The 57,671-nt window shown below is 42.8% G+C and carries 61 protein-coding genes (1 of these 61 running past the window's edge); 9 read left to right on the top strand and 52 right to left on the bottom strand.

Annotated features, from left to right (window positions below; translation table 11 throughout):
- The 7 genes from V6B33_RS12375 to V6B33_RS12345 all read right to left on the bottom strand — a co-directional run.
- A protein-coding gene (locus V6B33_RS12375) for an acyl-CoA dehydrogenase family protein (RefSeq protein ID WP_334218058.1) crosses the window boundary here: on the bottom strand, window positions 1-914 show its 5' portion. 229 nt of this gene lie to the left of the window's left edge; 914 of the gene's 1,143 nt are visible here — the first part of the coding sequence; it begins with the start codon at window positions 912-914; the stop codon falls past the left edge of the window.
- 170 nt (window positions 915-1,084) lie between these two features.
- Window positions 1,085-1,627, bottom strand: a complete 543-nt coding sequence (locus tag V6B33_RS12370) for a hypothetical protein (RefSeq protein WP_334218057.1) — start codon at window positions 1,625-1,627, stop codon at window positions 1,085-1,087.
- Between the two features lie 113 nt (window positions 1,628-1,740).
- Window positions 1,741-2,871, bottom strand: coding sequence for an RNA polymerase sigma factor RpoD (gene rpoD / locus V6B33_RS12365; protein ID WP_172250539.1), 1,131 nt, complete (start codon window positions 2,869-2,871; stop codon window positions 1,741-1,743).
- Between the two features lie 35 nt (window positions 2,872-2,906).
- Window positions 2,907-4,715, bottom strand: coding sequence for a DNA primase (gene dnaG / locus V6B33_RS12360; protein WP_334218056.1), 1,809 nt, complete (start codon window positions 4,713-4,715; stop codon window positions 2,907-2,909).
- 51 nt (window positions 4,716-4,766) lie between these two features.
- Entirely contained in the window at window positions 4,767-5,237 is a 471-nt protein-coding gene (locus tag V6B33_RS12355) for a YaiI/YqxD family protein (protein WP_334218243.1), read from the bottom strand.
- Between the two features lie 291 nt (window positions 5,238-5,528).
- Window positions 5,529-6,344, bottom strand: coding sequence for a pyruvate, water dikinase regulatory protein (locus V6B33_RS12350; RefSeq protein ID WP_334218242.1), 816 nt, complete (start codon window positions 6,342-6,344; stop codon window positions 5,529-5,531).
- A 13-nt stretch (window positions 6,345-6,357) separates the two neighbouring features.
- A complete protein-coding gene (locus V6B33_RS12345) occupies window positions 6,358-6,984 on the bottom strand; it encodes a helix-turn-helix transcriptional regulator (protein WP_334218241.1) in 627 nt (208 codons plus the stop codon).
- A gap of 212 nt (window positions 6,985-7,196) precedes the next feature.
- Between V6B33_RS12345 and V6B33_RS12340 the strand changes: the two genes are divergently transcribed.
- Both V6B33_RS12340 and V6B33_RS12335 read left to right on the top strand, forming a co-directional pair.
- Window positions 7,197-7,319 (top strand): hypothetical protein, encoded by a 123-nt coding sequence (locus V6B33_RS12340; protein WP_334218055.1) that lies wholly within the window; start codon window positions 7,197-7,199, stop codon window positions 7,317-7,319.
- A gap of 127 nt (window positions 7,320-7,446) precedes the next feature.
- Window positions 7,447-8,820, top strand: coding sequence for a glycine--tRNA ligase (locus V6B33_RS12335; RefSeq protein WP_334218054.1), 1,374 nt, complete (start codon window positions 7,447-7,449; stop codon window positions 8,818-8,820).
- A gap of 547 nt (window positions 8,821-9,367) precedes the next feature.
- On the opposite strand, the gene recO is transcribed toward V6B33_RS12335, so the two are convergent.
- From recO to rpsU, 15 genes are all read right to left on the bottom strand, one after another.
- Window positions 9,368-10,120 carry a DNA repair protein RecO gene (recO, locus tag V6B33_RS12330; RefSeq protein WP_334218053.1) on the bottom strand — a complete coding sequence of 251 codons (753 nt, stop codon included), beginning with the start codon at window positions 10,118-10,120 and terminating at the stop codon, window positions 9,368-9,370.
- Window positions 10,121-10,165: 45 nt separating this feature from the next.
- On the bottom strand, window positions 10,166-10,309 hold the full coding sequence (locus tag V6B33_RS12325; protein ID WP_175991002.1) for a YqzL family protein: 144 nt from the start codon (window positions 10,307-10,309) through the stop codon (window positions 10,166-10,168).
- 136 nt (window positions 10,310-10,445) lie between these two features.
- The gene (era, locus tag V6B33_RS12320) at window positions 10,446-11,366 is read right to left on the bottom strand and encodes a GTPase Era (protein ID WP_334218052.1); all 921 of its coding nucleotides are present in this window, start codon (window positions 11,364-11,366) and stop codon (window positions 10,446-10,448) included.
- Window positions 11,359-11,787 (bottom strand): cytidine deaminase, encoded by a 429-nt coding sequence (locus V6B33_RS12315; RefSeq protein ID WP_334218240.1) that lies wholly within the window; start codon window positions 11,785-11,787, stop codon window positions 11,359-11,361. Before V6B33_RS12315 ends, era begins: the two co-directional genes overlap by 8 nt.
- A gap of 260 nt (window positions 11,788-12,047) precedes the next feature.
- The gene (locus tag V6B33_RS12310) at window positions 12,048-12,431 is read right to left on the bottom strand and encodes a diacylglycerol kinase family protein (RefSeq protein WP_334218051.1); all 384 of its coding nucleotides are present in this window, start codon (window positions 12,429-12,431) and stop codon (window positions 12,048-12,050) included.
- Window positions 12,406-12,879 (bottom strand): rRNA maturation RNase YbeY, encoded by a 474-nt coding sequence (gene ybeY / locus V6B33_RS12305; RefSeq protein WP_334218050.1) that lies wholly within the window; start codon window positions 12,877-12,879, stop codon window positions 12,406-12,408. Before ybeY ends, V6B33_RS12310 begins: the two co-directional genes overlap by 26 nt.
- Window positions 12,880-12,882: 3 nt before the next feature.
- Window positions 12,883-15,042, bottom strand: coding sequence for an HD family phosphohydrolase (locus V6B33_RS12300; protein ID WP_334218049.1), 2,160 nt, complete (start codon window positions 15,040-15,042; stop codon window positions 12,883-12,885).
- Between the two features lie 219 nt (window positions 15,043-15,261).
- Entirely contained in the window at window positions 15,262-16,227 is a 966-nt protein-coding gene (locus tag V6B33_RS12295; RefSeq protein ID WP_334218048.1) for a PhoH family protein, read from the bottom strand.
- Window positions 16,228-16,230: 3 nt separating this feature from the next.
- Window positions 16,231-17,418, bottom strand: coding sequence for a sporulation protein YqfD (gene yqfD, locus V6B33_RS12290; protein WP_334218047.1), 1,188 nt, complete (start codon window positions 17,416-17,418; stop codon window positions 16,231-16,233).
- Window positions 17,419-17,430: 12 nt separating this feature from the next.
- Window positions 17,431-17,718, bottom strand: a complete 288-nt coding sequence (gene yqfC, locus V6B33_RS12285; RefSeq protein WP_334218046.1) for a sporulation protein YqfC — start codon at window positions 17,716-17,718, stop codon at window positions 17,431-17,433.
- 57 nt (window positions 17,719-17,775) lie between these two features.
- The gene (locus V6B33_RS12280) at window positions 17,776-18,222 is read right to left on the bottom strand and encodes a hypothetical protein (protein WP_334218045.1); all 447 of its coding nucleotides are present in this window, start codon (window positions 18,220-18,222) and stop codon (window positions 17,776-17,778) included.
- Between the two features lie 29 nt (window positions 18,223-18,251).
- Window positions 18,252-19,232 (bottom strand): flotillin-like protein FloA, encoded by a 981-nt coding sequence (gene floA, locus V6B33_RS12275; RefSeq protein ID WP_442915526.1) that lies wholly within the window; start codon window positions 19,230-19,232, stop codon window positions 18,252-18,254.
- Between the two features lie 113 nt (window positions 19,233-19,345).
- Entirely contained in the window at window positions 19,346-20,656 is a 1,311-nt protein-coding gene (locus tag V6B33_RS12270) for an NfeD family protein (protein WP_442915521.1), read from the bottom strand.
- 225 nt (window positions 20,657-20,881) lie between these two features.
- On the bottom strand, window positions 20,882-21,328 hold the full coding sequence (locus V6B33_RS12265) for a GatB/YqeY domain-containing protein (RefSeq protein ID WP_334218044.1): 447 nt from the start codon (window positions 21,326-21,328) through the stop codon (window positions 20,882-20,884).
- 14 nt (window positions 21,329-21,342) lie between these two features.
- Complete coding sequence (gene rpsU / locus V6B33_RS12260; RefSeq protein WP_032087602.1) at window positions 21,343-21,516, bottom strand: 30S ribosomal protein S21; 174 nt, start codon at window positions 21,514-21,516, stop codon at window positions 21,343-21,345.
- A gap of 329 nt (window positions 21,517-21,845) precedes the next feature.
- Between rpsU and V6B33_RS12255 the strand changes: the two genes are divergently transcribed.
- On the top strand, window positions 21,846-22,772 hold the full coding sequence (locus V6B33_RS12255) for a Na/Pi symporter (protein ID WP_334218043.1): 927 nt from the start codon (window positions 21,846-21,848) through the stop codon (window positions 22,770-22,772).
- Window positions 22,773-22,951: 179 nt separating this feature from the next.
- Here the strand turns inward: V6B33_RS12255 and deoC are convergent, their stop codons facing one another.
- From deoC to gpr, 14 genes are all read right to left on the bottom strand, one after another.
- Complete coding sequence (deoC, locus tag V6B33_RS12250) at window positions 22,952-23,623, bottom strand: deoxyribose-phosphate aldolase (RefSeq protein ID WP_334218042.1); 672 nt, start codon at window positions 23,621-23,623, stop codon at window positions 22,952-22,954.
- 171 nt (window positions 23,624-23,794) lie between these two features.
- Window positions 23,795-25,456: a glycoside hydrolase family 13 protein gene (locus V6B33_RS12245; RefSeq protein ID WP_334218237.1), complete on the bottom strand. Its 1,662-nt coding sequence runs from the start codon at window positions 25,454-25,456 to the stop codon at window positions 23,795-23,797.
- Window positions 25,457-26,040: 584 nt separating this feature from the next.
- Window positions 26,041-27,387 carry a tRNA (N(6)-L-threonylcarbamoyladenosine(37)-C(2))-methylthiotransferase MtaB gene (gene mtaB / locus V6B33_RS12240; RefSeq protein ID WP_334218041.1) on the bottom strand — a complete coding sequence of 449 codons (1,347 nt, stop codon included), beginning with the start codon at window positions 27,385-27,387 and terminating at the stop codon, window positions 26,041-26,043.
- Window positions 27,388-27,392: 5 nt separating this feature from the next.
- Complete coding sequence (locus tag V6B33_RS12235) at window positions 27,393-28,145, bottom strand: 16S rRNA (uracil(1498)-N(3))-methyltransferase (protein WP_334218040.1); 753 nt, start codon at window positions 28,143-28,145, stop codon at window positions 27,393-27,395.
- A gap of 6 nt (window positions 28,146-28,151) precedes the next feature.
- Window positions 28,152-29,099, bottom strand: a complete 948-nt coding sequence (gene prmA, locus V6B33_RS12230; RefSeq protein WP_334218039.1) for a 50S ribosomal protein L11 methyltransferase — start codon at window positions 29,097-29,099, stop codon at window positions 28,152-28,154.
- Between the two features lie 23 nt (window positions 29,100-29,122).
- A complete protein-coding gene (gene dnaJ, locus V6B33_RS12225; RefSeq protein WP_334218038.1) occupies window positions 29,123-30,256 on the bottom strand; it encodes a molecular chaperone DnaJ in 1,134 nt (377 codons plus the stop codon).
- Between the two features lie 184 nt (window positions 30,257-30,440).
- The gene (gene dnaK, locus V6B33_RS12220; protein WP_334218037.1) at window positions 30,441-32,270 is read right to left on the bottom strand and encodes a molecular chaperone DnaK; all 1,830 of its coding nucleotides are present in this window, start codon (window positions 32,268-32,270) and stop codon (window positions 30,441-30,443) included.
- Between the two features lie 38 nt (window positions 32,271-32,308).
- Complete coding sequence (grpE, locus tag V6B33_RS12215; RefSeq protein ID WP_334218236.1) at window positions 32,309-32,866, bottom strand: nucleotide exchange factor GrpE; 558 nt, start codon at window positions 32,864-32,866, stop codon at window positions 32,309-32,311.
- A 98-nt stretch (window positions 32,867-32,964) separates the two neighbouring features.
- Entirely contained in the window at window positions 32,965-33,999 is a 1,035-nt protein-coding gene (hrcA, locus tag V6B33_RS12210) for a heat-inducible transcriptional repressor HrcA (protein WP_334218235.1), read from the bottom strand.
- Between the two features lie 487 nt (window positions 34,000-34,486).
- Window positions 34,487-35,623: a radical SAM family heme chaperone HemW gene (hemW, locus tag V6B33_RS12205; RefSeq protein WP_334218036.1), complete on the bottom strand. Its 1,137-nt coding sequence runs from the start codon at window positions 35,621-35,623 to the stop codon at window positions 34,487-34,489.
- A 95-nt stretch (window positions 35,624-35,718) separates the two neighbouring features.
- A complete protein-coding gene (gene lepA / locus V6B33_RS12200; RefSeq protein WP_334218035.1) occupies window positions 35,719-37,551 on the bottom strand; it encodes a translation elongation factor 4 in 1,833 nt (610 codons plus the stop codon).
- 170 nt (window positions 37,552-37,721) lie between these two features.
- Window positions 37,722-38,054, bottom strand: a complete 333-nt coding sequence (locus V6B33_RS12195) for a DUF3679 domain-containing protein (RefSeq protein ID WP_334218034.1) — start codon at window positions 38,052-38,054, stop codon at window positions 37,722-37,724.
- An 18-nt stretch (window positions 38,055-38,072) separates the two neighbouring features.
- Window positions 38,073-39,281, bottom strand: a complete 1,209-nt coding sequence (gene spoIIP / locus V6B33_RS12190) for a stage II sporulation protein P (RefSeq protein WP_334218033.1) — start codon at window positions 39,279-39,281, stop codon at window positions 38,073-38,075.
- 242 nt (window positions 39,282-39,523) lie between these two features.
- The gene (gpr, locus tag V6B33_RS12185; RefSeq protein WP_334218032.1) at window positions 39,524-40,672 is read right to left on the bottom strand and encodes a GPR endopeptidase; all 1,149 of its coding nucleotides are present in this window, start codon (window positions 40,670-40,672) and stop codon (window positions 39,524-39,526) included.
- 202 nt (window positions 40,673-40,874) lie between these two features.
- On the opposite strand from gpr, the gene rpsT reads away from it, so the two are divergent.
- A complete protein-coding gene (rpsT, locus tag V6B33_RS12180) occupies window positions 40,875-41,126 on the top strand; it encodes a 30S ribosomal protein S20 (protein ID WP_334218031.1) in 252 nt (83 codons plus the stop codon).
- Window positions 41,127-41,336: 210 nt separating this feature from the next.
- On the opposite strand, the gene holA is transcribed toward rpsT, so the two are convergent.
- Window positions 41,337-42,356: a DNA polymerase III subunit delta gene (gene holA / locus V6B33_RS12175; RefSeq protein WP_334218030.1), complete on the bottom strand. Its 1,020-nt coding sequence runs from the start codon at window positions 42,354-42,356 to the stop codon at window positions 41,337-41,339.
- 295 nt (window positions 42,357-42,651) lie between these two features.
- On the opposite strand from holA, the gene V6B33_RS12170 reads away from it, so the two are divergent.
- Window positions 42,652-42,786: a YqzM family protein gene (locus tag V6B33_RS12170; RefSeq protein ID WP_334218029.1), complete on the top strand. Its 135-nt coding sequence runs from the start codon at window positions 42,652-42,654 to the stop codon at window positions 42,784-42,786.
- Window positions 42,787-42,942: 156 nt separating this feature from the next.
- Here V6B33_RS12170 and V6B33_RS12165 read toward each other — a convergent pair whose 3' ends face one another.
- The 3 genes from V6B33_RS12165 to V6B33_RS12155 all read right to left on the bottom strand — a co-directional run bounded on the left by V6B33_RS12165 (window position 42,943) and on the right by V6B33_RS12155 (window position 46,507).
- Complete coding sequence (locus V6B33_RS12165) at window positions 42,943-45,240, bottom strand: DNA internalization-related competence protein ComEC/Rec2 (RefSeq protein WP_334218028.1); 2,298 nt, start codon at window positions 45,238-45,240, stop codon at window positions 42,943-42,945.
- Complete coding sequence (locus V6B33_RS12160) at window positions 45,233-45,796, bottom strand: ComE operon protein 2 (protein ID WP_334218027.1); 564 nt, start codon at window positions 45,794-45,796, stop codon at window positions 45,233-45,235. Before V6B33_RS12160 ends, V6B33_RS12165 begins: the two co-directional genes overlap by 8 nt.
- A gap of 66 nt (window positions 45,797-45,862) precedes the next feature.
- Window positions 45,863-46,507: a helix-hairpin-helix domain-containing protein gene (locus tag V6B33_RS12155; RefSeq protein ID WP_334218026.1), complete on the bottom strand. Its 645-nt coding sequence runs from the start codon at window positions 46,505-46,507 to the stop codon at window positions 45,863-45,865.
- Between the two features lie 128 nt (window positions 46,508-46,635).
- On the opposite strand from V6B33_RS12155, the gene comER reads away from it, so the two are divergent.
- On the top strand, window positions 46,636-47,454 hold the full coding sequence (comER, locus tag V6B33_RS12150) for a late competence protein ComER (RefSeq protein WP_334218025.1): 819 nt from the start codon (window positions 46,636-46,638) through the stop codon (window positions 47,452-47,454).
- A 91-nt stretch (window positions 47,455-47,545) separates the two neighbouring features.
- Here the strand turns inward: comER and V6B33_RS12145 are convergent, their stop codons facing one another.
- The 8 genes from V6B33_RS12145 to V6B33_RS12110 are packed head-to-tail and all read right to left on the bottom strand — an operon-like array spanning window position 47,546 to window position 52,549.
- Window positions 47,546-48,292 (bottom strand): class I SAM-dependent DNA methyltransferase, encoded by a 747-nt coding sequence (locus V6B33_RS12145; protein WP_334218024.1) that lies wholly within the window; start codon window positions 48,290-48,292, stop codon window positions 47,546-47,548.
- Entirely contained in the window at window positions 48,292-48,639 is a 348-nt protein-coding gene (rsfS, locus tag V6B33_RS12140) for a ribosome silencing factor (protein WP_334218023.1), read from the bottom strand. Before rsfS ends, V6B33_RS12145 begins: the two co-directional genes overlap by 1 nt.
- Window positions 48,640-48,645: 6 nt before the next feature.
- Window positions 48,646-49,212, bottom strand: a complete 567-nt coding sequence (gene yqeK / locus V6B33_RS12135) for a bis(5'-nucleosyl)-tetraphosphatase (symmetrical) YqeK (protein WP_334218022.1) — start codon at window positions 49,210-49,212, stop codon at window positions 48,646-48,648.
- Window positions 49,205-49,774, bottom strand: coding sequence for a nicotinate-nucleotide adenylyltransferase (locus V6B33_RS12130; protein WP_334218021.1), 570 nt, complete (start codon window positions 49,772-49,774; stop codon window positions 49,205-49,207). Before V6B33_RS12130 ends, yqeK begins: the two co-directional genes overlap by 8 nt.
- Before the next feature lie 13 nt (window positions 49,775-49,787).
- Window positions 49,788-50,081 carry a ribosome assembly RNA-binding protein YhbY gene (gene yhbY, locus V6B33_RS12125; RefSeq protein ID WP_334218020.1) on the bottom strand — a complete coding sequence of 98 codons (294 nt, stop codon included), beginning with the start codon at window positions 50,079-50,081 and terminating at the stop codon, window positions 49,788-49,790.
- Between the two features lie 2 nt (window positions 50,082-50,083).
- Entirely contained in the window at window positions 50,084-50,917 is an 834-nt protein-coding gene (gene aroE / locus V6B33_RS12120) for a shikimate dehydrogenase (RefSeq protein WP_334218019.1), read from the bottom strand.
- Between the two features lie 10 nt (window positions 50,918-50,927).
- Window positions 50,928-52,028, bottom strand: coding sequence for a ribosome biogenesis GTPase YqeH (gene yqeH, locus V6B33_RS12115; protein ID WP_334218018.1), 1,101 nt, complete (start codon window positions 52,026-52,028; stop codon window positions 50,928-50,930).
- Complete coding sequence (locus tag V6B33_RS12110; RefSeq protein WP_334218017.1) at window positions 52,025-52,549, bottom strand: YqeG family HAD IIIA-type phosphatase; 525 nt, start codon at window positions 52,547-52,549, stop codon at window positions 52,025-52,027. Before V6B33_RS12110 ends, yqeH begins: the two co-directional genes overlap by 4 nt.
- Before the next feature lie 384 nt (window positions 52,550-52,933).
- On the opposite strand from V6B33_RS12110, the gene V6B33_RS12105 reads away from it, so the two are divergent.
- On the top strand, window positions 52,934-53,074 hold the full coding sequence (locus V6B33_RS12105) for a sporulation histidine kinase inhibitor Sda (RefSeq protein ID WP_334218016.1): 141 nt from the start codon (window positions 52,934-52,936) through the stop codon (window positions 53,072-53,074).
- Between the two features lie 210 nt (window positions 53,075-53,284).
- Here V6B33_RS12105 and V6B33_RS12100 read toward each other — a convergent pair whose 3' ends face one another.
- Entirely contained in the window at window positions 53,285-54,067 is a 783-nt protein-coding gene (locus V6B33_RS12100) for a phosphatidylserine decarboxylase (protein ID WP_334218234.1), read from the bottom strand.
- Window positions 54,068-54,243: 176 nt separating this feature from the next.
- Between V6B33_RS12100 and pssA the strand changes: the two genes are divergently transcribed.
- Window positions 54,244-54,783 (top strand): CDP-diacylglycerol--serine O-phosphatidyltransferase, encoded by a 540-nt coding sequence (pssA, locus tag V6B33_RS12095; RefSeq protein ID WP_334218015.1) that lies wholly within the window; start codon window positions 54,244-54,246, stop codon window positions 54,781-54,783.
- 319 nt (window positions 54,784-55,102) lie between these two features.
- Here the strand turns inward: pssA and V6B33_RS12090 are convergent, their stop codons facing one another.
- Window positions 55,103-55,243, bottom strand: a complete 141-nt coding sequence (locus tag V6B33_RS12090; protein ID WP_334218014.1) for a hypothetical protein — start codon at window positions 55,241-55,243, stop codon at window positions 55,103-55,105.
- A 172-nt stretch (window positions 55,244-55,415) separates the two neighbouring features.
- Here V6B33_RS12090 and sigK point away from each other — a divergent pair, with 172 nt between their 5' ends.
- Window positions 55,416-56,129: an RNA polymerase sporulation sigma factor SigK gene (gene sigK / locus V6B33_RS12085; protein ID WP_334218013.1), complete on the top strand. Its 714-nt coding sequence runs from the start codon at window positions 55,416-55,418 to the stop codon at window positions 56,127-56,129.
- 960 nt (window positions 56,130-57,089) lie between these two features.
- Here sigK and V6B33_RS12080 read toward each other — a convergent pair.
- Entirely contained in the window at window positions 57,090-57,230 is a 141-nt protein-coding gene (locus V6B33_RS12080) for a YrzI family small protein (protein WP_334218012.1), read from the bottom strand.
- 252 nt (window positions 57,231-57,482) lie between these two features.
- The coding region (locus V6B33_RS12075) for a hypothetical protein (RefSeq protein ID WP_334218011.1) at window positions 57,483-57,671 on the bottom strand (189 nt) is incomplete at its 5' end.

Here is a 57,671-nt window from a genome sequence, read left to right as displayed (position 1 = left end):
AGCCAGGCAGCTTTATGAACCATATTACGGGCAAGCTCGATTTTCAAAGCCATATCAGCAAGCTTGAACTGCGTGATCTGGAACTCTGAAAGCGTCTTTCCAAATTGCTTTCTCTCCTTGGAATATTGCAGCGCCTTCTCATATGCCGCCTGAGCGACGCCAACTGCCATGGCGCCTATTCCTATACGTCCCCCATCAAGTGTGACCAGGAACTGTTTAAAGCCGTCTCCACGCTTACCGAGGAGGTTTTCTTTCGGTACCTCCACATCTTCCAGCACCAATTCAGTCGTATTTGAAGAATGAAGTCCCATTTTTTCGTAGTTATCGATCACTTTAAATCCTTTTGCCTTAGTAGGCACGATGATCGCACTTATTTCTTTCTTGCCATTCTCCCTGCCTGTGATGGCCGTCAAAGCCAAGTTGTCAGCATAGCTTGCATTGGTGATATAACATTTGTTACCGTTGATCACCCACTTATCACCATTGTCTTCAGCAGTGGTTTGTGTCCCTCCTGCATCAGAACCGGCATTGGGTTCTGTAAGACCGAATGCTCCGAATGACTCTCCTGTACAAATTGGAGTGAGGTACTTTTCCTTTTGTTCATGGGAGCCAAATAAATTAATGGGTGCGCCTCCAAGAGAAATATGTGCAGAATACGTAATACCTGTGGAAGCACAAGCCCTGCTCAACTCTTCTGTTACAATCGCAAAACTGACTGTATCGGCACCCGCACCTCCGTATTCCTCAGGAAACGGCAGGCCCATCATCCCTAAATCTGACAGTTTTTTAAAGATTTCCTTTGGAAATTCTTTCGTACGATCCCTTTCCAATGCACCGGGAGCCACTTCTTCCTCAGCAAATTCCCTGATTGTTTTTTTAATCATTGCCTGTTCTTGCGTTAAGTCAAAATTCATCCTTATCCCCCTTGTAGTAACTTGATGAATGAAAGCCTGAAATTATTCAGACTTATTTCAAATCACGCTTTCAGCAGCCTATCAGAATTTCTATGAATGCGCTCTCATTACTATTATAAGAGGGAATGGTGAATATTCTCAACTTTAAAAAACTTTTTAATATTCTGATGTTATAGTAATATAGAAATAATCAGTACTAGACTTCCTATTCCTCCAGACAAAGTGAAATAAATGCGCCTATATCCCAATCCAAGGACAATCCATAAGAAACAATTTGAAAACAGGACAGCATATGTACTGAGTGGGGAACCTCCAACTATTTCCTCCGTGATATCAATTGATCCGAGAAGAATGATGAAGGCTGATGAAATGAGAATGGCGGCCAATGAAACTTTTTTCTTAGAATAATAAATTCCCATCCCAAATAATAATACGACAAAACCTGTCAAAATCGCTGTTTGCAAAACGACTGACAATTCAGTAAAATAAGTGACAAATAACGAAACCGACATAACGACTAATGAAAAAAGGATATTCATGTACATCATGTTCATTTTGTTTTTAATAATCGGAGGTTTTGAACTGTGTTCTTCACCATTGGAGTAGAGTGCCAGCAGATAATCACAATAATGATCCGGAAGCATTTTATTCCGCTTCCAAAACTTAATCTCGTTTATAATCACAGCTTGTCTGCCGTGTTTAGATTTTGACATAATACTCTCACTTTCTGTAAATGTTCCTTTATTCCAATTCGTCAGTGCTTGGAATAATCCCTTTAAAATTCAAAAAAAACCTCTACCACATTCATGATAGAGGTCCAGGTATTCTATTCCAGGAAATCCTTTAGTCGTTTACTGCGGCTTGGATGACGCAATTTACGAAGTGCTTTCGCTTCAATCTGACGAATACGTTCACGCGTTACACCGAATACTTTACCGACTTCCTCGAGTGTACGGGTTCTTCCATCGTCAAGGCCAAATCGCAGGCGCAGGACATTTTCTTCGCGGTCTGTAAGAGTATCAAGAACATCTTCCAACTGCTCTTTCAATAATTCATAGGCAGCATGCTCTGACGGTGACTGCGCTTCTGCATCTTCAATGAAATCTCCAAGATGTGAATCATCTTCTTCACCAATCGGTGTTTCGAGCGATACAGGTTCTTGAGCTATTTTTAAAATTTCCCTTACCTTTTCAGGTGTAAGATCCATTTCTTCAGCGATTTCTTCAGGTGATGGTTCACGGCCTAAATCCTGCAGAAGCTGTCTTTGTACACGGATCAGTTTGTTGATCGTTTCAACCATATGAACAGGGATACGGATTGTTCTCGCCTGGTCTGCAATCGCACGTGTGATCGCCTGACGAATCCACCAAGTGGCATACGTACTGAATTTGTACCCTTTGCGGTAATCAAATTTCTCCACGGCTTTGATGAGACCCATGTTACCTTCCTGGATGAGATCGAGGAATAGCATCCCACGGCCGACATATCTCTTGGCGATGCTGACTACAAGTCGTAGATTTGCTTCTGCCAGACGGCGCTTAGCTTCTTCATCTCCATCTTCGATTCTTTTGGCCAAGTTGATTTCTTCTTCTGCCGATAAAAGATCGACCCTTCCAATTTCCTTCAGATACATCCTTACCGGGTCATTTATCTTCACTCCGGGAGGAACGCTTAAATCATTTAAATTGAACTCTTCTTCCTCTTCCTTTTCCAGTTCATTTGCGCCAGGATCGTCATCCTCATCATTTTCATTGATGATTTCTACACCCTGCTCACCGAGTTGCTCATAAAATTCATCCATCTGGTCTGAATCCAGCTCAAACCCGGAAAGTTTATCAGCAATATCCTCATAAGTAAGGACGCCTCTCTTCTTCCCTTGATTCACTAAAAATTCTTTCACCTGATCAACCGATAATTCTGACGCTATTTGTTTGGAACGCGCGGACTTTTCAGCCATGTGTTCCCCTCCTTCCAACTTCCTTGAACAAAACTTTATAGAGACTTACGCAGCTGTAAGATTTCCATTGCTATCTGAGCTTCTTTCCGAAAATCATTCTGCCTTTGTGCTTCTTTTCTTTCTGATTCTTTTTCTTTTATCTTCAACATCTTTTGGTGTTTTAAAACGGATTGGACATAATCCAATAATTCTTGATCGGAGCATTCATCACTGATGGACATCATTTCGATCTCCGTAACGATTCTGCGGAGTCTTTCATCGGGCAGATATCCAATGAATGAACTGGCACCGGGAGGCAGCCCTTCCTCGTAATAACCTAATAAATACGTAATAATGGCTTGATGCTCATCAACATTCAGGTGCATACCCGCGAGCCAGTCCTGAACCTTATATGCTGTATTTTGATCTTTCAGCATATAGGCAATGAGCCGTCTCTCAGCTGTTTGATAAGCAGGCAGTAACTTCGTTTCCACCCGCGGACGAAACGGCTTAGGTGCCGGAACCTGTTTGGCGGGATTTGTCTTTCCTTTCAAGGCCCCCTTGATCTCAGCAAGCTGCTGCTGCAGGGCCTCCAACGAAATATCAAATTCTTCCGCCAGGTACCTGAGATAGTAATCCCTCTCGACCGCATTTCCCAGTTTTGTGATTTCCTTAAGTATGTCTTCTATATACTGAAGGCGGTCTCCTTCATCATTTAAATTTTTATTGAGCTTATAATACCGCAGCTTAAACGCCATAAACGTCAAGCCTGCCCCTATTACATCCTGTTGAAACTTGTCTTTTCCATACTTTGAGATGTAGTCATCAGGGTCCAATCGCTCAGGTATCATGGCTACCCGTACCGTTAAATGATGATTCAGAAGCAGATTACCAGCCCTGAAGGCAGCCTCCACACCTGCAGAGTCACCGTCATAACAGATGACCACATGATCGGTTACACGCTTGATCAAACCAATCTGCCCTTCTGTCAATGAAGTACCCATCGTGGCCACTCCATTATCAACGGATGCTTCACTGGCGGAAATCACGTCGGCAAAGCCTTCAAATAGAATGACTTGCTGTTTTCTTCTTATAAGCGTTCTGGATTCATGATAATTATAGAGAACGCGGCTTTTATTGAATATCTTGGTTTCAGGGCTGTTTAAGTATTTAGGTTCATCTTCCGATTGAAGGACCCTTCCAGAAAACGCTACGACATTTCCCTTGGGATCGGTAATGGGAAACATGATCCTTCCCCTGAAACGATCGAGGAATGATTGATCTTTTTCCCTTCTGACCAATAAACCTGCCGCTTCCATCAAATCAAGTGAATACCCTCTTTTCTGAAGGAACTTGACGGTGAAATCCCAGCTCGGCAATGACCATCCGATCTGAAACTTCGTGATGCTTTCGGTGGTAAAGCCCCTGTCGAGCAGATATTCGAGAGCTTCCTGACCCTCTTTTGTGTTTAAGAGGAGATGATGGTAAAATTTACTTAAAAGCTCATGAGCCTGCATCATTTGCTTTTCATCTTCCTGCGGAGGCGCTTCTTTTTCACTGGAAGCATTGACAGTGATTTCTTCACCGACTTTGCTGCCCAGTTTTTGCGCAGCCTCTATAAACGAGAGGCCGTCAACATCCATCAGGAAAGTAAAAGCGTTCCCACCGGCACCGCATCCAAAACAATGAAAGATCTGTTTGTCAGGCGAAACGGAGAATGATGGAGTGTTTTCTCCATGAAAGGGGCACAGGCCAAAGTAATTGCGTCCCTGCTTTTTCAACTGTACATAATCACTGACAACATCTACGATATCCGTAGAGGATAATATTTTATTTAATGTTTCTTCAGGGATTCTATCAGACACTGTATATCACCTGGTTTTTCATTTCCCTTTTAATCCATTCGGTAAGAATGATTATTTTCCTGCAATCTTCGACAAAATCCTCTCGAATTGCGATGAAAATTCTTCCCGGTCATTATTCGTAAAAGGTTTTGGTCCTTTACCATAATTCCCTTTCCGTCTTTCCTTCGCTGCAACGTAACGGTAATCAAGTGCCGTCACAATGCTCTCTTCTCTGTAGACCTTTCCCCTTGGGGACAGGGCATAAACTTTTTTCGGCAGTACGAGGCTTGCGAGTCCTATATCCTGTGTCACGAGAATATCATTCATCCCGACATGGTTCATGATGTACAGATCTGCCGCTTCTTTCTCACTATCCACATATACCCATCTCCCCTCATCGGGAGCATTCTTACGATGAGCATGGGAAGCAACAAATACCACTTCGAAACCATAATCCCCCGAAATCCGAATGATTTCCGGCTTGACCGGGCAAGCATCTGCATCTACAAAAACTGTAGATTTTTGTTTGCTATTACTAACTATTCTACATCACTCCGCAATATCCTTCTCTCCACAGGAACTTTTCCTTGGAATTCAGGTAGAATATCGAAAAAAAATCGAGACGAGACTTGACATATCACAATAATTAGTTTATTCCTTAAGAGTTTAGTCTAAACCTATTTTAAATATTTTTATCACAATTTTTTATTATAGTATAATCGGACGAGTTTGACCACTAATTTACACAAAAGAATTTTTGTGGTCATTTCGGCAATGTTTCATCACAAATAAAGAACGATCCCTTCCGTTCGGCACGGGAGGGATCGTTCTTTTTCATGAACCGTTTGACCGCTGATAAATGTTCGTTATGATATTTGCGGTCTCTTCCACTGCTTTATTGGTCACATCAATGACATGACAGCTCATTCGTTCTGATATTTTCTCGAAATAGCGGAGTTCTTCCTCTATTCGCCTGATATTCGCATAACTGGCTTCATCATTGAGTCCCAATGATTTTAACCGTTCTCTCCGAATCGTATTTAACTTTTGAGGGGAGATCTTCAACCCAAAGCATTTCTTCGGTGAAACCTTAAAAAGTTCTTCAGGCGGATCCACTTCAGGCACAAGCGGAACATTCGCGACTTTGAATCGTTTATGTGCAAGATACTGCGAAAGAGGAGTCTTGCTTGTTCTCGAAACTCCTACCAGCACGATATCAGCTTTAAGTATCCCTCTCGGATCTCGTCCATCGTCGTATTTCACTGCGAATTCAATGGCTTCCACTTTCTTGAAGTAGTCATCATCCAGCTTTCTGACGGTACCCGGTTCAAATAAAGGTTCCTTGTTATAAATCGTCTGATACTTATCCATCAACGGACCGATAATATCAAAGGCATAAAGCTCCTCTTTTTCAGCCATTTCCTTGATGTATGCCCTCATGTCAGGTTTGACGAGCGTATATACGATCAGCCCCTGATTCAATTTCGCCAGAGAAATGACCTCATCGATATTTTCAAAGTCCTCTACATACGGAAAGCGTTTGATGACCGTATTGGAACCATTAAATTGACTAATGGCCGCTTTGGTTACTAATTCAGCAGTTTCCCCCACTGAGTCGGAAACAACATAGATAATCGGTTCTTTCACGATCGTTCACCACCTTCTATTCTTCTTCTGCCAATGCAACAAATGCTTTCGTGATATTCGTTTTCGTTATTCTTCCGGTTACTTCCATTTCACCGCTGTCCGTTTTCTTCACTACCGGAACAGAATCAATTTGTTTATGAATGAGATCCTTCGCTACACCGATAAGGAGATCGTCCTTTTCACATGTAGTGATATTGGGCATTCTCGTCATTATGATATTCACGGGCAATGTGCTGAGTTCCTGCTTTCCGATACTCGCCCGGAGAAGATCCTTCCTGGACAATACACCTACTAAATATGTATTTGCATCCACCACGAATAAAGTACCCACATCTTCAAGGAACATCGTAACAATTGCATCATAAACAGACACATTTTCATTCACAACGACAGGTATGGACTGATAGTCTCTAACATAAATTTTATTCAGGTTTTCTGTCAAGAGCTGCGTGCCGGTTTTGCCTGTATAAAAATATCCGACCCTGGGCCTCGCATCCAAGAAACCTGCCATTGTAAGGATGGCAAGGTCCGGCCTCAGAGTCGCCCTGGTTAAATTTAATTGATCTGCGATTTGTTCACCCGTAATGGGACCATTGTCTTTTACGATCTGCAAAATACGTTCTTGCCTTTTATTTAGTTCGATTGTTACTCACCACCTAACGAACAAACGATTTATGTTATACTTTATAATAAATATTATATACTATTTACAGAAAATGAAAAGAGAATATTACAATGGCAATGTGACAACACTATGAATATCATGCATTAACAAAGGGTATCTTCTTTTTATCAAAACTTCAATTCTTTTTTCTTAGAGGATACGAGTTGTTATTTTTGATGGAGCATGATAAAATGTTTTCATTCTTACAACCATATACAGGCTATGATGGATACATAAGTACTTGCAGTGAAGCGACCAGGGACGGTGAAAGCCTGGATGGCAGGGAAACGGCAATCCTGAGCTTATCGACTTGAAAGTGGATATTCGTCTCTATAGACGTGTATCAACTAGGGTGGAACCGCGAGTAACAAGCTCGTCCCTAGGCATTGCCTAGCGACGAGCTTTTTTTATTTTCTAAACTTATAACAAGGAGTGACTTAGATGTCAATGGAACAAGTAGTAAATTTAGCGAAGCACCGTGGATTTGTATTCCCTGGATCTGAAATTTACGGAGGACTGGCAAACACATGGGATTACGGTCCGCTCGGCGTCGAACTGAAGAACAACATCAAAAAGGCATGGTGGAAGAAATTCGTCCAGGAATCTCCTTATAATGTTGGACTTGATGCAAGCATCTTAATGAATCCACAGACATGGGTGGCATCAGGTCACGTCGGAAACTTCAATGATCCAATGATTGATTGTAAAGAATGCAAAACACGGCACCGTGCAGACAAAATCATTGAAAATGCACTTGAAGAGAAGGGTATTGAAATGATAGTTGATGGCCTTTCCTTCGACAAAATGGAAGAAATCATCAAGGAGCATTCCATCGCCTGCCCTGATTGCGGAAGTCACAATTTCACGGAAATCCGTCAATTCGACCTGATGTTTAAAACACATCAAGGCGTTACCGAGTCTTCCACAAATGAAATCTACCTGCGCCCGGAAACAGCTCAAGGTATATTCGTAAACTTCAAAAATGTTCAGCGTTCAATGCGTAAAAAGATGCCATTCGGTATTGCCCAAGTCGGGAAAAGTTTCAGAAATGAAATCACACCTGGTAACTTCACCTTCAGAACACGCGAATTCGAACAAATGGAACTGGAATTCTTCTGTAAGCCTGGTGAAGACCTTGAGTGGTTCTCTTACTGGCGGGAATTCTGTAAGAACTGGTTACTTAACCTGGGCATGAACGAAGATAACATGCGTCTGCGCGACCATGATCAAGATGAACTATCCCACTACAGTAACGCAACAACGGATATCGAATATAAATTCCCGTTCGGATGGGGTGAACTTTGGGGTGTAGCCGACAGAACGGACTTTGATCTGAAGCGTCATATGGAGCACTCAAATGAAGACTTTCATTATATGGATCCGCAGACCAATGAGAAATATGTACCGTATTGTATCGAACCTTCTCTTGGTGCGGACCGCGTGACTCTCGCTTTCTTATGTGATGCATTCGAGGAAGAGGAATTAGAAAATGATTCAAGAACTGTTCTCCGCTTCCACCCGGCACTCGCACCTTTCAAGGCGGCTGTTCTTCCATTATCAAAAAAGCTGTCCGATGATGCATTTAAAGTATACGAAGAGCTGTCTAAAGACTTAATGATCGACTTCGATGAGACTGCTTCCATCGGTAAACGCTACCGCCGGCAGGATGAAATCGGTACACCTTTCTGTATCACATTTGATTTTGATTCAGTGGAAGACGGTCAGGTTACAGTACGCGACCGCGATTCAATGGATCAAGTAAGAATGCCGATCAGCGAAGTGAAATCCTTCCTGATGGAAAAAATCCAGTTTTAAGTTTGTATTGAAGCGAGGCTGGGAAAAAAGTGTTTTAGTCTGAATAAAACCCGAACTAATTTGAACTCTAAGTTCAAGGTAAGTTCGGGTTTTTATTAGCTTTGTTCAAATGTCAATTTTGTATATAGCTTGTTCGAGCGGTTGATTGGAGTGCAAGACGAAGACTCCTATCAGAAAAGCGGAAGGGTTTTGCTCAGAGGCGTGTGGCATAAGGCGAATCGGCCACGAAGGCGTTTCTTTGCCTTCTTGGCCGGTTTGACTTATGTCATGTGCCTCTAAGCCCTGCAGCTGGACAATTACTCCTCGAATTTAAAGGAGGCTCAAGTGCTACCCGCGGAAAGCGAAGTCTTGCACGGAAATCATTAGCGGTATTCAGTGGTCATCACTAAAATGTTCGCCTTTAGGCAGTTGTTTTTTTGTTTTGTCCCAGCCTCGTTTTTTGTTTAAGTAAGCTCTCATACCCACACATCCCCCCTGAAAATATGGTACTCATAAAAAAACCGGCCCCCATAAGAGAACCGGCCAAAATCACAATATGCTTTAAATACTAGAATAAGTCCTTGAGATTATCCATTTGATCAAGAAATCTCCTGGATTTCAATGTTAAACCTGAGTTTTCATCGTAATAAGTCCTGATTACCCGCTTGAGCTGAAGTTTTGTTTCATCCTTTACCGAGATGTTCCCTAACCGATTGATGTCAAAATAATAAAACAGCCTTAATAATTTAACGGTGCTTTGAGAAATCGGAAGATGATGGGGATCCTTTTCCACACACCGGTGACATATAAATCCGTTCTCTTTAAATGAAAACCCGAATGTACCTTCGGTTTCACCGCAGACGGAACAGCCATTCAAATGAGGATACAGTCCTAATACAGGCAGCATTTTCATTTCGAATATATGCATTAATATGTCCGGATCATACTCTTCATTTAAATACTTGAGTACACTGTAAAGCAATTCAAAAAGAAACGGATTCGGCTTCCTGTCCTCCGTGCTTTTATCAAGGAGATCGACGATGTATGAAGCGTATGCTGTTTTAAACAGATCTTCCCTTACATGCCTAAGAGATTCTGCAATCTCACCTTGTTGAAGGGTTCCCAACCCGCTGCCTTTAATAAACATAAAATAGCCATATGTAAACATTTGGGAAATAGCGGAAAGACGGCTGTTTGGCTTTTTAGCCCCTCTTGCCATCAATCCGATTTTCCCGAATTCCCTGGTGTATATAGTCACTATTTTGTTTGATTCACCATAATGGTTTGTTCTGATAACAATTCCTTCACACTTCTGTAGCATATTGGCCACCTCCCGAATTCACATCACCCGGGTGATGACAACCTATTACGTCAGGGGGAAGTCGACTTCCGATATCTCTTCTTCTAATTGATAAGGTTCTTCCACCCTATCTTTTTCAAGCTCCTTAAAAAGTAAATACGTGTCGATGTTGCCTGTTTGTGAAAACACTTTCCAAGTTAAGTCTAACATCAAAAACCCACCTTTCTGGATTTAAACTAGCAAGACTTCAAAGCTTTCTTGTGATTAGAATTAGCATCTTTTTAATAAAGCATGTGAACTAAATATTGTTAATTCATTTCACTTGACTTTCCAAGAAACGAACGGCTTAATACTCATCATCATTGAAACCGTAATCGCGCAGGTTGGATGCACGGTTACGCCAATCTTTCTGGACTTTCACCCACAACTCCAGATACACTTTTGAACCGAGCAGATTTTCAATATCCACACGGGAGCGTTTCCCTACTTCTTTCAGCATGGATCCCTGTTTTCCGATGACAATCCCTTTCTGTGAATCCCTTTCCACTATGATGGTAGCAAGAACGTCTATCAAGTTTTTATCATCTTTTCTCTCCATTTTATCAATGACCACAGCTATACTGTGAGGAATTTCTTCCCTTGTCAGATGGAGGACCTTCTCACGGATCAGTTCCGATACGATAAAACGTTCAGGATGGTCAGTGATTTGATCTGCAGGGTAAAACTGCGGTCCTTCAGGAAGATTATCCTGAATCAGCCCAAGCAGGTGTTCCACATTATTCCCTTCGAGTGCTGAAATCGGCACGGTTGCCGCAAATGGAAAAAGTTCATTGTATTGCTGAATGATCGGCAATAATTCATCAGGATGTATTTGATCAATTTTATTAAGTATGAGAAAAACCGGAGTCTTGACCCCTTTCAGTTTCTCAATGATAAAATGATCTCCCTTTCCAAGCCCTTCTTCCACATTCACCATGAAAAGTATAATGTCAACTTCCTTCAAGGTGTTTTGGGCAATCTTCATCATAAAGTCACCAAGCTTATGCTTGGGCTTGTGGATTCCCGGAGTATCGATGAAAATCATTTGGGATTCGCTCGTTGTCAGAACACCTTGAACTTTATTTCGAGTCGTTTGCGGCTTGTCGCTCATAATGGCAATCTTCTGACCGATTACACGATTTAAAAACGTAGACTTACCTACATTGGGACGACCGATGATTGAAATAAATCCTGATTTGAATGATGCATTCGTTTCTTTATTACTCATGTAAATCCTCCGGTGAAAAAGCTCCCGGCAATAACTCGGCAACTGTCAATTCTTCCACATCGCCTTTAAGGTTCGTCAATACCACTCTCATATCCTTTGCACAAAGCTCGGATATGACTTGGCGGCATGCCCCGCATGGCGGTACGGGTCTCGCAGTATCAGCAACCACCGCAATCATGGAATAATCCTTGTCACCTTCTGAATAAGCTTTGAAGAGGGCTGTTCTTTCTGCACAATTGCACATGCTGTATGCAGCATTTTCAATATTGCATCCGTGATAGACCTTGCCGTCTTTTGTAAGAAGAGCTGCACCGACCTTGAATTTACTATAAGGTACATATGCTTTTTCCCGTGCATCTTTTGCTTCATTGATTAGTTGTTCTTTGTTCATTTGTTTACTCTCCTTTTGACCCTTACATATTTCATTTTACTATATTTTTCATAAAAGAAAATGGGCTGTTATCATTTTGTAATGAAATAGTTAGATAATTCAAACTATTTAATGGTACTTTTGCTTATACGCTTAACTTATTCTATACAACTATAAGAGCGTTTTCAAATCAAAAAGAGGACAGCAGGAAGAAATGTTCTTCCTGCAGCCCCTTTTTCACCGGTTTCTTTTAATTAGCTCTTTTTGATATGCTATTTTAGTATTCAATAGGCCATTAAGAAAACAACTTATTAACTCAATATCTTAGGAATGAAAATAATGCATCCTATGATGAAGGAACCGATTGCAAATAACAGGACAGCAGCCGATGCCAGGTCTTTGGATGCTTTTGCAAGCGGATGATATTCCGGGGTCACGAGGTCGACTGCTTTTTCGATGGCTGTGTTCATTGTTTCGAGTGCCAGCATTCCAAATATAAGGGTCACAAGAATGATCCACTCAAATGCAGAAATGGAAAGGAATACACCCAATGCGGCCGCTATTACTGCAGCAGCTGTATGAATCCTGAAATTCTGCTCGGATGACCAGACGGACCTGATTCCCTGCCAAGCATGTCCAAAGGATTTCTTGAGGCGCCTCAGTCCGAATTTAGTCCCTTGTGAGTCCATACTCATCGAGGATTTCCTTTTGTCTTTGGACCATTTCTGTTTCATCTTCTTTCTCTATATGATCGTAACCCAATAAATGAAGGAAGCCGTGAAGGGCAAGGAATCCGAGTTCACGGGAGAATGAGTGGTTGTATTCTTCCGCCTGCTCTTTCGCCCGTTCGACCGAGATAATGATGTCCCCTAGGATCCGCGGGATATCCGTACCTACGATTTCAATTTCATCTTCACCAAGTTCTTCAAGAGCGAATGAAATGACATCAGTAGGCTGATCTTTATGGCGGTAATCCCGATTGATTTCCCGGATTCGATCATTCGATACGAACGTAACGGAAACCTCACTGCCTCCCTCCACCTCTTCTCTATTGGCAGCTATATTCAAAATGGCTTGAATTTGCGCTATTTGTTCGTCAGTCAATTGATCTGTCTCGTCGATAAAGTCAATGGATAGGGTCATATGCTATTCTCCTTCTGCTTTAAGTTCAGGGTATTCAATCCTCGGATGATAAATGCCATTCAAAGTCTCGCATAAAGACCTTTTTACTTTCTCAAGTTCCTTCAATGAAATATCACATTCATTGAATTGCCCGTCACTGAGCCGATCTTTGACAATGGCAGCGACCAGTTGTTTGATTTCCTCCTGGGTAGGGGATTTCTTCGATCGAACAGCAGCCTCCACACTGTCAGCGATATTGATGATCGCCGTTTCTTTCGTTTGAGGCTTTGGTCCAGGATATCGGTATTCATCTTCTGTTACATCTTTCCCCTGTTCTTTCGCCTTATAATAAAAATATTTCAATAAAGTCGTGCCGTGATGCTGTTCGGCGATATCGACGATTTCTTTCGGAAGTTTATACTTACGCAGCATGGAAGCCCCATCAGACGCATGGTCGATAATGATGCTTTTACTGGTTTCAGGCTTCATCCGATCATGAGGATTCTCCATATTCATCTGATTTTCTATAAAAAAATGCGGCCGCTTTGATTTTCCCACATCATGGTAGTAACATCCGACCCTGGCGAGCAGCCCATTTGCCCCAATGGCTTCGCAGGCTGATTCAGCCAGGTTGGCCACCATGACGCTGTGATGATATGTACCTGGTGCCTCGGTGAGAAGTTTCTTCAACAAGGGCTGATTCGGACTGGAAAGCTCGACCAGCCTCATAGAGGACAGGATGCCGAACCCTGTTTCAAAGAATGGTAAGAAACCGATTGTCAGTATGGAGGAGCCAATCCCCGATACCAGTGCAAACACCAGATAATAAATGTACTCTGTACTGGTGTAGGCTACGTCGCTGAGCAATACAAGAAATGCAATGATCAATATGTTTACCAACGCCACATAAATACCAGCCCTTAAAACGTTGGTACGTTGATTCCTGCTGACAAGAGTCAAGATCCCCGCTACCCCGCTGAAGAGCGTATAAATCGCCACCTCGATGTCGACAGAACCGGAAAACTTTTCATTGAATACGATACTCGCACATGCAGAAATAATAAACACCATCATCATGGCAATCCGTTCATTCAGCAGGATCCGGAGAATCATCCCGGTAAAGGCGGCTGGAAACAAGAACGCAATATCATTTATCTCCAATTGCTTTAATAGGCCGGTTATTTTCATGATAATCAGTGAAATCACAAACACAATGCTCGTTAAAATCAAATAGTTTTGTTTCTGTTCTTCCTTCACCTCAAGTGTATAAAAGAAATAATATAAGGAACTGATGATCACAACGATAAACAAAGCCAGTCCAATGATTGGTTTTATAGAGAAATCTTCTTCTACCATACCAAAATCGTTCAACGTTTCATAGATATTTGGTGTGATCAGATCTCCCTCTTCGACGATTACCTCACCATCCACGATCTCTACTGACTGAACACTCTCAACAGCCTGTTTCTTCAGCTGTTCTGTTTTTTCTTCATCATAGAACTCAGTGGGCTCGATGGCCGCGTTCCCAAGAGCGATTGCTGCTTCCTTCAATTTCCCTTTGAAAGAGAAACTGGAGATCCTTTGTTCCAGATTCAAGGCAGCTTTCTTCAGCTCGTCTTCTTTCACTTTATCACCCATGATGACTTCCAACTGAGTCGAGACGATGGACTCGACTCTTTCCAGATCTGTTTGGGTTGATGTCAGCAGCGTTTTCAGGACAGTATCGTTCAAGGTTTTCGTAACATTATTTTCTTCTCCTGAGGGAAGGAGTTTCTTTAATTCCTCCAGTTGTTTATTGAGGTTGACACTCTGAGGATTCATCACTTCCTCTTCAGGGGCAGGTTCTTTCACTGATTTATTTTTCACTTCGGTAACACTGTCAATTAAAGAACTGACAAGCATGACAGCATTGTTTACAGCACCTTCTTTCGTGCTGTATATCTTTTCCACTTCTGCTGCGGCAGCTTCTTTTTTCTTTTCTGTCGCTTCTTCATCTAACAGGGTCTTAGGTGCCCTGATCGTGGCTGGTGCTTCCTCGTATAAACTTAAATCAAGCGGCTTTGGTTTTACATTGCTGTACAGCACTCCAAACACGATGATGCCCAGGAGAACGAACATGATGTTAGTGAAAAGCCGGTAACTCAGGAATTTTCTTATTCTATGTAATAATGGGTGAGTATGCATATGGACCCCCTGTAAAACTTAACTGATCGGATGGATAATCATCCCTTTAATTATGTAAAATGATAACAGTTTTTTACTTAATTATCTATTCTAATCCTAAAAATGTCTGTTTTCAGCATAATTGCTGTTCCGCCAATAACAGCAACCGTCCCTTTCCGCCTGGAGGAACCTATAAAAAAAGATTGATCGGCCATTTGATGCACGATCAATCTTTTTCATTCATATTTGTTTTTCATTATTCTCATAGGCATTTATGATTTTGGCAACAAGCGGGTGTCTCACGACGTCTGCCTGTTCAAGATAGATAAAGGAAACCCCTTTTACATTTTTCAATATTCTTTCCGATGAAATCAACCCGGATTCCACCCCTCTTGGCAAGTCCACTTGAGAGCGGTCCCCTGTTATGATCATTTTAGAATCGAAGCCAAGTCTTGTCAGGAACATCTTCATCTGAGCCTGGGTGGTATTTTGTGCTTCATCGAGAATAACGAAAGCATCATCCAGTGTACGACCCCTCATATACGCCAGCGGGGCAATTTCAATCGTCCCCCGTTCAATCAGCCGGGCTGTATGCTCAGCCCCCAGAACATCATGCAGGGCATCATACAGAGGGCGCAGATAAGGATCGACTTTTTCTTTCAGGTCACCAGGAAGGAATCCGAGGCTTTCTCCGGCTTCGACTGCAGGTCTTGTTAGAATTATTTTCTTAACCTCGCCATTTTTCAGTGCATGTACAGCCATCACCACGGCCAGATAGGTCTTCCCCGTACCAGCAGGTCCAATTCCGAAAACCATATCGTGTTTCTTTATAGCATGAATGTACTGTCTTTGCCCGAGGGTTTTGACCCGGATCGATTTCCCTTTTGCATTTTTCGTAATTTCTTCATCATATAAATCCGTGAAATATTCCAACGTCCCGCCTTTACCCATTTGGACGGCATGCTGTACATCCCTTTGGCCGATGTTTATGCCTTTTCGGATGACGCTCACCAGACGGTCACAAATTTCAAGGGCCAGTGATGCACGCTCTTCTTTCCCTGAAATCAGCAATTCTTCGCCTCTTGTTACAATCGAAACCGTTAATTCTTGTTCTATTAATTTAAGGTGAGAATCTGAAACCCCAAATAAAGCCACTGCCTCGTTTGGATTTTCCAGCTGCAATTTCATTAAGATATCATCTGACATTAATTAGTCTCCTTGAATGATTGGTTGTCCTTCAGCAATATTTTCTACTACTTTGAAGTGAAGATTCACTTTAACTTTACCATTCTCCACCTTTTCTTGCAAAATTTTTTCACCGATTATTTCAGCATCATCAGGGAGGGAAGAATCCAAATTATTTTTGGCGAGTTTCTTTGCTTCTTTCACTGCTTCTTCTCTTGTATAAGCTCTTTCTACCTTTTCCTTTTCTTTGATGCTTTTATCAATATAGGCGATAGGAAGCTGCCATTTCAGGAACTTAACCGGCTTCTTCGTCTCCTCAGTAACTGTTTCTTTATAATCAGGATTCCCAAAACCCCATATCGGGATTCTCAAAGACCCGATTTCTATATAATGTTTTCGTTTCTCCTTTCCGCTGAATACTTCGAAGTCGGTTTTCAATGGAAGTTCGACTGAAGTCCTATACCATGTCTCACCCATGATTTTTGCTTTTGCAGGTACACCCTTCGGCTTTTTTTCAGTACCGATGACACCGGAAACGAGCAGCTGTCCCCTTTTAACATAATCGTTCACCTTTACCTGTGGATCGCCTTCTTCAACGAATATTTCGACGATGACAGCTTTTTTCTTTGCGACTATATGCTGCATTCCGGTAGATTCGACTTGTTCAGGTGCATTTTTCTCAACAACCTGAAAATGGTAGGTTGTCCCTTTTAATTCGACACCAACCCACGTAATATTGTCCATCCTTGAGGAAAGTTCCATCTGGATGCTTTCAACATCCGGTATCGAAAACTGCAATTTCCCGGTGGTTACCCCCATCTCTGTAAGTTCTTTTCGGATATTATGCTCGGTTTCCGGGGCTGCCCCCTTGATCTGAATGCCCCAAACCATATTGGACAACAGAATGATCATAATGAGAAAAGCGAAGCCTCCAAGAAGGAATCCCGAATTTTTAAAGGCGCGTTTCAGAAGGAAAGGACCCCCTTGACCCCGGAGGAATGTTACCTTGCATTCTGATGACCTTACCGCTCTTCTGAAGTTATGTACATCCTCTAGGGCTAAATAGAACGTGATTGTTTCTGTTCCGGCTCTTTTGACATTCCAGATGGATATATTTGAACGCAGTAATTGATTGATGACCCTCTCAATCAGCTTTCCTTCCATCTTAACAAATACTTTCCCTCTGAATGAGGTGATCCATTGGTTTTTCAATTCCGTCCCTCCCTAGTTCTCTAAATACGTAACGTCAACGATTTTCCCCTGAAGAAGGATTTCTTCCGGCAGTATCATTTTTATGACAAATTGCTCTCCTTTGATCAAGAGTTGACCTTGTTTAAGTAAAAGCCTGACTTCCCTGTCGGTGAACGTAAGCAGCCCCCGATGATTTTCTATATAGATATGAATTTGTCCAATCATTGTGATGCGCGGAAGGTCCATCATGACATCTTCGGGCAGGTCCATGGTCTGCGTCATCCATTTCCGCATTTGCTGTACCCAATTTTTTTTCGCCATAAAAAAAGAACCCCCTTTCATCTCATATTTATGAAATGAAATAGGGATTCATCACTGTTATTTTCGATGATGCGGTTTTTTTGCACGCGGAGGGCCGAATACTTCCGAGAAAATGAATCCTTTCACAATGTCATCTTTACTCTCAAAATCGATGGAATAGTGAGAAGGGCCCTTTTCCTTTATGGATTTCACCCTGGCCCGCTGCATGTGCGCCTTTTGTTTATAGCCTTCTTTCTGTTTTTTCAATTGGGTATACTTGTTTTCGATCTCTTGTTTCTGCTCTTCATATTTCGTTTGAAGAGTATAAACAGGTTCTTCCTGTTCGGCATTGGGGTATGCAGTTCTGTCACTTTGTCTCCTGCGCGGTGCTTCCCTGCCGGTCTCTGCCGGTATTCCCGTTTCAATCGGTTTCGGCGTTGACCGCTTATCCTCGGAAGAGCCTTTTGATCGATTGAAAATTGTCGTCAATAATCCGATTATGACGGCAATGATTAATCCTTCCATGGAGAAGTCTCCTTTCTCACCCGGGGAGGCTATTCACCTTTTGGATTTTTGCCATCCTTTTTATCGCCCGTTAGTTTTCCGATGGAGTCTCTCATATCGGTATCCGCATCAATATTCTTGATATTCATGTAATCCATCACACCGATATTTCCTGAACGCAATGCTTCTGCCATAGCTAACGGAACCTCAGCTTCGGCTTCCACAACTTTCGCCCTCATTTCTTCCACTCTGGCTTTCATTTCCTGTTCATTCGCTACAGCCATCGCTCTTCTTTCTTCTGCCTTAGCTTGTGCGATGTTCTTATCTGCTTCTGCCTGCTCGGTTTGCAATTCTGCACCGATATTCTTGCCGATGTCGACATCCGCGATATCGATCGAAAGAATCTCAAAAGCCGTTCCGGCATCCAGACCTTTCGAAAGGACGGTCTGCGAAATCATATCGGGATTTTCCAGGACCTTTTTGTGATTGTCGGAAGAACCGATTGTGGAAACAATCCCTTCACCTACACGGGCGACGATCGTTTCTTCCCCTGCTCCACCAACAAGTCTGTCGATATTGGCACGAACAGTAATACGTGCCTTCGCTTTCACTTCGATCCCGTCCATTGCAACCCCGGCGATGAACGGTGTTTCGATCACTTTCGGATTAACACTCATTTGAACCGCTTCCAGCACATCTCTTCCTGCAAGGTCAATAGCTGCACAGCGCTCAAATGTAAGTTCGATATTTGCACGGTGGGCTGCAATCAGTGCGTTTACCACGCGGTCGACATTCCCCCCTGCCAGGTAATGACTCTCAAGCTGATTGATGGTAACATTGATTCCCGCCTTATGGGCTTTGATGAGCGGGTTGATCACCCTGTTTGGAATAACACGTCTCAGCCTCATCCCAATCAGCGTGAATATACTGATTTTGACCCCTGCCGCGATGGCTGAGATCCATAGCATGACTGGTACAAAAGTGAACAATACAGCTAATAAAATAAAACCTACTACAATGGCAACGATCATAAGGATCGTACTCGGTCCGATTACCATGTAAACACCCTCCTATGGAAAAATAGTTTAGATTTTCTATATTCTTGTCTTCAGTACCCTCGCACTAAAGAGCATGAATCAATTCTTTAAGAAAGTTCTCTCACTACGATGCGGGAACCTTCTACTTTAACAACCTTTACATTTTGATTTACCTGAATGTAGCCGCCCTCTGTGACAGCATCAATTCTTTCATCTTCTATCAGGATCGTCCCAGATGGTCTCAGCGGGGTTTTTGCTGTGCCGACTTTTCCGATCAGTTCAAGTCTGTTCGCATTCGAAACATAACCGCTTTCGGTATTGGTTGAATCCTTCAAAATAATCTTATTGAATAGTTTCATCTTTTTACCAAACACCTTTACTAATAAGATCATGGCAATCACTGCAATAAGTAAAGCAATAAGAATGGAAATCCCCATTTGCATAAGGTTGCCTCCTGCCAGCATTATACTCCCAATCACCGCTGCGACCCCGAGTCCCCCTGCTATTCCGCCAGGCAAGAAGAATTCAGCCACAATCAGTATTATTCCTATCACAAACAGAATGATCGTTTCATATCCTGCAAGACCAGCCACTAAATGGCCGTAAAAGAATAAAAGCAATGAGGCCAATCCGACAGAGCCCGCTACACCGAACCCAGGTGAATATAATTCAATCACCAGTCCCAAGCTTGCAAGTGACAATAAAATAGGCACAACGATCGGATTCGTGATGAACCTGGCCAATTTCTCAGCAAAGGTTTCTTCCACTGTATGAACAGAGGCTTTATCAACGCCGAGAGCTTGATACAATTCATCCATATTTTTGACGGTACCTTCTGAGTAACCGACTTTTTGCGCTTCCTTCGCACCAAGCGTCAATAATTCACCTTTATCAATGCCGAGCTCCGGAATTTCTACTGATTCGTCAGCCATGGCAAGAGCATAAAGAGGATCTCTTCCGCTGGATTCGGCGGCACTCTTCATTGCAGACAGCCAGTAACTTTGCGCTTTTTTATCTGCCGCATTGCCCGCCTGGTCAATGACGGCTGCAGATCCAATATGGCCATTCGGTACCATATAAATTTCATCTGCATGCAGCGCGATGAAAGCTCCTGCCGATAAAGCGTTATTATTGACGAAAGCCACCGTATCGGCTTCCACTCCGTCGAGAAGCTGACCAATGTCCCCTGCTGCATCCACCAGACCGCCAGGAGTGTCGATATCAAATATGATCGTTTCTGCATTGTTTTTCTCTGCCTCATCCAACGCTCTTTGCAGAAAAGCATGCAGGCCCTTCTCCACCTCTTTTTGAATCGGTATGACGTATACATTTTCATCCTGTTCAGCAAACCCCGACAGCGGGAGCAGAAAACTGAATCCAAGGATCATCATATAAAAGATCAGTATACCTCTTCTCACCTTAACCCCCTCGTTTCAATCATATTCCTTTCTAGTTTATGTACGAATGAATCATTTAAATAGTTTCAACTTTCATAAAAAAATTATCGGTTTCTTTATGTATTTTTACATAGAGAGTGGTAATGAAGCTGAAAATTGGACTAATTTGATGAAAGGAGATTTTGTAAGGCCTTTCATGAAAGCCATAAAAAAACCGGGAAACTGGCAGCTTCCCGGTTTTGGTTGTTATGATAGATGTTGAAGAACAAGTTTATTGACGAGAGCTCCATCAGCTTTCCCTTTTACTTTAGGCATGATAGCCCCCATCACTTTACCCATGTCAGCCTTTGAAGAAGCACCAACCTCAACCATCGTTTCCTGAACAATGGCAGAAATCTCTTCTTCAGAAAGCTGTTTAGGCATATATATTTCGACGTAAGTCAGTTCTGTTTGAATTTTCTCAGCCAGATCTTCACGACCCGCTTTCGTAAATTCATGGAGGGAGTCTTTCCGTTGCTTGACTTCTCGAGAAAGGACAGTCAACTCTTCGTCTTCAGAGAGCTCCTGTTTTCCAAACTTAATGGCTTCATTTTGAAGTGCTGCCTTAAGCATGCGGATCAAGGAAAGTTTCTCTTTTTCTTTATTTTTCATCGCTTGTTTCATATCATCATTTAAACGATTGAGAAGACTCATGGTTACACCCTCTCTTAGAACTTACGCTTTCTTGCAGCTTCTGATTTCTTTTTGCGTTTTACGCTTGGCTTTTCATAAAATTCGCGCTTTCTAAACTCTTGTAAAGTTCCTGTTTTAGAAACTGAGCGTTTGAAGCGACGAAGAGCATCTTCAAGCGATTCGTTTTTACGAACAACTGTTTTTGACATCTCTCTTTCCCTCCCTCCGAACACACTACACTTACATGTTCAAGTCAAGAAAATGGATTGCACCAATTTTCCCAAGACGAAAATTCGTCTCTTTCCTTCACCAAAAGGTTTGGCTAAGCCCTTGTTTCTTTGTCACAAGGGGACAGAAAGTGTATGTCTTTCTTGGATGAATTCTTTAAAATATAAAGAAATCCATGTACTTTGCCATTATAATATATGTCTTCGATTAGGTCAACAGCTTCTGCGCAATTGCTTGTATAAATAGGCATGTCTCCCGCCTCCCCCCCATACATTAAGGTAAGCATGTACCATTGTGGAGGGACACCAATATGATGTTGAACCTATTCTTGTTTGTTTTACTTATCTTATGCTTCTTATTAGGAATGCTCTGGCTTAGGTCCGGGTTATTCAATATTGCCAGTTCGAAGGTGAAGAAGTGGCTCCATTTCCTTACAGACACCCCCGTCAAGGGCGCTGCCACCGGGACGGTCATGACCGCTTTCATTCACAGCAGCTCTGCTGTGATGGTACTGACCGTCGGCCTCGCCTCATCAGGGATCATCCCATTCAGACAGACAGTCGGCATCATGCTCGGTTCCAATATCGGAACAACATTCACTCTTGAGATGTTCACATTGAATATGAATTATCTCATTGTTCCCTCGATCATGATCGGTTGCGTTATGATCGCCTTCAAAAAGGATACGGTCCGCAGCGCCGGCATGATCTTCACCGGCTTCGGTCTGATCTTTGCTTCCATCCAGGGAATACAATGGGTCGCAACACCTTTGACCACCCACCCGCTTCTCCATGCGTACATAGAGAAAATGAACAGCCATGTCCTGTTTGCGCTTCTGATCGGCTGTGTACTGACTGCACTCATTCAATCAAGCACGGTCGTCACCGGGGTCACAATGGGGTTTCTGGCTACACAATCCATCGATTTGCATGCAGGGATCGCCATCATGCTCGGTGCAAACATCGGAACATGCATCACGGGATTCATCGCAAGCCTCGGCGGGGGGATCCAAGCACGGCTGACTGCTTTTGCCCATATTTGGCTGAATGTCATCGGGGTCCTCGTTTTCATCCCGCTCATCCCGGTGCTGGGCACGGTCGTTCAGAGTCTGGCCGGCTCCCCTGACATACAGCTGGCCCATGCAAGTGTGATTTTCAATCTGCTTTGTTCACTTATCGTCCTTCCCTTTGCCTATCAATTTGCCCGGTTCATTGAGAGGGTGCATTCTGGAACATAAGGTTTGGTTGGATTTTCTAATGATGGTTTCGAGGGGACATTGTGGTGGAGGTTGGAGGAAGAAATAATTCCGCCTGGCTGTCCAGTTATTCAGTCCATGTGCAATGGACTTCATGTCGTTCGTGTCCCTGTAACATAAAAAGCCGGATGAACAGAATCCATCCGGCTTCGACTTATTGATTAATAATCAGAGTCGCTAGTCAACCCTTGTACAATTTTCACGCCTGAGCTTGCGCCTAGACGGGTAGCACCTGCATCGATCATAGCCTGTGCATCTTCAGATGAACGTACGCCGCCTGAAGCTTTCACACCGATTTCAGGTCCGACTGTCTTTCTCATTAGAGCGATATCCTCAACAGTCGCTCCGCCAGTTGAGAATCCAGTTGATGTTTTCACGTAGTCAGCACCAGCTTCGACTGATAGTTCACAAGCTTTCACTTTTTCCTCATCAGTCAGCAAGCACGTTTCAATGATCACTTTAGATAATGCTTTTCCTTTAGAAGCTGCAACAACAGCTTCAATGTCACGCTTGACAAGATCAAAATCGCCGCTCTTCATTGCTCCGATATTGATGACCATATCCACTTCCGTAGCACCTTTTTCAATGGCATCCTTTGTTTCGAATGCTTTTGTTTCAGGAGTGGAAGCCCCTAGAGGGAAACCGATTACAGTACATACTTTAACTTCTGTACCTTTTAATAGTTCGCTTGAATAGTTCACCCAAGTCGGATTTACACAAACGGATGCAAATTTGAATTCTTTTGCTTCCTGGCATAGAACTTCAACTTGTTCTTTCGTTGATTCTGGTTTAAGTAAAGTATGATCGATCATACTTGCGATATTTACAGTCATATTATCTCTCCTTCATCAGTTGTCCGTACCTCTTACATCATACCAAATCATACGAGGAAAAACGAGTTTTTCTTTTATAATGTCCCAATTTCCTCTTGGAAATTTATCATTCGTGAAAGTGTTTACAAGCAGGAACAACATCAATCTTTTTCGGAGCCTTTTTCAACGTTATTATTTCACTCGGTAAACTCTCGCTTCATATGGCTTTAAGTTCAACGTATCGGCGGATTCTTGCTCCACTTCATGATAATTGTTCAGAAGAAGGTTCTCTGACTTTACCTCAAAGTCAAGCTTGCAAACCGCTTCCTTAGTGGACAGGTTCGTGACTATAAGCATTTTGTCATTTTCTCCGGTCCTGGTGTATGCATAGATCTGCTTGTCTTCAGGAAGCAATAAATCATAGGTTCCATAGGTGAAAACATCTTCTTTTTTCTTTAGTGAAATCATTTTCTTGTAGAAGGCAAGGATTGAATTTTCATCTTTTTCCTGAGTTTTCACATTTATGGAGGTGTAATTCGGATTGACTTTCATCCACGGAGTACCGGTTGTGAAACCGCAGTTTTCTTCATCGGACCACTGCATGGGTGTCCGGCTGTTGTCCCGTGATGATGCCCAGATGATTTCCATGATTTCCTGATGATCGGATCCTTCTTCACGTTTTATTCGGTAAAGATTCTTCACTGCAACATCATCATAATCTTCAAGGGAAGGAAATTGTACGTTTGTCATTCCGATTTCCTGGCCTTGATAGATAAATGGCGTCCCCTGCATCAGGAAGTACATTGCTGCCATGGCAGTCGCACTTTCTTTCCAATATTCCTTATCATTTCCCCAGGTTGATACAACACGCGGCTTATCGTGGTTTTCGATGAATAGCGCATTCCAGCCATTACCTTCTAGGCCTTTTTGCCAGCGGGTCAGTACTTTCTTTAATTCAACGATGTCCAGATCCGGATTCGTTTCTGCATCCCATAAACCTAAATGCTCGAACTGGAAAATCATATCCATTTTGCCGTTTTCTTTGCCTACCCAGAGCTCCGCTTCATCTGCTTTTACTCCGTTTGCTTCCCCGACCGTCATGACGTCGTAATTTGAATACGTGCGGTCCTTGAATTCCTGAAGAAACGTATGAATGCCCTTTTGATTCATATGCATATCAAATGATGAAACATATTTTTTCTTCTTGGGGTTCGGCATATCCGGCAGTCCGGGACGTTTTTTAATATGACTGATCGCGTCGATCCGGAAACCGTCAATTCCTTTATCCAGCCACCAATTCACTGTATCGTACAATGCATCTCTTACTTCTTCGTTCTCCCAATTAAGATCTGGCTGTTTTGTTGAAAATACGTGAAGGAAATACTGACCGGTCTTCTCGTCAAACTGCCATGCAGACCCGCCGAAAATACTTTCCCAGTTGTTTGGTTCCTTTCCGCCCTTGCCGTCACGCCATATATACCAGTCGCGTTTAGGACTATCTTTAGAACTTGCCGATTCAATGAACCATGGATGTTCGTCACTTGTATGATTGAGGACCAGATCAATGATTAATTTCATATCACGTTGGTGAACCTCTTCTAATAATTGATCGAAATCATCCATCGTTCCGAAGTCTTCCATGATATCCTGATAATCAGAAATATCATATCCGTTATCATCGTTAGGAGATTTGTACATCGGGCAGATCCAGATCACATCTACACCCAAATCTTTAATATAATCTAACCGATGAATAACCCCCTGTAGATCTCCAATCCCGTCCCCATTTGAATCCTGAAAACTTCTAGGATAGATCTGATAGCCAACAGCCTCTCTACGCCATGCCTTTTTCATCATAATAACACCTCATCAAATTATTATAAGATACAAACGCTTACATTTTGCTCATTGGCAAATGCGTAATAACGTTCATTTGCGTCACTTCACCAACACGAATGCGCAATCGTTTGCACTAAACAGCTAAAAAAAATAGTATGCATCTTTAGATATGAACATTATTAGTTTACAACCTTCTTCCTGTCTAAGCAATAGATAAATACCAGAAACTTCGCATGGGGCATTTTGTGGTGAATCGGCATAAGCACCAAGATCAGATTAGTTTAGAATCATTCTCATCAGATCATAAATTTTCAATACTGGATCGGATTTCTTCAAAATGGATCGCAAATTTCCAGAACGGATAGTAAAATTTTTAAAACGGATCACATAATGGATCATAACGGTGTTCTCCCCTGAAAAATTCCCCACCAATACCTAAATGAACCTATTCCGCTGAAATCAGGATTTTCAGGAATCAAAAAATTTATATTCATCCAAATAACCGTATAAAAAGTTTGAGCCCGTTACCCGAAAGATACTTTCTTCTCAAACAAAAACAGAGTTCTTTCGTAAACCTCGAAAGAACTCTGTTTAATCGATTAAATAACGGCTTTTTCACTAGTATCTTCATGCTGATCTTCCATGACGCGAACGAATTGACCTTTGTTCAACGGATAGCCTGCTTCGGCAATTTTCACTTTCACAAGCTGTCCGACCATTTCCTCTGTTGCAGGGAAAACGACTTTCAAGTAATTGTCCGTGTACCCAATATAGCGGCCGTCATCATAAATTTCTTCCGGTATGACTTCAAGTACTTCGTCTTCAAATCGGGACGCATATTCTTTCGCCAATTGATTGGAAAGCTCGATCAGGCGATGGACCCGTTCATTTTTCACTTCTTCATCAATCTGGTCGTCCATCCGTGCAGCCGGTGTTCCCGTACGTTTTGAATAAGGAAATACATGAAGTTCTGAGAATTGATGTTCTTTAATGAAGTTGTATGTCTCCATGAATTCTTCTTCTGATTCGCCAGGGAAACCGACGATGACATCCGAAGTGACCGCCAAGCCTGGTAATGCTTTTTTGAGCTTTTCCAGTCTTTCAGCGAAAAATTCCATTGTATACTTTCTGCGCATTCTCTTCAGTACCGTATTGGATCCTGATTGCAGCGGGACGTGTAAATGACGGACCACGATATTGGATTGATCGATCACTTCGATCACTTCATCCGTTAATTGACTTGCTTCGATGGACGATATACGGATCCGTTTTAATCCTTTTACATTTTGCTCCAAATCACGCAGAAGCATTGCAAGATTATAATCTTTCATGTCTTCTCCGTAACCGCCTGTATGGATACCTGTCAGTACGATTTCCTTGTATCCTGCGTCCACAAGCTGCTGAGCTTGTTTCACTACTTCTTCGGGGTCACGCGACCTCATCAATCCTCGTGCCCAAGGGATGATGCAGAACGTACAGAAATTGTTGCAGCCTTCCTGAATTTTAAGGGATGCACGTGTACGGTCCGTGAATGCTGGGACATCCAGTTCTTCATAGACACGGTTTTTCATGATATTCGTTACACCATTGATAGGCTGGCGTTCTTTTTTGAATTCTTCGATATACGTAAGCATCTTTCGTCGATCTTGTGTACCAACTACAACGTCCACCCCCGGGATCGCCATGATCTCACCAGGTGATGTTTGTGCATAGCATCCGGTGACACAGATAACGCCGTCCGGGTTTTTCCTGATTGCACGCCGGATGACCTGTCTGCTCTTCTTATCTCCCGTGTTTGTAACCGTACATGTATTGATGACATAAACATCTGCTATTGAATCATAGTCGACACGTTCATATCCTTCTTCTTTGAATAATTGCCAGATGGCTTCTGTTTCATAGTGGTTCACTTTACACCCTAATGTGTGAAACGCTACTGATGGCATTACAATCACCTCATTAATTCTAATTGATAGCTAATGGCTGACAGGACATACAATGGAGCCGTTTCTGTCCGTAAAATCCTGGGACCGAGACCGCAGACGAGAAAGCCTTCCTTCTTGCAAAGTTCAACTTCCTTTTCAGTTAATCCGCCTTCAGGACCGAATACAACGAGAATGCTCTGACCTTTTTTGACGGAACTCAAGGTTTTAGAAAAATTCCCTTTTTCCCCTGACCTTGCCTCTTCTTCATATGCCACTAGTGTATAGTCAAATTGCCCGCTCAACGTGAGCAGTTTTTTAAAGGAAACCGGTGAAGTGACAGACGGAACGACATTCCTGTGTGACTGCTCCGCTGCTTCCTTAACAATTTTCCCCCAGCGATCCAGTTTCTTTTTTGCTTTCTTTTCATCCCATTTCACAATGGAGCGATCCGCGTTAAAAGGGATAAATCGATCCGCTCCAAGCTCCGTCCCTTTTTGGAAGATTAACTCCAATTTATCCCCTTTCGGCAGTCCGCTCGCAATCGCAACCTTGATCGGAAGCTCTTTTGTCTCTGTTTCCCATTTTACAACCCGGACTCCGACCGAGTCACTGGAAATCGTTTCAATGCAGGCAACAGCGGAAGTATTGTCAGTGAAAACGACAAAAATATGGTCATCTTCCTTCATCCTCATGACACGTATGATATGATGATAATCTTCTCCTGTAATCACAACCGGCTGATCGTCATTGTACCGGTCATTAATAAAGTAACGCTGCATACTGCTTCACTCCAACGTAGGCTTTTTTGCTATGATGGCAACCCAGTCTTCCATTACCATCACTTCTTCAATCAGGAAGCCTGCAGCTTCCAATGCATCCTTCACCTGTTCCTTCTTTGGTCCGATGATGCCGGATGTTATGAAAGATCCTCCCGGCTTGACGAGTTCAAATGCATCAACTGTAAACCGGAGAATGATCTCCGCTAAAATATTCGCCACGATGACATCCGCCTGTCCGGTAATGCCATTTAATAGATTATTTTGGTCAATCGTCACTCTGTTCTGTACTTTATTCAGCTTAACATTCAATCTGGCTGATCTTACAGCAACTTCATCAAGATCATAGGCTCTTACTTCGTCAGCAGCAAGCATTGCAGCTGCAATGGATAACACACCGGAGCCCGTTCCCACATCAATCACGGAGTCGTCAGGCTTCACCGTGCGTTCTAATGCCTGTATGCACATGACCGTTGTCGGATGAGTGCCTGTGCCGAATGCCATTCCGGGGTCCAATTCGATGATGAGTTCGTCACTGTGTACGGGAGTATAGTCTTCCCAGGTTGGCACAATGGTGAATTTATCGGAAATTTTAACGGGGTGATAATATTTCTTCCAGGCCGTTGCCCATTCCTCTTCATTCACTTCTGAAATTTCAACTTTATTTTCACCAATATCAATATCATAAGTAACGAGGTTGGTGATGCCTTCCTTGATCTCTTCCACCGTTTCACCCAGAAAGCTGTTCACCGGCAAATACGCCTTCACCAGGACGCCTTCACTTGGATAATCCTCAGGATTGAGTTGGTAGATCTCTCCGAACATATCTTCTCTCTCTTTGATCAGGTCAAACGGGTCTTCAATGACAACTCCGCTCGCACCTGATTCATGAAGGATATGTGAAACCGGTTCAATTGCTTCATTTGAAGTGAGGATACTAATCTCTGACCATTTCATTGACCTACCAACTCCGTTCTGAGTTATTCGCCCTTAAAGGCTTTTTTCACTTTATCAAAAAAACTTTCGTGTTGTTCATCTGGAATTTGCCCGCTGATGTCGGCAAATTCTCTCAGCAGTTGTTTTTGCTTATCCGTCAGTTTCGCAGGAGTGACGACTTTCACCTGAATATGCTGGTCACCTGTACCGTAACCGCGAACATTCGGAACTCCTTTGCCTTTCATTCTGAACCTGGTGCCTGTCTGTGTTCCTGCAGGTACTTTCAACTTGACCTTGCCATGCAGTGTAGGGACTTCTATTTCATCACCAAGTGCAGCCTGTGCGAAAGTGACCGGCATTTCACAATAGATATCGTCTCCGTTACGTTCAAAAAACTCATGAGATCTCACATGGAAAACGACGTAAAGATCGCCTGGAGGTCCTCCATTCACGCCTGGTTCACCTTGACCCGTGACGCGGAGCTGCTGACCGTCATCGATTCCAGCCGGGATCTTCACATTGATTTTACGGCGCTTTTGAACTTTACCAGCGCCGCCGCAAGTGGAGCATTTTTCCTTGATCTGTTTACCTGTACCGTTACAGTAATGGCATACGCGTCTGTTTACAATGCGGCCGAAAGGTGTATTTTGTTCGACATTCAATTGGCCGGCACCTTTACAGTGGGAACATGTATCCACCTTTGTACCAGGTTTCGCACCTGTTCCATGGCATGTATCACACTCTTCTTCTTTAGGTATTTCGATTTCGGTTTCTTTGCCGAATACGGCTTCTTCGAATTTCAATGACATTGTATATTGCAGATCGGCGCCTTGTCTAGGGGCGTTGGGATCTCTTCGGCGTCCGCCTCCGCCGCCGCCGCCGAAGAATGTATTGAATATGTCTTCGAAACCGCCGAATCCTCCGCCGCCAAAGTCAGCGCCTCCGCCGAATCCCTGGTTCGGATCAGTGTGGCCGAAACGATCATATTGCGCACGTTTTTGATCGTCACTCAACACTTCATATGCTTCTGAAATTTCCTTGAATTTTTGATCTGCATCCGCTTCCTTATTAATATCAGGATGATATTTTTTGGAGAGTTTGCGGTATGCTTTTTTCATTTCATCTTTAGAGGCATCTTTTCCGACACCCAAAACCTCATAATAGTCCCGTTTACTCATAAAAACACCACTCCCGAATCATTTGCATAAAGGTTATTTTAACATTGTGCTCTATGGATTATCAATAAAAACAATAGAATCAACCATATTCATTGTGACATCCACGCGAACATTGTTCATCATTCTCATAGAAAAAGTCAAAGCCAAGAACCTTCCTGACTTTGACTTTTCACTAAAGTGCTTATTATTTCTTGTCGTCGTTTACTTCTTCGTATTCAGCGTCCACAACATCGTCTTCTTTACCAGCTTGACCTTCTTCTCCTTGAGCAGCCTGCGCTTCTGCTTGAGCTTGCTCATAAAGTTTCATTGTCAATGCTTGAACGATTTCCTGAAGTGCATCTTTCTTTTCACGGATCAGATCCAGATCGTCTTTTTCGATCGCTTCTTTCAGTTCAGCTTTTGCATCTTCCGCTTTTTTCACTTCTTCTTCGTCCACTTTGCCTTCAAGATCTTTAAGCGTTTTTTCCGTTTGGAATACCAGTTGGTCCGCTTCGTTGCGAAGTTCAACTTCTTCCTTGCGTTTTTTATCCGCATCAGCGTTTTCTTCTGCTTCTTTCACCATACGTTCCACTTCATCTTCAGAAAGACCAGTGGAAGATTTGATCGTAATGTTTTGCTCTTTACCTGTTCCAAGGTCTTTCGCGCTTACATTGACGATACCATTCTTATCAATATCGAATTTAACTTCGATCTGAGGTACTCCTCGCGGCGCCGGCGGGATATCAGATAATTGGAAACGGCCAAGTGTTTTGTTATCTGCAGCCATCGGACGTTCACCTTGAAGGACATGGATATCCACAGCAGTCTGGTTGTCAGCAGCGGTTGAGAATGTTTGAGATTTTGACGTTGGGATCGTTGTATTACGCTCGATCAACTTCGTTGATACTCCGCCCATTGTTTCGATACCCAGTGAAAGTGGTGTAACGTCAAGTAAAACAACATCTTTCACGTCTCCAGTAAGAACTCCACCTTGGATAGCTGCACCCATCGCTACTACTTCATCTGGGTTTACGCCTTTAGAAGGCTCTTTGCCTGTTTCTTTCTTGATTGCTTCTTGTACAGCCGGGATACGAGTTGATCCACCCACAAGGATGATCTTATCGATTTCGCTTGCAGAAAGACCTGCATCTTTCATTGCCTGGCGAGTTGGTCCCATTGTACGTTCTACAAGATCAGAAGATAGGTCTTCAAACTTAGCTCTTGTCAGGTTCAGTTCCAAGTGCAATGGTCCTGCTTCACCTGCTGTGATGAAAGGAAGTGAGATTTGTGTTGAAGTAACACCTGATAAGTCTTTCTTCGCTTTTTCGGCAGCGTCTTTAAGACGTTGAAGAGCCATTTTGTCTTTAGACAGATCAATACCGTTTTCTTTCTTGAATTCAGCCACTAAGTAGTCGATGATCACTTGGTCGAAATCATCTCCGCCTAGACGGTTGTCACCGGCAGTGGAGCGTACTTCGAATACCCCGTCACCAAGTTCCAGAATGGATACGTCGAATGTACCGCCGCCAAGGTCGTATACAAGGATCGTTTGGTCTTGATCCATTTTATCCAGACCGTATGCAAGTGCTGCTGCAGTTGGTTCGTTGATGATACGTTCCACTTCAAGACCTGCAATTTTACCAGCGTCTTTTGTTGCTTGACGTTCTGCATCATTGAAGTATGCAGGCACTGTGATAACTGCTTTTTCAACTTTTTCACCAAGATAGTCTTCTGCATATGACTTCAGGTGTTGAAGAATCATTGCTGAAATTTCCTGTGGTGTATATTCTTTTCCTTCTGCTTCTACTTTGTGATCCGTCCCCATGTGGCGTTTCACTGAGATGATCGTATTCGGGTTCGTAATTGCCTGACGTTTTGCAACTTCCCCGACTTGTTTTTCACCATTTTTAAATGCAACAACTGAAGGAGTTGTACGGTTACCTTCCGCGTTTGCAATTACTTTTGGTTCTCCGCCTTCAAGAACGGATACACAAGAGTTTGTTGTTCCTAAGTCAATACCGATAATTTTACTCATCGTCATTATACCTCCCTGATTGATATGTAATTTCTATATTATTGATTAACTTTTACCATAGATGGACGGACTACTCTGTCCTTGAGTTTGTACCCTTTTTGGAACTCTTCCACGACGATATTGCTGCCGTAATTCTCATCTTCCGTCTGCATCACAGCCTGGTGAAGATGAGGATCGAATTCCTGGCCGACAGCTTCAATCGGTTCTACGCCTTCCTTCTTCAATGCGTCGATAAGGCTTCTGTGAACCATTTCCATTCCTTGAAGCAGTGTTTTCGTCTGGTCATTATCCACTTCTATATTTAAGGCACGTTCAAAGTTATCAAGTGCCGGTAAAAGTTCAGTGATAAGAGATTGAGCACGATATTTTTCCTTCGCTTCGTTTTCAACATTCACCCGGCGACGGAAGTTATCAAAGTCTGCTCTCAATCGAAGATAACGATTTTCAGATTCATCCAGCTTTTCCTGTAATTGTGAAAGCTCATCTGATTCCTGTTCCTCAGACTCTTGAGGCTCTTCTGCGAATATTTCTTCAACTGATTCTTCGTTTTCAGCTTTTGCCTGCTCTTCCTGCTGTTGCTTTGTTTCTTCAGACATCATGTTCACCTCCTTATAAATAATTGAAGCATTACTCCGTGACAAAGGCGCGGAATCCACTGGTTCCGGGCCTGTAAATCCTTTATACAATATGTCCACTAATCGTTGCTTTGATACAGCTTGGTCAGGACTTGCGACATATCGTTCGAGAAGAAATTAAGTAAACTTACAACCCTCGAATACTCCATTCGGGTAGGTCCGATAATCGCAATAGAACCTAATTGCTCTTTACCGATTGAATAAGTTGCGGTTATGAGACTGCAATTCTCCATAGCAAGATGATTATTCTCTTTCCCGATTTTGATATTCAATCCGGATGCTGATGGCCGGATGAGGTTATAGATGCTCTCTTCCTGCTCGATCATCTCAAGGAGCATACGCACTTTTTGCACATCATTAAACTCTGGTTGATTCAGCATATTGGTCTTGCCGCCAAAGAATAATTTATCTGTTACAGTCGAGCTAATGGAATCCGTTATTGAATGAAGGATAAAATCGTAATTCTGGATGTGTTCTTTCAACAGAATGGCTACTTCTTTGAAGATTTTATCGTTCAATTCGTTCAACGGCACTCCTGTTAACCGGTCGTTCAGAATATGAACCAGTTTTTCAAGCTCTGACGCATCCATCGTCGGTGGAATATGGAACAATTTGTTTTCAACATGTCCGTTATCCGTTACGATGATGGCGATCGCGGTATCCTTGTTCAGTGGTACAAGTTGAATTTTCTTCAGCTTGTTTTCCTTCAATTCAGGTCCCAGAACGATCGTTGTATAATTCGTCAACTCAGACAGGATCTTCGCAGACCTCTGAACTACTTTCTCCAGTTCATAAATTCTTTCTGAAAAAATCGAGCGCATTGCGTGCACATCATTTTTCTGTAATTTCTGTGGAGAAAGCAAATGATCCACATAGTAACGATACCCTTTTTCGGACGGAACGCGCCCTGAGGAAGTATGGGTCTTTTCGATGAATCCCAGTTCTTCCAGGTCAGCCATTTCATTGCGGATCGTAGCAGAACTGAATGAAATCGCATCCTTTTTAGACAAGCTCCTTGATCCGACCGGCTGAGCCGAAAGGATAAAATCATCAATGATAACTTGAAGAATTAGAAGTTGTCGATCTGTTAACAACATTCATCACCTCTGTTAGCACTCTATTAAGATGAGTGCTAAATCTAATTAATAAATTATCAAATCGGATAATGGATGTCAATATATTAGATTTGGTGTTTTCTTGGACTTGACTCTAGCTAGTATAGGCAGAACTCTTAAACACCGCTTTTGATTTCCGTGGAAGACTTCGCTTTCCGCAGGTGACCCGTGAGCCTCCTAGGGCGTTCCTCCCTGCGGGCAGAAAAGCTCTCGCGGCTTGCTCAGAGGCGACAAGCATAAGACAGGGCAGCCACAAAGTCGCCTTTTGCCTTTTTGGATGCCATGCCTTATGTCTCGAGCCTCTAGCCGCCAGAGCTGGACAGGTCGCACATTGGCCACTTCTCCCGCAGGAGTCTTCGTCTTCCACTCCATTCAACCGCTGGAATCGGGTTAAAACAAACAGTATACTTCAATTCAAATAAAAGGATATCCATCCAACGCAACTTCATTACGATATCAGTACCTTTTAGATTACTCCAAGAAAAGATTGAAAGACTTCATTACCCAAGAATCGACCATGCTTTGTCAGAGCTACTCTTTCATCATCAACCAGAAGCAGTTTACGGTTCTGCATCTCTTCTAATGAAGGCTTGAATACCGATTCGATTGAACAGCCGAATTTTTCTGAGAACGCCGCTCTGCTCACGCCTTCTACTTTTCTCAGGCCAAGGAACATTTCCTCTTCCATCATTTCTTCACGTATAACGTGATGTTCCTGGATTGTCGGCAAGCTTCCCTCATTTATAGGTTCCATATATTTTTTCAGCGGACCGTAGTTGGAATATCGCACTCCGTTTATATAACCGTGTGCACCTGCTCCTAAACCATAATATTCATTATTGTCCCAATAAACCAGGTTGTGTTTGCTTTCGTAGCCTTCTTTTGCAAAGTTACTGATTTCATATTGGTTTATTCCGTATTTAGCCATCGTATCCATAAGTAATTCATACATATTGGCTTCTTGTTCCTGGGAAGGAAGTGGAAGTTTTCCTTTCCTCATTAAATTGTAGAAGACCGTTTTAGGTTCTACAATGAGCGAGTAGGCAGAGTAATGGGGCAGCTGGAGTTCCAGGGCTTTCTTCAAAGTATCCTGAAAGTCCTCCTCTGTCTGGTTGGGAAGACTATAAATTAAATCGATACTGATATTCGTGAATCCTACTTTCTGGGCAGTTTCCAAAGAGGCATAGACGTCCTTACTTCTATGCGATCTCCCGATTCCTTTCAATAGATCATCGTTAAAGGATTGGACGCCGAAACTCAGGCGATTGACCCCATGGTCTATGAGCACCTTCAGTTTATCTTCAGTCAAATCACCGGGGTTTGCTTCAAAGGTGAATTCTCCCTTGTTGAATGGCAGATTCCCGGTTATCCCTGCACACAATTGATCCAGCTGTTTCGCGTTTAAAGCCGTCGGGGTCCCCCCTCCCACGAAGATTGTATCTATCTCTTCAGAATTCCCCTTGCCGACCCTGCTTTTCATCTCCTTACCAAGGCTTATTAAATATTCATCCACTGGCTGTCCTTCCAGATAGAACTTATTGAAATCACAATAATGGCAGATATGTTCGCAAAACGGAATATGAATATAAGCGGACTTTACCACATTCGTCCCTCCTTTGGTGTCAGTTCATAGAGAAAAGGGGGTAAGAAGAGCTTGATGATACAAGCCTCTTTCCCCCTTTTTATCATGAACCATCTTTATTTTTTATCGGAATCGTCCATTTTCAGCACTGCCATGAATGCTTCCTGCGGAACTTCAACGGATCCGACTGACTTCATTCGCTTTTTACCTTCTTTTTGCTTTTCAAGAAGTTTACGTTTCCGGGAGATATCTCCGCCGTAACATTTGGCAAGTACGTTTTTACGCATGGCCTTGATTGTAGACCTCGCTACGATCTTCTGGCCGATGGCCGCTTGAATCGGTACCTCGAAATGCTGTCTCGGAATAAGTTCCTTAAGCTTTTCCACAATGATCTTACCTCGTTCATAGGCAAAATCTCTGTGGACAATGAAACTCAAGGCATCTACATTTTCAGAATTCAGCAGGATATCCATCTTCACAAGCTTTGAATCCTTGTAGCCAATCAGTTCATAATCGAATGAGGCATAACCTTTTGTGCTCGACTTTAACTGATCGAAGAAATCATACACAATTTCAGCCAGCGGAAGTTCGTATACAATATTCACCCGTGTGTCATCCATATATTGCATATCAATGAAGTTTCCACGCTTCCCTTGGCAAAGCTCCATCACAGCCCCTACATAATCGTTTGGAACCATAATGGTTGCTTTTACATATGGCTCTTCTACAAAATCTATTTTTTGCGGATCAGGCATCATAGATGGGTTATCGACTTTCAATTCTTCCCCGTCTGTAAGCTGAACATGATAGATTACACTTGGTGCTGTCGTAATTAGGTCAATCTTAAATTCACGTTCGATACGCTCTTGGATGATCTCCATATGAAGCAGACCCAGGAATCCACAACGGAATCCAAATCCCAATGCCTGAGACGTCTCGGGCTCGTATTGAAGAGCAGAGTCATTCAATTCAAGCTTCTCAAGTGCTTCTCTAAGATCGTTATATCGATTTGAATCGATCGGATAGAGACCGCAATATACCATTGGGTTCAAGCGACGGTATCCAGGCAGCGCGTCTTTGGCAGGATTCTTTGCAAGCGTGATCGTATCCCCCACTCGAGTATCGCCTACATTCTTGATTGCCGCTGTGAGGTATCCAACATCACCGACCGTCAATTCCTTCAGCCCGGTTGGTTTTGGTGTGAAGACACCTACTTCCGTTACTTCAAACTCTTTGCCGGTTGCCATCATGCGGACCTTATCCCCAACTTTGACACTACCTTCCATCACACGGATATAGGCAACTACCCCTCTATAAGCATCATATAATGAGTCAAAGATCAATGCTTTCAATGGAGCATCAGGATCTCCCACAGGCGCCGGTACTTTTTCAACGATCTGTTCCAGGATGTCTTCAATCCCGATTCCTGCTTTAGCGGAGGCAAGGACAGCATCTGAAGCATCCAGTCCGATTACGTCTTCTACTTCCTGACGAACCCTTTCAGGATCCGCTGCAGGGAGGTCGATCTTATTGATTACCGGAAGGATTTCCAAGTCATTGTCCAATGCAAGGTAGACATTAGCGAGCGTCTGGGCTTCGATCCCTTGTGCAGCATCGACAACGAGTACCGCTCCCTCACATGCTGCCAGGCTCCGGGAAACTTCATATGTAAAATCGACATGTCCCGGTGTATCAATCAGATGGAAGATATATTCTTCGCCATCTTTCGCTTGATATTTCAGTTGCACGGAATTCAATTTTATCGTGATTCCACGTTCTCTTTCCAAATCCATTGAATCTAGCAATTGCTCTTTCATTTCACGCGCCGTCAATGCTTTTGTTTTCTCCAAAATACGATCGGCAAGCGTCGATTTACCATGATCTATATGAGCAATGATAGAGAAGTTTCTGATTTTTGATTGTCTTATCAATTTTTCTTCACGGTTCATTCTGCGTTCAACTCCTGTAATATCCACACATGTACACTATTTTGAATTATAGCAGTACAGTATATATTATTCAATCTAAACCGGTACGCCCGGGCTGGGAATTAAACGATATTTCATTTAAGAATGTTGCGGGAAGGTAAACTTGTTATCCGATTGATTGCTTTGCACCCTCAAATCAACGAAGCAAAAAATTCAACCAGTTTGCCTGTGATTCCTTCTATCAGGTCTGCGAGGGCTCTACCGATTGACGAGAAAGCATTGAATGCTTTCATATCTTCGAGCTTCTCTTTTTTTTCAGTTAAGGTCTGGCTTTCGACCTCATTACCAAGAAAAGTCGCCTCGACATTTCCTTCTTCGTCTTGGGTAACGCCGACAGGAGAGGTGAAGGAATCCTTTTCGTGGCCTTTCATATCTACAATTCCCTGATTGGCATGCTGCATGCCGATCAACACCCCTACAAATAGGAAACAGATCAGAACGAAGCATTTAATGATAAATTTCATTCTTCATCATCCTTTGTTTTACTGTCTTACCGGCTCGGGAGAAAGATTGTGGTCAACCTTTTCTGCCTGCCAGTAGTAGTCGGCGAATACTTCCGCAAAAGCGATTGATGAACGTTCCAGTTCTTCGAATGTGTTATCGACCCCGCCAAACTCCAGAAGCAACGCATTCCCAGAAAGATCCTGGTTGAACTTTCCGTTTGTACCGCTCCCTTTTTTAGAAATAACACCACGTGACAGCCCCTTATATTCCGATTCCAAAAGGTTATGGAGTTCTGTTGCAACCTTGAGATTCTGCTCGTAATCCGGATGTTCTTCACCGACCACGAAGGCGAGTTTTGCAAACGCCTTTCCATTGATCCTGGCTGTGGTGACATTTTTCCTTTGTGAATCTCTATGGATGTCGATCAAGTATAGTAGATCTTTATTGTTTGTCATCGCCGTCTTAACCAATGGCCGTGATTCCTGATATGCTTCATAATAATCCAGTCCTTTATGATTCAGTTTCTGAATCACATCCGTCTTATCGATGCTTGTCCCGATTCCAAGCCGCTCCAGGTCTGCTTTGAGCATATCCCCGACTTTTGTGACATTAATTTTGGAATGCATGGCTGAATCGGGATTTATGACACCCTCCAAATAGGGAAGATAAGATTCCCTCGTATGTGTAAAGTAGAGATGTACGGTTTTCTTGTCACCCGTGGTCGGAATAGATTTACCTGCATCCCTTCCGCCATTTTCTTTGGTGAAATCTTCTATATTTTTCAGCTGTGCCTCGTTCTCCGGGTCCAGGGCTTCCCTGGGAGGAACAGATTCAATCGGCATATTCGTAAAATCGGTACCTTCACCCGCCACTAATATTTCTCCATCAAAGATTGAAAAACCGGGCAGTTCCCTCCCCAGGAAGCTCCTTGGGTCGTCGAAACGGATATTGGTCGCCACATTGAAAAGCAACGATGATATGTCCGGAAGTTCTTTTCCTTCCTCTGTCAAGATGCTGTTAAACGAGCGATTTTCCAGCCCAAACAGTTTATAAAGTGCTTCTCCCTTTATTTCTGATGCCGCTTGATTCAATGAGTCAGAAGCAATTCTATATTGGGGATTCACCGAGGTCAGCAGTCCCGATATGGATAAGATCGAAAGCATGGCTATGACTGTAATAATGGTCCCTTTAATAATGGACTTCATATTGACCGCTACTACATAGTTAGTGGCTTTATACGATCTCATTCCCTCACCCTTCCTAAAGTCTACTTTAGTACAAGTTATGTTATTGATAGACAAAGTAGAACCGTTTGTAGTAGTCATTATGAGGATTTCCATCAAAGATTAAACAATGGCGGAGAAAGTTTTCTAGTATTTGTTGACGATAGATTATAGATATTTTTCAAATGCCAATCAACAACAGTGTATTCTCATGACAATAAGAAAAGCTGCGGCCCCATTCAGCCGCAGCTATCTTCCCGTACTCACTATCTGGTTTGAAACCCGGTGTTGCCCTGGTTTACGGCTCCATGCAATGCAGCATTCAGCCCGTTCGCCACCAGGTTGGCCATATCTTCAATGAAAACGTCGACTTCCTTTGGTGTGACCATCAGGTTATGACCGATCGGGGCGAGCACTTCATGAATCAATTTTCTCTTTTCTTGATCTTCCAGTGTCCCCACAATCCCCAGGAAGGTTTGACGGTGCTGCTCTTCCGGAAGGTCCTCTTCCGACAGCTGCTTTCTTTCACCAAACGTAAGACCGGCAGGAGCGAGTGAACGGGATGGACGGTCCCCTTCCTTCATCTCTTTTCCAAAGTGCTTTAACAAAAAGTCTACAGTGTCGCTAACAATCGTTACTGCATCAAGCACTGTAGGAACTCCAATGGCAATGACCGGCACCCCCAGTGTTTCCTTATCGAGTCCTTTCCTCTTGTTACCCACTCCGGACCCCGGATGTATGCCAGTATCGGATATTTGGATTGTAGAGTTGACGCGTTCAATCGAACGGGAGGCAAGGGCATCGATTGCAATTATGAAATCGGGTTTGGATTTCTCCACCACTCCGAATATGATATCGCTTGTTTCTATTCCTGTTAAACCCATCACACCCGGTACAAGTGCACTCACAGGACGATACCCTTCCTGTACGGACTCCGGTTGAAGCTCGAACAGATGCCTTGTCACCAGCACATTTTCACACACATGCGGACCCAGCGCATCGGGAGTGACATTCCAGTTTCCGAGACCTACAATTAAGCAGCTTGCGTTTTTTCCGATATTATTGTTTTCCAGGAATTTACTGAATTCTTTCGCAAATACTGATTGCACCCTCTGCTGAAGATCAGAATTCTGCTCGCGTATTCCATGGGCCTCAATCGTCAAATAGTCACCTGCTTTTTTTCCGATATTTTCTTCGCCTTCCGGGGTGATCGTCACAAGGGATATCTTCACACCGTCTTCCTCTCTTTCTTTTATGACAACACCTTTTATTTCAGAAGATACTACGCCTTCTTGAGTATCTTCATTTTCTTTTTCAGAAATGACCATTTCTCTCGCTTCAACAGCTAGATCCGTGCGAACAGAATATACACTTAAGTCCAGCTCTTCTTGACTCTTTTTCTTTTCATCCTTCATTTTCCGTCACCCTCCAAACATTGAATGTTACAAGATTATTTTTTAGGTTTACCTTTTCATCGGTGCTTCATTCACTTGTTTATTTTCTCTCCTTAGTATTGCAATATCACCATTCGTTTGATAAAATATCATTTGTTCTAATAGATTAGGAATTAAAATCGAGTCACATAGAATCTCGATCCTTTTTTAGGAGGTGACAGGAATGCCAAACATTAAATCTGCTATCAAGCGCGTTAAAACTAGCAACGAGCGCAACGCTCAAAATGCTACTGTGAAATCTTCTATGCGTACTGCTGTGAAGAAAGCAGAAGCTGCAGCTGCGAACGGTGCTGAAAACGTTAAGGAATTAACAAATGATGCGATTCGTCAACTAGACAAAGCAGCTCAAAAAGGTCTTATCCACAAAAACGTTGCAAGTCGTCAAAAATCACGTCTAATGAAAAAAGCGAACTAATTAGAAAAGCGCAAGCGCCTTGATCAACCCGACAAGCGTTGAAGGCACGATGAGTGAAGTCGGTTTTTGACTTTATTCGCCGGGCTGAAACCTCTCGAGGGACCAGGCGCTGGAGCTGGACAAAGAAAACCACTGGAGCTTATCCAGTGGTTTTTTTAATGGGAACTGTCATTGAATATGGTTAAATTGCCTTCTCAAATTTGCTTGACCTTATAACTCATTAAGCTTCAACAAGAACATTTCAATCATCAGTTCTTTCTTGATTTTACCTGTTTTGATTTCGTAGTCGCCTTCTGAGAGCCATTCAATGATTCTGGCCAATTGGGCGTCATTAAAGTGCTTGGCGTGGCCGGCAGCCAGCTTCACTCTGAAAGGGTGCACTTTCAAGGTTGTTGCAATCTTCTGTTGGCCATATCCTCTTCTTGATAATTCTTTCGTCCCGTAGATCAGCCTGAATTGGCCGGCAAGAATGGAAAGTATCTTCAACGGCTCTTCATTTTGCTTAAGCAGATCGTAATAGATGCGGAGTGCTTCATCAATCCTTCTATGAACCACTTTATCCACCAGGGAGAAAATGTTCTGTTCGAGGGAGCGGGCGGTTAACTTCTCCACTGCAGCAGAATCGATATGGTTTGTATCGCTTGCATAAAGCGACAGTTTGTCCAGCTCCTGTGTAAGCATCATCAAATTCGTCCCTGCCAGTGTCAGAAGCAGCTCGATGGCATCTTCGTCGATTTGAACAGCATTTGCCGCAGCTCTTTCCCTGACCCAGACTTTCAGTTCCCCTTCATTGAGTTTTTTTGCCTCAACCACTTCAGCATCCTTCTTCAGTGCTTTGGTGATTTTCTTCCGTTCATCAAGTTTTTCATAACGTGCTGTGAGTACAAGGATTGTGTAAGGAGCAGGTGATTGTATGTATTGTTCAAACCTTTTAATGTTATGCTCGACTTTCTCCTTCGTCTTTTCAGCCGTCAAAAAAACAGGGTTGTCAAGGATCACCACCCTTTTCTCACCCATGAACGGGAATGTTTCCGCATCCTCAATCGCCACTTCCACAGGCGTTTCTTCTAAATCATAACTAGAAAAATTAAAATCCATTTCCTCTTCGGTCAACGCAGCAGAAACGATCCTCTGCTTTGTTTCATTGATTAAAAAAGATTCATTTCCATATACTAAATAAATAGCAGCAAACTGAGATCTCTCAATTTTCTTCCAAGTATTAATAACCAAGTCAGCACTCTCCAATAACTCTTTTATCTTCTCTATGTTAAAAAAGCTTTTGGTTTTTGACAAGTGGTAAGTAAGGGGACGCCCAGGCTCAGGACACCCCCTATATCTATATTAACGTTCACGGGAAAGACCTAGGAAACTTTTCCGTGAACGGTATTCCTTTGTATTGATTAGTGTCACCACGCTGCGGGTAACTTATAGGTGACAACTCTTGTCAGTAAAGGAAAAAGTACAGGGAAGTATAGATTTTTTATAGGCGATGTTCTATACTAGAATAGAAATAGGAGGGGTAGTTATGAACCAATTTGAAAAAAACGTGCAATCAAAGAGAAATGATGCTGTAGACTCAGGCGTCGGTTTTATTGTTTCTTTTGGATTCTTTGCTACGATGTTTGTTATTGCTACTGTCATTCAGCTAATTGGAGCTTAATGAAAAAGAAAATGAGGGGCAGACCCAAAAAGAATCGGTTTCTTCAATTTCCATATATGGTACTGAACAGAGTAACATACAATTGGGTTGAAGGCCTGACACTTTCTGTGGTCTGCCCCTTTTTCTTTAGCGCTTATTGTGTGTTGGTACTTCATACTATGGGTGTTGGGCAGAAAATGTTCCTTGTCCTCCCAAAAATCGATAAGTCAAAGCCCCATGTTCGGCTGTGTTATGAATCAGGACTTCATTTCTCTGAAGCCTTTTTATCACATCGGGATGCGGGTGGCCGAATCGATTGTTCCTCCCGGCAGATATAACGCCAATTGATGGCCTGACCTCCTCTAGAAATGCTTCACTCGTGGAAGTATTACTTCCGTGATGGCCAACTTTTAAGACATCTGCTTTTAACTCGTACGATTGAACGAATACTTCTTCTCCTTCTTCCTCCATATCACCGGTAAACAGCCATTTGAGTCCCCCCATCTCTGAGTAAACGACAAGAGAATCATCATTCCCCTCATATACATCATCCTGAGGAGACAGGATGTGAAATGAATACCGCCCTGTTTCCCATTTAAAGGGGGATCTGACCTGCCTGACTGCAATCCCTTTCTCTGTTGCCGCCCTTATGATTTCCTTCATTTCTTTTTTCTCCCCACTGTTTGGGGTGATCAGGATTTCTTCTACTTTTACCATTTCCATCAAATCTTCTGCCCCCCCTACATGATCTAAATCACCATGAGTGAGAATGAGTTTATCTAACTTCGTAATCCCTTTACTTTTCAGCAGGGGAACGATCACATCTTCTCCCACCGTAAATGTTTTTGTTTTCTTTTCCCATGCTTCTTCAGAAAAATCAGCGGCACCACCTGTATCAATCAGATATGTTCCTTGATTGAAGGGCAGGTCGACCAGAATAGCGTCACCCTGCCCCACATCAATAAACACAACCTCCCCATACGGGCTGAAATGATTCCATACCAACTGCATCAGCATGACCCCGCATAACAACAGGGACGGGCCTTTCCACTTTCCCTTTTCCAATTGCAGAAATACATTCAGAATCAACAGAGCATAGCAAATGATAGTCAAACTATGCGGCTTACCTAAAACAACAGTGTTGAACGGAAAAACGACAATCAAGGTAGAAAGGGCATCTACACTCCGCACAATCAGCGCATAGAAGGAGGTCAGCAAATTAAAACCGTCAGAAACCAGCAGATTCATCAAAAATGTAAATAATGCCATCGGCAGGACGAGAAGGGAAAATAGGGGGACGAATAATAGATTCGTTAAAAATCCAGAGAGAGAAAACTCATAAAAGTGAAAGAGGATAATGGGCAGTGAAGATAATTGAGCTACAACAGTCACTTTCAATAATTGGATAAGATAGGATCCGGTAGAAGCTGCAATCATGGTTGATGACAAAACGAGACAGTAACTGACGGTAAACGAAAGTTGAAAACCTATGTCAAATACCAAAAAAGGGTTCAAAAAGAGCAGGCATATAAAGACAATGGATAAGCTGTCCAGCGTACTTACACGAAACCGCGATTTCCTGAAGAGCAAAAGGATGATCAGCATAGAAGAAGCCCTGACTACAGGCGGTGCCCCGCCTGTTAAAATCATATAGAACAGCAAAAAAACGACCGATATCCATAATGCCGACTCCCGCGTGATTCCGAGCCGGAGAAATATGAAGTAAATCATCCCGAAAATAAGTCCTACATGGAGACCCGAAATTGCAAGTAAATGGACGATGCCCAGCTCCCGGTAGGCATTCATCTTCTCCTCGGGTATTCGAGCGGATTCACCGAATACCAATGCTTGAGTCATCCCCACCGTTTCTGCAGGAAAATGTTTTTCAATGTACTTTAAGCCTGAATACCTCCACTGTATCATTGAATATTTCCATTCATCATCCGTCTTACCGCAAGATTCAATAGAATCCACCTGTATAATCCAATGAATATTCCGCTCATAAAGATATCGTTTATAATTGAACAGATTGGGATTGGAATTTTTTTCGGGTTCAACAAATTCCCCCCGGATCTTACACGACAGTCCAGGCATTAGTTTCTCTGCCGTTTCAGCCTGTTCTTCTGTAGGGATCCTATATCGAAAAATGAGCTTTTCATTATTCAATTCTCCAATGCCGCGCAAGGAATTGCCGTCGATTGAAGGAATTGAGTCGATCGTTAGTAGATTGATGGATGTACGGGGGGTTATAGAAGAAATCCGGTTTGTTTCTTGAAGGTCGGCAAGCAGAAAAGAAGCAATGAAAACGATGGAGCATGAAGTACATATCAACAGGGAAGATTTGCGTAACAGGAGCGTCAGGAGAAGAAAGACAATAAAGAAAGCACTCCAATAGGATTGAAGTGCCGACAGTGTCCCCGAAAGAGTCGAAACTGCCATCAACAGCAGCTTATAGCCCCCAGTGAAATTACTCATTAAACAGCTTTATGTATTCATGCTCATATTTTCCGATCAATTCCTCATCGGCGCCTTTGTTGCGAAGTTCCTCGATGAGCGATAAGACTAATTGGGACTTGACTTTATTTTGCGGATCCAGGATTTTTTCGTGAAAAGGAACTTGTTCGACACGTACCTCTGCCTGTTGAAACAGCTCTGCTGCATAGGGATGATTCTTATAATCAACAGCATAGTATACAGTTTTGATGCCTGCTTGTACAATCGCCTTACAGCATTGAAGACAAGGAAAGTGAGTGACATAGATCTCCGCCTCATCAGTACCTACACCAAACTTTGCACACTGCAGCAATGCATTCATTTCAGCGTGGATGGTCCTCACACAATGGTTGTCTATGACATAGCAGCCTTCATCTATGCAATGATCTCCTCCTGCGATTGATCCATTATATCCCCCCGCTATGATCCGTTTGTCGCGTACAATGGTTGCGCCGACAGTCAACCGGGTACACGTGCTTCTGAGTGCCAGCAAATGACTTTGTGCCATGAAATATTGATGCCATGCTATTCTTTTCATTCTCTATCTCCCTCCAAAGCTAATGTCTTTTTATAAGTGTATAAATAGTCATCATGTTTCGTCAATTCATTGCACAAAAATATAGTCCTTTAATTTTTCGAAGGTTTTATCTCCGATCCCTGAGATATTCTTGATGTCTTCGATTTTATTGAATGGTCCGTTTTCGTCTCTGTATTGTACGAAAGTGGCTGCCTTTGCAGGACCGATTCCAGGCAATGTTTCAAACTCATCCAGCGTAGCGCTGTTAAGGTTGATTTTTGTTTCATCAGATCCGCCCTGCTCGCCTTGGATGACAGGGATTTCCGACTGTACTTCCCCCATTTCAGGAACATAGATCAACATCTCATCCGTCACCTTGACAGCCAGGTTGATGAGCTTGACGTCAGCTTCAGCCGTGAAGCCCCCGGCCCTGTCGATGACAAATTTCAGACGCTCCCCTCTCTTCACCTTGTATAATCCAGGTTTCTTCACCGAACCTTTTACATCCACAAATACGCTGTCTTCTCCCTCAATGTCCCCTTGCTGTTTCTGTTCACTTTCTTCATTCAATTCTGCGCCCTCTGCTTCTTCTTCCACTTGGGCGGGAACTTCAGGAATAATTTTCTCTTTAGCCTCACTCCCTGGGAATTTAAGAAGAAACAGTACAATGACACCAATACAGGCAGCAGCGATTACCAGAATGCTCTTATATTTTTCAAAAATGGGATGCATATTGAAATCACCTCGGTTGGAATAATCACTAAATGGGTTTCATACGTTGTAGAGTAAGGGTTTTCTAATAGACGGCGGCATTTCGCCGAATTCAGGAATGCAGGACCTTAATTGAAGGAGGGCTGTAAATGAAAGCAGGGGTAATCGGAACGGGTAATATGGGGAAAGTGATCATAGAGGCTCTGATTGAATCAAAAGCCATTTCTCCTTCTAATCTTATCATCACAAATCGAACACTAAAAAAAGCGGAAGAAATCCAGGAAAAAACGAATGTTCATGTCATGAATTTGAATGAAGAAGTCATACATGCTTCCGACCTGCTATTTATATGCGTAAAACCTCATGATGTCCATCGCGTCATCGAGGAAAATAAAGATAGCTTTACAGTTGATAAGTGTGTGGTATCGATCACAAGTCCCGTCAGTGTCGATCAATTACAATCCATTGTGTCTTGTTCCTGTGCACGCTTCATTCCAAGTATCACAAACCGCGCCCTGAGCGGGGTTTCCCTGTTGACTTTCGGTAATGACTGCACAGAGAAATGGAGAAGGGAGTTAACGGAGCTCGTTAAGCATATTTCCACTCCTGTCATCATTGAGGAAAATGTTACCAGGGTGGCGTCTGACATCGTAAGCTGCGGACCTGCATTCTTCAGTTTTCTGACTCAGCGGTTCATCAATGCTGCTGCAGAAGTGACTGAAATAGATCCGGAAACGGCCACTGTACTGGCGTCCGAAATGCTTATCGGTCTAGGGGAACTGTTAAAGAAAGATATTTATACATTGCCGACACTGCAGGAGAAAGTTTGTGTAAAAGGAGGGGTTACCGGTAAAGGGATTGCAGTGATGGAAAATGAGCTGGGAGATGTTTTTGAAAAGTTATTTCAGGCAACACAGGAGAAGTTTGCAAATGATATCGCAAAAACGCGGGCACAATTCGGAGTCTGATGGACTCCTTATTTTTATTTCGACATAAAACTCGAAAACCCTTCTTTTTTAATAAAATAAACCGGAAACAGTCCTTGATGGACTGCCCGGTTTATTTCTTTCTGCACGTAAAAAAGATACGCTCGTTCTTGTCTGAAGGCGGTTGTCCTGTAAAGTCCCCCGTAACCTCCAGCACTTGAAATCCTGCACTAAGGAGCCATTCCTTCAGCTGAAGGACAGGATAGGTGCGCTGTTTATGCAGTTCTTCCACTCTTTCATACATGCCGCTCTCCTCATCACGCACAAAAAAAGTAAGTTCATGTTCCACGCTGTTGGGCCAATCACCCGGGAAACAATCCCATATATATGAAACGGAATCATCGGTCATTGTAAAGGTGCTGTTCATAAAAACTTGAGACATTTTATATACTGAATGCACGTCAAACAGGAAAAGGCCATCCTTCCTTAAATGACGGTGAACATTCTTGAATGTTTCAATCACATCTTCTTCTCTTTCCAAATAGTTGAGGGAATCACAGAAGATCGTAATCAGATCGTATTCTTTTCCCAGGTCAAGTCTCGCCATATCCTGTCGAAAAAGAGACAACCTGCAGTTTCTTTCAAGAGCTTTTTCCTGAGCAATGACGAGCATATCTTCGGATAAATCCACTCCAGTCACTGCAAATCCTTCCTTTGCAAGCAGCAGGGATAATTCACCGGTCCCGCAGGCTATATCCAGCATATCCTTTCCTGGTACAGAATAGGATTGTGCCTCATGCTTAATAAAATCAAGCCAGCCATCATAATTCACGTCCTGCATTAAATAGTCATATACATAGGCAAAACGCTCATAACTCATTAAATACTCTCACTTACCTCAACAAATGAGGCATCCCCCCATAAACGCTCGAGGTTATAATAACCCCTCTCATCTTTATGGAAGACATGAGCAACGATATCTCCAAGATCCACAAGAATCCAGCGGGCCTGTTCAAATCCTTCCAGGCGTTTGACCGTATATCCGCTCTCCTCTGCTCTGTCCTTCAACTCCCGCGCAATGGCCTGCACCTGCTTATCGGAATTTCCGTGACAAATCAGGAAATAATCGGAAATGAGTGAAACACCCTTCATATCAAGTACAACTATATCTTCAGCGCGTTTATCGTCTGCAGCTTTATAAGCTAGTTCAAGTAAACGTTGTTCCATCTATTTTCATCTCCTCTGTTCAAGTACCAGTTTATTATAGAACCGGAATGTATCCGGGTAAATTGCCTGATTTTTTTTCATCAGGAATACCATCGTGTTTTGAAGGGCCTTGATTATCGCTCCATCAAGGGATTCCCGTGCTGTCTCCCTCACTTCTTCAACTCCCGGGAAATGACGGTTCGGTTCAATATAATCCGCTAAATAAATCACTTTATCCAGTATGGACATGTGATCATTTCCTGAAGTGTGAAAACGAATCGCATCCAATATCTCCGGGTCGGTTATACCCGCTTCCCTCTCGACGAGGACCGCACCAACTGGAGCGTGCCAGAGTTCGCTGTTATACGCCAACAGGTCCTTAGGCAGCCCTTCTTTTTCAATGATTTGTTTCATTTCAATTTTATCACGGAATTTTGCATAGTCATGAAAAATCGCCGCAGTTTCTGCTTTCTTTTTATCTGCGCCAAATTTCAAAGCAAGCATAATAGCTGTTTCCATTACACCGCAAGTATGTACATACCGGTGTTCGGTCAGCTGCTTTTTCACCATTTCCAAAGCGGTATCCCTATCCATAAAGTTTCTCCTCCTTTATGATTCGATACACCTCATCTGTTACGAGATAGCGAATGGATTCATTATTCTTTACTGCTTCACGAATGATGGAGGAGGAAATTGCGAGATCAGGTATTTTCACAAACTGTATGCTATATGGAGTTTCATGGGAATAGGCGGGTCTGTTCACTCCTATGAAGTGTACCATTTCCATGAGTTCATCAATGCGAAACCATTTAGGGAGATATTCAATCATGTCCCCGCCGATGATAAATGAATACTCAATTTCTGAATCTCTGTTGGTCAATTCTTTTATCGTATCGTAAGTGTATGAAGGGCCTTCTCTTTGAAGTTCGATTGTTTCAATCTTAAAATCAGGATTTCCGCTGATCGCTCCTTCGAGCATTTGTAATCGCTGATCAGCCGAGACGGTGTCATCACTCTTTTTATGAGGGGGTACCTGATTCGGAAGAAACCGGATTTCGTCCAGCCCGGCTTTTTGCAGAACCTGCTGTGCAATGACTAGATGTCCCAAATGCGGGGGGTTGAACGTGCCCCCGAGGAGTCCGACTTTTCTCTTCATTTATCCTTCACCCTTATCTAGGCAGAGTGAGTTGCTTATTTTCTTTCGATTCTTTATATAGGACGATCGTGCTGCCGATCACTTGTACAAGTTCTGCCCCGGTACCTTCCACAAGAGCATCCGCCACTTCTGTTTTAGCCCATTCACAGTTTTGAAGGACACTGATTTTCATTAGCTCCCGTTTTTCCAGTGCTTCATCAATCTGTTTAATCATGTTTTCATTGACGCCGCCTTTGCCCACTTGAAAGATCGGCGATAAGTGATGTGCTTCCGAACGTAAATACCTTTTTTGTTTACCTGTTAACATTGTTAACCTCCCAGTTGTTTTAAAACGACTTTTTTCATTAATTCTGTATTTGGAGTGATCCCCGTCCATTTTTCAAATGCCAGTGCACCTTGATAGACGAACATTTCGAGACCGTTTTGAATGACCGCGCCATTATACTGCGCCTTTCTCAAAAAAGTAGTCTGAAGAGGATTATAAATAATATCACTGAATACAGCGCCTGCTTTTACGCGGCCGGCCATAAGTGGGGAAGCCCCTATATCAGGAAACATCCCGATTGATGTAGTTTGAATGACAACATCATATCTGATCAGGGTCTCCTCTGCCTCCTGGAGGGTGCAATAGTTGGATTCAATCGCAATAGGGCATGCCTCCATCAGGTCAAGTGCCTTCCTTTCCGTACGATTGGTAATGTCGATCCTCCTCAGCCCGAGTGAAGCAAGTGTATAATAAATCGCCTTTGCTGCACCGCCTGCTCCGATGATCAATACTTCTTTACTTGCGATATCACCTTTTATTACTTTTTTCAGCCCTTCCACATACCCCTCGCCATCGGTATTGTATCCGATCAGCTTTCCTTCCTGATTGACGATCGTATTCACGGCACCTATGGAAGCTGCCAGAGGATCTAGTTCATCAAGAAAAGGCATGACGGTTGTTTTATGGGGCACCGTTACATTGATCCCTTTTAAGCCCAGTGCACGGATTCCTTTAACGGCATCCGGCAGTTCGGCAGGTGACACTCGAAACCTCCCATATACCGCCTTGAGACCTGCATCATCAAATGCGGCATTTTGCATGTCAGGAGACATCGAGTGAGCAATCGGATCTCCGATTACACCATATAGATCATTCACTCTATCCCTCCTAGATTAGAGATTTCCTCAGAAAGACACTGACCCCTTTAGGAACGTGGGCAGCAATCGAAGCACCTGGTTCATTAACCGTGATCCACCCAAGTCCCGAGAACACGATATCCGTCTTCGCCTCTTTTACTTTAAATTCGTGCTTCACCAGCTCAGGAAAAGTTTCCATATCGTCTTTACGCGGCGGTTGAAGCAGCTCACCTGCGTGGTTTTTATACAGCTCATCCGCTTTCTCCAATTTCGTACGATGGATCGCTAACTCATTCGAGAAATACGCCGTGAACGGCTGACGTTCGCCGTTTAAAAAGTCAAACCGGGATAATCCGCCAAAGAACAAAGTCTGTTCAGGATTCAGCTGGAATGTCCTTGGCTTAATTTCCTTCTTAGGGGTAATAAACTTCAAGTCCTGTTTATCCACGAAATGGGCCATTTGATGGTGATTGATGATCCCCGGTGTGTCAATGAGCGATTCCTCGTCATCCAGTGGGATCTGAATCATATCTAAAGTGGTGCCTGGAAAGTGTGAAGTCGTGATGACATCCTGTTCCCCTGATACATGCTTGATGATCCGGTTGATGAACGTTGACTTCCCTACATTTGTACAGCCAACCACGTATACATCTTTACCATTGCGGTATTTCTCAATCGCATGGATCGCTTCCTCTATACCGGATCCTTTGGCAGCACTCACCAATTGGACATCAACAGGCTTCAGCCCCAGTTGACTTGCTTCATGCTTCATCCAGTGGATCATCTTGGAATGCTTGACAGACTTGGGCAATAAATCTACTTTATTACCTATCAGCAGGATCGGGTTCGAACCGACAAATCGGTGAAGTCCCGGCAGCCAGCTGCCGTTGAAATCAAAGATATCGACTATTTTCACAATTAAGCCTTCTGAATTCCCGATTTCATTCAGGATCTTAAGAAAATCGTCATCAGTCAATGGAACGTCCTGAACCTCATTATAATGTTTTAACCGGAAACATCTTTGACAGATGATTTCTTCCTTTTCGAGTGCAGAAGGCGGTGCAAAGCCCAAGCCTTCCTTGTCTACTGTCTGAATTCCCACTCCACATCCTACACATACTACTTCACTCACTTCTTTTCCTCCCACTCAAGCAGACCTTTCCGCTTGAAAAACTTCATGATCCTTCTCTCCACTCTGCGATTGAACTTTGTGATGAAACCGTCTGATTGGGCCACCGGCACCACAAGGATTGTATGAAACCCGTTTCTGTTGCCGCCAAGAACGTCAGTCAAAAGCTGATCTCCAATGACTACCGCTTCTTCTTTCTTAACACCCATTTGTTTAATCGCACGTCTGAAAGCACGCCCCATCGGCTTTCTGGCCTGGAAAATAAATGGCACGCCTAGAGGGTCTGAAAATGCACCGACGCGTCTTTCATTATTATTGGAAACAATCGTAACCAGGATCCCTTGTTCCTGCATTTCTTTGAACCATTGAATCAATTTAGGGGTAGCATTTGGCCTGTCCCACTCCACAAGGGTATTATCCAGATCGGTAATAATTGCTTTGATCCCTTTTTCTTTTAAATACTCCGGACGGATACTGAAAATGTCCTGAACCTGTTCATCAGGTAAAAATTGCTTTAACACCATCTATACACCTCAAATTTCTATTTCAATAATAACGACGTTCTATAATCTTAATTAAATCAATGATAACCAATTTTACTTGCAGATTCAAAATAAACCATATTATATTGGCACGGTCAATGAATATTCCAGTTATTTATAAATATTTTTCGACAAAATTCATGTCGATTGGTTTCTGTGGATAACCTTATTCACATTATTCCCTCAATAAAGTTAGGTAATTTTACCAGTTGTATACAGTTTAACCACAACTTATCCACCATTCACTGTGGATAACGGAACGCTTGTTCTAAAAAAAGTTATTTGGTAAAGTTTAATTACTACTTCATAACTTACTAACGATATGTTTCAAAATAAAAATGTATGACGATCCTGGAGGTGAAAATAATGAGGAAATTATCGGACGAATTGCTATTGGATTCTTATTACAAAGCGTGCCAATTAAAGCTCAACACAGAATTTATCCGCCTCATCGAAATGGAAATTCACCGTCGGTCACTTACACATCGCATAAAAGCTACATCATAAAAAGAAATGCGCAGGGGCTTTGCTCAGAGGCGGGTGGCATAAGACGAACCGGCCGGGAAGGCGGCACTTTGCCTTCTTGGACGGTTTGGCTTATGACATGTGCCTCTAAGCCCCGGAGCTGGACAAAAAGAAATGCGCAGGGGCTTTGCTCAGAGGCGCGACACACATAAGAAAAGAAAATGGGACGGATCATTTCATCCGTCCTCTTTTTTATTCATTAAACTTCCCGACCTTTTCCCCCATTTTCACTTCCCTCGGAACAACTTTGCCTTCAGAGAAACGAAACCGGTCTTTTTCAAACAGGAGAATGACGGTCGAACCAAAAGTAAAATAAGCCACTTCTTCTCCCTGCTTCCATTCCGTATGGTTGTTAACATATTCGATACTGTTAACAAACATCGCTCCGACTTTTACAACAGCCACTTTCCCGAAATCATGCTGAAGTTCGGTGATTTCACGATAATTTTTGGAAAGAACATCCTTTCCATACAGCAGCCCGGATTCATTAACCGGATAGGAATGCCTGCCCAGTGACCACTTACTCAATACGTCACCATCTACAGGGCTGTGAATACGATGATAATTTGCCGGACTCAAATAAAAGACCGCAAATGCCCCACCCAGATAAGGTGCAGCTTTCTCCCCTGTTCCCATCATCTCCAGGATGGAATACGATTTACCTTTTACTTTGATCATAAGGTCCTCAGATATCATGCCGATTTCAGCGAGCAGCCCGTCTACCGGACTTACGGCATCGTACTCTCCATATTGGATGAGTCTTGCATCTTTTCTCAGCTTTCTGATAAAGAAGTCATGCAGGGTGCGATACTCCTCGGCACTGCCTTCCAATTCATTTACATCTATCTTGAACGTCTTTATGAAACCGGATATGAACGGCATGCTTAAACTGGATTGCACGAACTTCCTCAGGAGAAAAGAAGACCACTTTTTATTAGTCAATTCGATACATATTCGATAAAATGATTGCCTCATCATGATCCCTCACTGTCCATACACAAAAGAATAGAACTTTCGCAGTTTAATAAGTATATAATAAATTATTATTATATACTATATTGAAAGGAATATTTTATCTGCCGGGAGTCAATTTCTTGCTTAAACAATCATAAGGATGTGTAAAAAATAAAATTATAAGGAGTGAATGCTTATTGTTACTCTCCGATGTCGTTGATCAGACCGTGAGAAAGTTGAAATCACAGACTGCAAATCTTTTGACATTAACCAATCTGTCCCTCGGAGGATTCAGTGTTATTGCCACCCTGCACAATCAAATGAACTTAAGTCTGCTGCTCATTTTCATTGCTGCGTTGACAGACCGTTTGGATGGAATGGCCGCAAGGAAACTGAACATCGAATCAGAGTTTGGGAAACAGCTTGATTCGATGAGTGACATCATTTCCTTCGGCGTCGCACCTGCCTTGCTGATCTATACAGCTGTTTTAAATGAATTCTCATTTCCCGGAATGTTTTTTGCGATTTTCTATATAGTCTGCGGTGCATTTCGTTTGGCGCGCTTTACGATTACTGAAAATAACGGTTATTTTACAGGATTGCCCATCACGGCTGCAGGCTGCCTGCTGACTTTGAGTTATTTAGCCATTCCGTTTATCCCAAGTGTATTGGTCTTATTCATAACGATTATTTTATCATTATTGATGATCAGTTCGTTTACGTTTAAAAAAATGTAAGATGAAAAGACCCGCGACAGTTCGCGGGTCTTCCTGTGAAACGGGGATGAGCTAGCCGCCTCCGGCTTTTCTATTGTCCAGCTACGGCGGCTAGCCCCTCGAGGTCATAAGCTAAATGGTCCAAGAAGGCAAAAAACGCCTTCCCGGCCCATTCATCTTATGCTTGTCGGGGCTGAGCGAGCCGCCTCCGCTTTTCTATTGTCCAGCTACGGCGGCTAGCCCCTCGAGGTCATAAGCTAAATGGTCCAAGAAGGCAAAGAACGCCTTCCCGGCCAATTCGTCTTATGCCACCCGCCTCTGGCAAAGCCCTTCCGCTTTTCTAGTAGCAGTTGGTGTAGTACCACCAGCCACCGAATAGGAATAGCAGGATGAGCAGTACAACTGCAAGCGCAAAATAGAAACCTCCGCCGCCATATCCACAATATACCGGAGGGCCGTAATAAGGATAACCATATGGCATGTGCTTACCTCCTTACACACTTACTATGATTAATATATGCGGCACCATTAACGTACGAATGGGCTATTCCCCGCTTTATTTGTCCGGAAAGCCTGTATACTTTCATGGGACGTGCAAGGACTGGCTGATTTCTTCATATGCTTACTGTATAAGTCCTTATGGAGGTGTGAATATGTCTGGCGTTCTGACAGCATTGGGATATTTCTTCAAAGAATTGATATTTCTCGTCTCTTATGTAAAGAACAATGCTTTCCCTCAACCCTTATCGGCAGCAGATGAAAGAAAGTATTTGCGTATGATGGCCGAGGGAGACGACCACGCACGGAACCTGCTGATCGAGCACAATTTACGTTTGGTCGCGCATATTGTGAAAAAATTCGAAAATACCGGCGAAGACCCAGAAGATTTAATTTCCATCGGGACAATCGGATTGATCAAAGCCATTGAAAGTTATTCGGAAGGGAAAGGTACGAAGCTTGCCACCTATGCTGCCCGTTGTATAGAAAATGAAATCCTCATGCATTTAAGGGCTTTGAAAAAGACAAAAAAAGATGTTTCCCTTCATGATCCGATCGGGCAGGATAAAGAAGGGAATGAAATCAGCCTGATCGATATTTTAAAATCGGAAACAGATGACGTTATCGACACGATTCAATTGAGCATGGAACTCGAAAAGGTCCGAAAGTATATATGCGTGCTGGATGAGCGGGAACGAGAAGTGATTGTCGGCCGTTTCGGATTAGACATGAAAGAAGAAAAAACACAAAGGGAAATCGCAAAAGAACTCGGCATTTCCAGAAGCTATGTCTCCAGAATAGAAAAACGTGCGCTCATGAAAATGTTTCATGAATTCTACCGGGAAGAAAAAGAAAAGCGGAATAAATGATTTTTTAATAGTAAAAGGAGGCTTGGACAAAAGTGTTTTGGTCTAAGTAAACCCGAACTAATTTGAATTCAAGGATTCAAGTAAGTTCGGATTTTTTTAGTTTATAAAATGTTCATTTAGTTTTTAGCTTGTTCCAGCGGTTGATTGGAGTGCAAGACGAAGACTCCTGCGGGAAAATTAGCTTATTAGAAAAGCGGAAGGGCTTTGCTCAGAGGCTTATGACATGTGCCTCTAAGCCCTGCAGCTAAACAAGTGAGACCCCGCAGGAGCGAATTGCGACGAGGAGGCTCACGGGCTAACCGCGGAAAGCGAAGTCTTGCACGGAAATCATTAGCGGTGATTAGAGTCCACACTGAAAATGTTCGCCTTAAGTTAGGTGTTATACTGTTTTTGTCCCAGCCTCTTTTTTGGTCAAATTATATGTTCTAAACATTATTATATAACAAGCTGCCTCCCATGATGCCTCATCTTTACAACATATACTACATCACTATTCTACACTGACTTCAGCAGCAATGATCAGCCCGATGACAAACGTCAAAACAAGACCCATTATCATGGAAAACATCTCATTCACTCCCTTATTAGGATAAGAATCAACTTTCTTTCTTACTATTAATGTATCATCTTTACATCAAAAATCCCGCTGCATCCGTGAACAACTCTTTACTGAAAAGTGACAGATTCATGAAGGAGATACAGCTGCCGCGTCCTCCCCTTGCTGGCAACAATCCAATAAAAAAGGGATCCCTCATCGACCATAAGGGATCCTCTTTTATTTTTATTTTTTCTTTATCTTATGAAAGTAAGCCGTCCATAAAACGATATTCAAAAACAACTCTTCCACCTGCTTTCTCTTTCGTTAGGCAGAGTCCTTCTCTACCCATAGCGCATTCAGTCTTTTCTCCTGTATAAATATCATGTTACATTCTCCTCTCCAAATGGATTATTATCTGTTCATTAAAGGATTTGGGACATATACTGCTGCTTTTCTTTCGTTTGTTCATATTGCTTCGTCACTTCGTTATTGTGTTCAGCTTCCTCAAATGATTCATGTTTCTTCTTGAATGTTACCGTTAGGAATAAAAGATTCAGTGTCATACGTATCACCCCTTTCAAAGCCTTATTTCAGGCAGTAAAAAGCCGCAAAGAGAACTTCCCTGTGCGACACAAAAAAACCGCAGGAAAGTACATTCTCCCCGCGGCTCCATTTAAATTAGTCAGTGTTAAAATTAAACGAAAATCATCCCGTAAGCGGTCGAATGGTTTGAACAATATTCTGTTGTATAAAATTTCTCAGCAGCGATGATCATTTTCTTCGACCTCCTTGAATGTATTTTTTTCTTACATTGGTTAGTATATCCAATTCCCTTTGAATTGTAAACATTTTATTTTCAACAAATTTCGATTTCTCTCACCGCCAAGCTCTATCATTCTATTTAAGGTTCGTTCTTTACGGAGCGGCAGTTTATCTATTTTTCGAAAGAATGTGCTTCTTACCTTGGAAATTCCATTGTCCAGCTTTTGACCGTGCTGAATAAA

Origin of the sequence: Mangrovibacillus sp. Mu-81, from assembly GCF_036867415.1 — a bacterium.
In the GTDB taxonomy this organism is placed as follows: Bacteria; Bacillota; Bacilli; order Bacillales; family Bacillaceae_B; genus Rossellomorea.
Note: the sequence above shows the minus strand (reverse complement) of the source record. Positions and strands in the feature narration are given on the sequence as shown.

Coding starts and splice junctions, on each gene's coding strand:
- V6B33_RS12295 (WP_334218048.1), bottom strand. CDS start 16,227: ATGTCAGATGATATCTTAATGAAATTGCAGCTGGAAAATCCAAACGAG.
- comER (WP_334218025.1), top strand. CDS start 46,636: ATGAAAGCAGGGGTAATCGGAACGGGTAATATGGGGAAAGTGATCATA.
- dnaK (WP_334218037.1), bottom strand. CDS start 32,270: ATGAGTAAAATTATCGGTATTGACTTAGGAACAACAAACTCTTGTGTA.
- sigK (WP_334218013.1), top strand. CDS start 55,416: ATGTCTGGCGTTCTGACAGCATTGGGATATTTCTTCAAAGAATTGATA.
- V6B33_RS12340 (WP_334218055.1), top strand. CDS start 7,197: ATGTTTTCATTCTTACAACCATATACAGGCTATGATGGATACATAAGT.
- grpE (WP_334218236.1), bottom strand. CDS start 32,866: ATGTCTGAAGAAACAAAGCAACAGCAGGAAGAGCAGGCAAAAGCTGAA.
- floA (WP_442915526.1), bottom strand. CDS start 19,232: ATGATCGTTGCCATTGTAGTAGGTTTTATTTTATTAGCTGTATTGTTC.
- recO (WP_334218053.1), bottom strand. CDS start 10,120: ATGCTACAGAAGTGTGAAGGAATTGTTATCAGAACAAACCATTATGGT.
- dnaJ (WP_334218038.1), bottom strand. CDS start 30,256: ATGAGTAAACGGGACTATTATGAGGTTTTGGGTGTCGGAAAAGATGCC.
- V6B33_RS12170 (WP_334218029.1), top strand. CDS start 42,652: ATGAACCAATTTGAAAAAAACGTGCAATCAAAGAGAAATGATGCTGTA.
- V6B33_RS12235 (WP_334218040.1), bottom strand. CDS start 28,145: ATGCAGCGTTACTTTATTAATGACCGGTACAATGACGATCAGCCGGTT.
- V6B33_RS12160 (WP_334218027.1), bottom strand. CDS start 45,796: ATGAAAAGAATAGCATGGCATCAATATTTCATGGCACAAAGTCATTTG.
- V6B33_RS12130 (WP_334218021.1), bottom strand. CDS start 49,774: ATGAAGAGAAAAGTCGGACTCCTCGGGGGCACGTTCAACCCCCCGCAT.
- prmA (WP_334218039.1), bottom strand. CDS start 29,099: ATGAAATGGTCAGAGATTAGTATCCTCACTTCAAATGAAGCAATTGAA.
- gpr (WP_334218032.1), bottom strand. CDS start 40,672: ATGAAGGATGAAAAGAAAAAGAGTCAAGAAGAGCTGGACTTAAGTGTA.
- V6B33_RS12265 (WP_334218044.1), bottom strand. CDS start 21,328: ATGAGTCTTCTCAATCGTTTAAATGATGATATGAAACAAGCGATGAAA.
- V6B33_RS12245 (WP_334218237.1), bottom strand. CDS start 25,456: ATGAAAAAGGCATGGCGTAGAGAGGCTGTTGGCTATCAGATCTATCCT.
- V6B33_RS12370 (WP_334218057.1), bottom strand. CDS start 1,627: ATGTCAAAATCTAAACACGGCAGACAAGCTGTGATTATAAACGAGATT.
- mtaB (WP_334218041.1), bottom strand. CDS start 27,387: ATGCCATCAGTAGCGTTTCACACATTAGGGTGTAAAGTGAACCACTAT.
- V6B33_RS12110 (WP_334218017.1), bottom strand. CDS start 52,549: ATGGTGTTAAAGCAATTTTTACCTGATGAACAGGTTCAGGACATTTTC.
- yqfC (WP_334218046.1), bottom strand. CDS start 17,718: ATGGCGAAAAAAAATTGGGTACAGCAAATGCGGAAATGGATGACGCAG.
- V6B33_RS12325 (WP_175991002.1), bottom strand. CDS start 10,309: ATGTTAGACTTAACTTGGAAAGTGTTTTCACAAACAGGCAACATCGAC.
- V6B33_RS12080 (WP_334218012.1), bottom strand. CDS start 57,230: ATGACACTGAATCTTTTATTCCTAACGGTAACATTCAAGAAGAAACAT.
- V6B33_RS12195 (WP_334218034.1), bottom strand. CDS start 38,054: ATGAAATTTATCATTAAATGCTTCGTTCTGATCTGTTTCCTATTTGTA.
- deoC (WP_334218042.1), bottom strand. CDS start 23,623: ATGACTGTAAATATCGCAAGTATGATCGATCATACTTTACTTAAACCA.
- V6B33_RS12105 (WP_334218016.1), top strand. CDS start 52,934: ATGAGGAAATTATCGGACGAATTGCTATTGGATTCTTATTACAAAGCG.
- V6B33_RS12310 (WP_334218051.1), bottom strand. CDS start 12,431: ATGAGTATGGACTCACAAGGGACTAAATTCGGACTGAGGCGCCTCAAG.
- V6B33_RS12155 (WP_334218026.1), bottom strand. CDS start 46,507: ATGCATCCCATTTTTGAAAAATATAAGAGCATTCTGGTAATCGCTGCT.
- rpsU (WP_032087602.1), bottom strand. CDS start 21,516: ATGTCAAAAACAGTTGTTCGTAAAAACGAATCGCTTGAAGATGCTCTT.
- V6B33_RS12300 (WP_334218049.1), bottom strand. CDS start 15,042: ATGCATACTCACCCATTATTACATAGAATAAGAAAATTCCTGAGTTAC.
- rpoD (WP_172250539.1), bottom strand. CDS start 2,871: ATGGCTGAAAAGTCCGCGCGTTCCAAACAAATAGCGTCAGAATTATCG.
- V6B33_RS12280 (WP_334218045.1), bottom strand. CDS start 18,222: ATGGAAGGATTAATCATTGCCGTCATAATCGGATTATTGACGACAATT.
- rsfS (WP_334218023.1), bottom strand. CDS start 48,639: ATGGAACAACGTTTACTTGAACTAGCTTATAAAGCTGCAGACGATAAA.
- ybeY (WP_334218050.1), bottom strand. CDS start 12,879: ATGACCCTATCCATTGACTTTATCGACGAGACAGATCAATTGACTGAC.
- lepA (WP_334218035.1), bottom strand. CDS start 37,551: ATGAACCGTGAAGAAAAATTGATAAGACAATCAAAAATCAGAAACTTC.
- yhbY (WP_334218020.1), bottom strand. CDS start 50,081: ATGTTAACAGGTAAACAAAAAAGGTATTTACGTTCGGAAGCACATCAC.
- rpsT (WP_334218031.1), top strand. CDS start 40,875: ATGCCAAACATTAAATCTGCTATCAAGCGCGTTAAAACTAGCAACGAG.
- yqeK (WP_334218022.1), bottom strand. CDS start 49,212: ATGGATAGGGATACCGCTTTGGAAATGGTGAAAAAGCAGCTGACCGAA.
- V6B33_RS12335 (WP_334218054.1), top strand. CDS start 7,447: ATGTCAATGGAACAAGTAGTAAATTTAGCGAAGCACCGTGGATTTGTA.
- V6B33_RS12100 (WP_334218234.1), bottom strand. CDS start 54,067: ATGAGGCAATCATTTTATCGAATATGTATCGAATTGACTAATAAAAAG.
- V6B33_RS12090 (WP_334218014.1), bottom strand. CDS start 55,243: ATGCCATATGGTTATCCTTATTACGGCCCTCCGGTATATTGTGGATAT.
- spoIIP (WP_334218033.1), bottom strand. CDS start 39,281: ATGAGATCGTATAAAGCCACTAACTATGTAGTAGCGGTCAATATGAAG.
- V6B33_RS12145 (WP_334218024.1), bottom strand. CDS start 48,292: ATGAGTTATGAGCGTTTTGCCTATGTATATGACTATTTAATGCAGGAC.
- V6B33_RS12165 (WP_334218028.1), bottom strand. CDS start 45,240: ATGAGTAATTTCACTGGGGGCTATAAGCTGCTGTTGATGGCAGTTTCG.
- V6B33_RS12255 (WP_334218043.1), top strand. CDS start 21,846: ATGATGTTGAACCTATTCTTGTTTGTTTTACTTATCTTATGCTTCTTA.
- era (WP_334218052.1), bottom strand. CDS start 11,366: ATGAGTAATAAAGAAACGAATGCATCATTCAAATCAGGATTTATTTCA.